This window comes from Binatus sp. (SeqCode), assembly GCF_049584895.1.
Taxonomy (GTDB): Bacteria; Desulfobacterota; Binatia; order Binatales; family Binataceae; genus Binatus.
The window spans coordinates 56,128-109,733 of the sequence record NZ_JBAUYR010000040.1 but is presented as its reverse complement, the minus strand read 5'-3'; the positions used below and the strand labels follow the sequence as shown (position 1 = coordinate 109,733).

Sequence of the window (53,606 nt, the reverse complement as noted above, 5' to 3'; positions counted from 1 at the left end):
GATTTGCGGCATCTGAAGGAAGCGCGCGCAAAGTTCGAACAATATCCATCGGTGGAAATTCGACACGCTGATTTCTTAAGTACTCGGCTGCCTGAATTTGATTACGTCATTGGTAACCCGCCCTACGTTCCAATTACGTCGCTAGATGAAAAAGAGAAAGCTCGATACCGCAGTTCTTTCGCGACCGCACGCGGCAGATTTGATCTCTATCTCCTGTTTTTTGAGCAAGCGCTGAACTGCCTGCTTCCAGGCGGTCGTCTTGCCTTCATCACCCCCGAGAAGTTCCTTTATGTTGAGACCGCAGAACCCCTCCGTGTTCTTCTCGCGGAGAAGCGAGTCGAGGAGATTCTTCTACTTGACGAGAATACCTTCGGCGATTTAGCCACCTATCCGACGGTCACGGTGCTGTCCAACACGGCGCGAAACGGAAAGACCAGTATTAAGCTCAGAAGCGGGCAAAAGGTGGCGGTTCATCTGGCCGCCGATGGTCGCTCTTGGATGCCCACTTTGCACGGTGACCACCGAGAGATCGGCGGCCCTGCACTTGAGGACATATGCGTCCGAATAAGCTGCGGGGTAGCAACCGGCGCGGATTCGGTTTTCGTTCATGAGACGAAATCGCTTCCAGTTCATTTGTGCCGCTTTGCCCATCCCACCATTTCGGGGCGCGAATTAGGGCCGCAAAATCCCGAGCTGATCTCCGCCCGCTCGATGCTGATTCCGTATTCTCTCGATGGAGAGCTTCTAGTCGAAAGAGAGCTTGGTGCCCTGAAGCCGTATCTTTCCGAATCTAACCGGCTGCTCAAGTTGCAGAACAGGACTTGTGTTCAACGCAAGCCATGGTACGCCTTCCACGAGACTCCTCCACTGGCTGATATCCTGCGCCCGAAGATTCTCTGTAAAGATATTACCGCTCTGCCGATGTTCTGGATCGATCGATCGGCCGCTCTTGTGCCGCGTCATTCCGTCTACTACATCGTCCCGCGCGAACCGGACCATATAGGCGTTTTGTGTGACTATCTGAATTCCGACTATGCAGCCGAATGGTTGAAAGCTCATTGCCAGCGTGCTGCCAATGGTTATTTACGACTACAAAGCACGATCTTAAAAAAACTGCCAGTTCCTGACTCACTAGTTGTTCATTCGTTGCCGCGGAATGTTGGTCCAAAGAGCCGCGGCAGACAAGGCGATACCGATACGGTGACCCAGCCGTTCGAGTTTGCTAGATGACCACTCCGTTCGACCAGGTTATCGAACAGATCAAACGTCGCGGCTTCCACAACCATCGGCTTTTGGAACATTCCGATCTTGTGTCAATTGGGATTCTCAAAGATCTTGAAGACCAGTGCGAACCGCTTGCAGCGGATCTCGCATCAGGCAAAGTCAAACATTGGCTGAACAAGTCGGCACCGGGGGCCCGTGGGAGACAGATTGACCTTTGGATCGGGGAGCCACGCTCCAACGGCTCGCCTGATCCAGCAAAGTTGCGTATAGGAATCGAAAACAAGTCAGTGACAACAGCTCATCGAAACCGCGACGCGCGTTTCGATGATTTGAATGAGTCTCTTCAAGTCCTGCATCGCGCTAAGCCTGAAGCGGTGCTGGTGGCCACGGTCATCATTGGAGTCGCTGATCGGGTGTTAAACGTGCCAGATCGAATCTCGCCATTCTACAAGAATTTCAAAAAGCGAATCCAACCGCGGCTCTCCAGTGGCGATTTAAAACTTTGGACGGACTTCCCCATGGCAATAAGCCAGAACAAACCAGACGATCCGCATCTGACCGTCGCTAAGTTCCGGCAGCTGAAGATTCGTCCCGCGGGGCATACGCACGAGATTGGATACGACTACTTACTGCTCGTTCCGGCTTACGTCGATAACGTGACTGCTCCATATATTCCGCGTCCTAACAGCCTTGGAATCGATGTCGATGCGGAATACGAGAACAGGTTGAATCAGATCTGCAAGGCTTACCGAGTGCGCTTCCACACCTGAGTCGCCGCTCCGCGCGCCGCCTATGACCGTATTGCGATTTGACACGAGTCCTTCATTGGAAATCCTGTTGACGTCGGCCATCACCACCCGGCTTCTATTTCAGGAGCGGCGCGCAGGCGACGCTGGATTGATGCGCCGCTAGCCAAGTGCACCGGACGCCACCAGCTCGCTGATTTGCGTTTCGTCGTAACCGAGGATGCTTTCGAGCACGTGTTGATTGTCCTGTCCCAACGACGGCGCCGCTCGGCGGACAGTCGCAGGAGTGCGCGAAAGTTTGGCGCGAGGACCCTCGACCGTGAATTTGCCGAGGCTCGGATGATCGAGCGCGACGAAGTGTCCACGATGCACGAACTGCGGGTCCATATATGCGTCGGCGCTGTTCTGGACCTGATGGGCTGGGACGCCGTGCGACTGAAGCTGCGATTCGATCGCTCCACGATCCAGTTTTCGGCTCCAGGCTCCGATCGCCGCATCGATCGTTTCGCGATGATCGAGTCGTCCCGCCGCCGACGCGTAGCGAGAATCGCGCGCCAGCTCTTCATTTTCCATCGCGGCGCACAGCCCGCGCCAATCGTCGTCGTCGCGGCAGACGATCGCGACCCATTGGTCATCGCCGGCCGCTGGATAAACGCCGTGGGGCGCGAAAGCCGAGTCAGAATTTCCGATTCGTTCCTCGACGCGAGCATTGACCGTGTAGTCGAGAATCGCAGGCGCGAGAAAGTGAATCGCGCATTCAGCCTGCGACTGATCGATGTACTGGCCTTGCCCGCTGCGGCGCCGATGATCGAGTGCCGCGAGAATCGCGAGCGCGGTAAATCGCGGCGCGACGTAGTCGGTGTATGCGCCGAAGACGCCGGAGGGCGGACGGTCGGGCCATCCGGTGAGATTGGTGAAGCCCGCGATCGCGGCCGCCATATTCCCGAAGCCGGCGATTTTCGCTAGCGGTCCGGTCTGTCCCATCAGGCACGAGCTCAACATGATGAGGCCGGGGTTCACTTTGCGCAGCGACTCGTAGTCGAAGCCCCACGCACGCATCGCCTTGGGAGAGAAGGACTCGGTGACGACGTCAGCCCATCGCACCAGATCGTAAACCACTTTGCGTGACGTGGGATTGCCGAGGTCGAGCGAGATTCCGAACTTGCCGGCGTTGCAATTGGCGAACAGTCCCGAGGTGTCGGGGCCGAATTGACTGCCGTGATAGGGCTGGAGCGTGCGCGCGGTATCGACGCGAGTGGGCGACTCGATTCGCACGACGGTCGCGCCGTAGTCGGCAAGAATTCTCGTCGACGCCGGACCGGCCATCACCCACATGAAATCGCAAATCTTAACGTCCCTGAGCGGCAGATCGTTTGCCATCAGATGATCCCGGCACGCGTGAGTCTGGCGATCTCGGTTTCGGGCAAGCCGAGTTCGCCGCGGTAGATTTCGGAATTGTGCTCGCCGACGGTCGGCGGCCTGCGTCGATACTCGATCGGACTCGCGCTGAATTTCGCAAACGGTCCCGGATATCGGAATGTCTCGCCGAGTTCGGGATGCGCGAGGTTCTGGAAGTAATCACGCGACGCAAACTGCGGACTCTCGACTACTTCCTCGATTGTTGTGACCGGTGTGATCAGAAATCCGCGTTCGACAGCGAGCTCGAGTAGCTCGGCCTTGGTGCGGCTCCGCGTGAAATTTCTGACGATTTCCTTCACGCGCTCGAATTCTGAAAGTGGTTCCGCGCCGCTGAACAACTGCTCGCCGTACGCGATCCAATTCTTGTCGCGCGTCGCCTCGTCGCAAAATCCCTGATCGCAAATGAAGTGCATCAGCTTGGCGGTGAACACGCCGAGTGCCGATCCGAAGAGGAAAGTCATCGCGATGAAGCCGTCGCTGGCGGGCCAAACCAGCGGGATTTCGATCGAGCCCATTTTCACTCCGCCCGACATCCGTCGCGGCTCAACCGCTCCCAGGGCCGACGCAAGAATGTTCGACTGCGTCGCCATCGAAACCGATTGTACCGCCGCGACGTCGATATGTTGCCCGAGGCCCGAGCGCACCCGCTCATGATGCGCCGCGAACGCTGCCACTGCAGCATCGGCGGATGCGTGCAGGTAAGCCTGCGGAACGCCCAGGCGCACGGGCGGCCGATCCGCGTCGCCGGCCAGAATCAGCGGTCCGCCGGCGGCCATGATGATAAGATCGCTGTCGGCGTAACTTGCTTTGGGCCCGTCTTGTCCGAACGGCGTGATCGAAACGTAGATGAGAGCAGGATTTATTTTCGCGAGGTCGGCGAACCCGAGATTGTGCTTAGGCAGATAGCCGGGATTGTGCGACTCGATCAGAAAATCCGCGCGCTCGACCAGGCGGCGCAGCAGAGCGCGGCCCGCGTCGCGCTCGAGGTCGAGTGTGATCGCGCGCTTGTTGCGATTGTACGCCCACCAATACAGCGAACGGTCGGGATGCGGCGCGTCCTTATAGAATGGGCCGATACTGCGCGCCGGCGATCCCCCGGGCGGCTCGACCTTGATAACGTCGGTGCCGAGGTCGGCGAGCATCTGGCCGCATAGAAGGCCGCGCTCGGTCGAAAGATCGAGCACGCGATATGGACTGAGCATCGACATGAAATTTCAGCGTCGCTCGATTCTTAAACTGTCGGGCGGGCTGGCGTCAACGGGAGATGCGATGGCGTCCGGGGCCGAACTCGCCGCCAGTGAGAGGCGCGTCGTCGAATCGCACGAGCGCGCTGACGCCGTCCGGAATCATAATCTCGCCGCCCGCTTCGCGATCCAGCTTCACCTCGATCAGGCCGTGCGGGGTCGGGATGCGACCTTCGAGATGCACGAGCTTGCCGAACTGCGGCGCGATTTCTGCGCGCGAGTAGCCGGGCGCTACCGGCCGCACGCCGAGAACCCAAGTCGTCAAATCGTAGGTCGGAGTCGCCGCCCATGCGTGACAACGGCTCCCAGTGCCGGTGCGCGCGTCCCAGTATTCCTCGAACGCGGTGTCGCCACGCTCGATCTGCGGCCACCATTTCATGCATCGCGCGGGAATCAGATCGCGACGGCCTGCGCGGACGATCGCGTCGTGAACAATATGCGAAAAAAAAGGTTGCGCCGCGACGACGTTGTGCTCGACGTCGAAATTCATGTGCTCGGCCGGATCCATCCGCTGTTTACGGTAGGCCGCCAGGTTATCGGAAATCGTCGGCGTGACGACGACTCGCGATTGATCGAGGACGTAGTCGAGCATTCGCGGCCACCGCACGCGCGGAGCGCATCCCGCGACGATTGCGATGGCGTTCGTCTGCTGGCTGACTCGGCGGTGCGGGCCTTTGCGATCAGCAGCGTCAACGTACACGCCCGCCGCGTCGTCCCACAGCAAGTCGAATGCGCGCCGGGTCCGCTCAGCGCGCGCCCGAGCATCAGCGGCGCCGCGCGAATCCGCCATGACAGTCTCAGCCAGCGATGCGAAATCATCGAGTGCCGCGGCGTAGAGCGCGTCGAGCGCGCCGGTTACTTCCGATCGCTCGGTCATCGCCCAGTCGATGAAAATCCATCCCGGCATCCCGCGAATCAGCCCGTCGGATGCGCGATATCGCTCGAACGTCGACAGTATGCCGGATGCGGTCGGCATCAGTTCGCGCACCGTCGCGGAGTCGCCCGAGTACTCGAAGTAGCGCGCGAGTGCGCGAATCCAGTGCAATGAGTAGTCGGGGATCGTGGTCGACGAAATCGAGAAGTCGCACGCCGCGGCCATCGCGAGCAGGCCGTCGCCGCGCCGCGAATGCGCGCAGATTCGCAGATGGCGCCGCACCAGGCGCCAGTCGGTGTTGGTCGTGTACGTCAGCAGAGCGTGGATGTAGGAGTCGCCCAGCCACGCGCGCTGCTCGCGGCCGGGGCAGTCGATGAAGGCGTCGGTCGAGCAGAGTTCCAGCGTGCGCGCGCCGACCCGCCAGATTTTGTTGAGTGCGGGATCGTCGCATTCGAAGTACGCCTCGTCGCCGCGGGGATAGCGCCGCTCGATTGCGCCCATCGATTCGAGCTGCGCACCGCCGCGCGCGACGATCGACAGATAGCGAAAGCCGACCGCCTCGTACGACTCGATCCGTTCCGCGCCATCGCCGCGCAGGATGTAGCGCATCGCGAATTGTCGAGGCTGTGTTTCCGCGCTGCCATCGGTGCGTGCGTCCTCGCCGCAGTACACGTCGACAGTTGAACCCGCGGGACCGCGCACGACAGCCCACGGCGTCGCGAGCGTGATCATCCCGGCGTCGAAGTTGACGATACTGTCGGGGCCGTCAGTCGAAGGATCCGCCGTCGGATACGCGCCGCGCGGATCGTTGCTGTTCAGTGCTGCGACACTGTGGCGCGAAAGTTCATTCAGCGCGATTGGAATCGAGGTGAGCGGCGCGATCCCGTCATGCTCGGGCGAGGTGAAAGGCTCTACCGGGATTCGCGTGCGATTGTGCGAAAAAGTGGCCGCCGACAACTCGACTGCAGGCAGCCATTCGGAATCGTCGAACGATGCTTCGTTCCAGCCGGCAGGAATTGCCGCGCCGTCGAGAATTTCGGTCGGCGGCACCGGCAGTGCGGCACCGCGCACGACATCCTGGCGATACGGCGCGGCGCGTCCTTTCCATGACGCGTCGGAAATCACGCCGACGACGGGCGACTCGAACGCGAACGATCCAAAGCCGAGCAGGAAGCTCGGCGCCGCGGGACGCCACCACGGTCCCGGCACTCCGTAAAATCGCACCAATGACGCGATCGCGTTTCGGCCGGCGCGCAGGTACGGTGCGAGATCGATCTCCGTCCACGCCAGCCGCTCGGGTATCGAACGCGCCGGTCCGCGAGCAACTTCGACGCCGTTGACGAACAGCACGAAGCGCGAGTCAGCGGTCACTCGTGCGGGAACTGATGCGGGTATCGCGTCGAGTTGAACGGTGCGACGCAGGTAACAGAATCGATTCCAGGTTTCTTTGGGCGGAATTCCGGGCGCGCCGATCGGCGACACTGGCAACGGCGCGGGCCCGGCCCAAATCCATCGCGCATCCCAGGTGATCGGCCATTTTGATTCAGTCATCTAAACTCAACCCTTAGTACGGGCGCGCAGTCTTGCCGATAATCTCGCGCGCGACCAGCGTCTTCATGATCTGCGCGGTGCCGTCGCCGATCTCGAGTCCGATCACGTCGCGCATCCGCTGCTGATGCGGCAGATCGAGGCTGAACCCCAGATGCCCGTGGAGCAGAATGCATTGATGCAAAACGTCGGCGGCCAGCTCGGGCGCGAGCCACTTTGCTCCGGCCGCGAGCCATCCGTGCGGCTCGCCGCAATCTTTCAACCACAGCGCTTCGTAACACAGGAGACGCGCGGCACGCAGCCGAACCGCTGCCTCGGCGAGCGGAAACGACACGCCTTCGAACCGCGCGAGCGGCGCTCCAAACGCCTGGCGCTCTGCTACGTACGCGCAAGTCTCGTCGACACTCTGCTGGGCCGCGCCGATGCACATCAAGCCGATCAGCGAGCGGCTGAAATCGAATCCCTGCATCACGTCGACGAAGCCCGCACCTTCCGCGCCGATGCGAGCGGACGCGGGCACGCGGACGCTGTCGAAAAATAGCTGACCGCGGCCGATTGGGCGCGATCCCATGTCGCGAAAGCGCGTACGCGATACGCCGGGCGAGTTCAGGTCGACATAAAATGCGCTCACGCCCCGCGCGGACTGTTCGAGGGTGCCGGTGCGCGCGAGCACGAGAGCGGTGGCGGCAGAGGACGAAAACGAGATCGAAGTCTTCTCGCCGCTCAGAACGTAATTGTCGCCGTCGCGACGCGCTTGCATGACGATATTTGCCGCGTCGGAGCCGCCGCCGGGCTCGGTCACCGCGAGCGCCGCGATAGTTTCACCTCGGCAAATCGGTGGAAGGTACGCAGCCTGCTGACGCGCATCAGCACTGCGCGAGATTATCGCGCCGACCAGAGCCGCGAGCAGCAATACGTACGCGGCATTGAAATCGCCGCGCGCGATTTCCTCATGCGCGATCCCGAGCGACACGTAGTCGAGCTTCGAACCGCCGAGATGCGTGTCGACCATCGGCGCAAGCAGGCCCATCTCGCCGAGTTTTCTCACGAGCGCCGGCGGCAGATCGTTATCGGCATCGCGCGAGGCGTAATTCGGAAGCAGCTCGCGACGCGCGAAGTCCCGCAGCGTTTCATGCATCAACTTCTGCTCGGCGGTGAGGCCAAATTCCATCTTCGCGATTCTCAGTTGGACGGCGGCGGCTCAGGCTTTGCCGGCACCGTCACGGCTTGCGGCGGCGCGCCGGTCGGGCCGACCCACTCGGGCAGACTCTCGAGTCCGCCGGGAATCACATTGGGCGTCGGATTCTCGACCGAGCCTTCGCTGTCCTCGTCGCTGCCGACCATTTTGTCCTGGTAGTGCTGCATCACCTGCTTCTTCACATCGTCGGGCGACGTGTTCGGCGTCATTCCCTCGTTATGCGAGAAATCGGCGCGGCTCTTCGCGTCCATGTGCAGCCAGATCTGACTGGCCTGCGCGCTGTTGCCGTGAGTCATCGCGTCCATGAACTTTTGCTGCTGCGTTTCATGCGAGCATCCCGCCAGCGCAACTGCACACGCAAAGCTCAACGTGATCGCGCGTTGGATTTTCGATGCCATCCGCCGCACTAAAACGTCACGACGCTTCGAATCGATTTGCCTTCGCGCATCAGCTGAAAGGCGTCGTTGATTTTTTCGATCGGCATCACGTGCGTAATCAGATCGTCGATGTTGATTCTGCCTTCCATGTACCAGTCGACGATTTTCGGCACGTCGCGACGGCCGCGCGCGCCGCCAAAGGCCGTACCCTTCCAAGTGCGTCCGGTCACGAGCTGAAACGGCCGCGTCGAAATCTCCTGCCCCGCGCCCGCGACGCCGATAATCACGCTGGTGCCCCATCCCCGCTGACAGCATTCGAGCGCCTGGCGCATTAGCTTGACGTTGCCCACGCATTCGAAAGAAAAGTCCGCGCCGCCACGCGTCAGGTTCACGATATGCGGCACCAGGTCACCCTCGACCTCCGCGGGATTCACGAAGTGGGTCATGCCGAATTTCTCGGCGATAGCTTTGCGCGCGGGATTCATGTCGACGCCGACGATCATCGACGCGCCCGCCAGCCGCGCTCCCTGCACGACGTTGAGGCCGATGCCGCCGAGACCGAACACTACCACCCGGTCGCCAGCTTGCACTTTCGCGGTGTTCAGCACGGCGCCGATTCCGGTCGTGACGCCGCATCCGATGTAGCAAATCTTTTCGAACGGCGCGTCATCGCGAACTTTTGCCAACGCGATTTCGGGCACTACTGTAAAATTCGCGAACGTCGACGTGCCCATATAGTGATGCAGCGGCTGGCCGCCGCGCGAGAATCTGCTGGTGCCGTCGGGCATCACGCCGCGGCCCTGCGTCTCGCGAATCGCAGTGCACAGATTAGTTTTTCCAGATAGGCACGCTGGACAATTCCTGCATTCTGGAATGTATAGCGGGATGACGTGGTCGCCGCGCTTCAACGTCGTCACGGCCGGCCCCGTTTCAACCACGATGCCCGCGCCTTCATGTCCGAGGATCGCAGGGAACAAGCCTTCCGGATCGGCGCCCGACAGAGTGTAGGCGTCGGTGTGGCAGATCCCGGTGGCTCGGATTTCGACCAGGACTTCGCCGGCCTTTGGCCCCTCGAGGTCCACGCTTGCGACTTCGAGCTGCTCGCCGGCCTTGTTCGCGATTGCTGCTTTTACTTTCACGACTACACCGCGATGTCCACAATATAATACGCCGCCGCATCGCGCCGCGAACACCTCGCACCGCGCGCTTGATGGCGGTCGCGAATGATGCCAAACCTCCTCAGGTCCACGACAATCGCGCCGCCGGGAGGACTAAAATGGCCGATAAGGAACTATCGCCCGACCGGGTGATCGCCTCGCTGCTTGAAGGCAAGTCGCGCCGCGAGATGATGGTGATTCTCGCGCGGCTCGAACATGGCGGCGCCGGGATCTATCAATCGTTCGCGGCGAATGAGCGCAATGAGAAGGCGCGCGCCGCGTTGCTGGCCGGCGCTGAGCGCGAGGAGCAGAATTCCGCGCTGCTCAAGATGATGACGCAGGTGAAGGACAAGTGCGAGAAGTGCGGCAAGGCACTGGCGCCTCCTGCTCCCGCGCAGTGCTGTTCATTTCAATGCACCTTCTGCCCTGACTGTGCGGACGCGATGAAGCATGTGTGTCCGAACTGTTTGGGAGAGCTGACGGCGCGTAGCATCTGAGGTCGAGGGATTTTTCAATGCAAGTAATCGGCACGGTCAAGGAAATCTGGCGATACCCGGTAAAGTCGATGGCGGGCGAACGTCTGCAACGTGCGAGCGTCGGCGCGCTCGGAATCTACGGCGACCGAGGCTGGGCGATTCGCGACGAGAAGGCCGGCGAGATTCGTAACGCTCGCAAGCTGCCGGCTCTTCTGCATTGCGTGGCTGTATATCTGCGCGAGCCGTCCGGAAACGACGTGCCGCCCGCGCAAATCACGATGCCCAACGGGACGACATTTCGTTCCGACTCCGCTGAAGCCAATGCGCAACTCTCCGAACTCCTGGGACGACCCGTTTCGATTTGGCCAGTTCAGCCGCCAACCGAGCGCGATTTCCTGCGACGCGCCGCGCCCGACAATCCCGACATGAAGGCCGAGATGCGCGAGGTTTTCGGGCGGCTGGAAAGCGAGCCGCTGCCCGACCTATCGACGCTGCCGCCGCAGATTCTCGAATTCACGTCGCCGTTCGGCACCTTCTTCGACGCGTTTCCCTTCCAGCTGCTGACCACCGCGTCCTTGAGTGCGCTTGCCAAGTGCAATCCCACCGCTGATTTCGACTCGCGCCGCTTTCGTCCCAACATTTTGATCGAGACCGGTCGCGGAGTCGAAGGACTGGTTGAGGCCGAATGGTCGGGGCGGACACTTCGAATCGGCGCGACGCGGATCAAGGTCGAGATACCCACCGTGCGATGCGTGATCCCGACGCTCGATCAGCCCGGAGTGAAGAAGGATCCGTCGGTGCTGCGAACGATCGTGCGTGACGCGGCGCAGAATCTCGGCGCATACGCGACCATCGCGAACGGGGGAACCATCGCGCTCGGCGACGAAGTTGCGCTCGAATAACTGAGATACCTTACCTACGGATTACCCTTATTGGATATCGTCGCTGTCGTCCCATCGAACTTCCTTATACTGATGGTGAACGGCTCGTTGTAGGTCCGGGCCCTATCCTTGAGGAAGCTCAGCGCGACGGCCTCCCCCAGCAACAAGGAGGTGTCCGTATCGCTGCGCCAGTGGATGCCGGCGTGGATCCCATGACCGAAACTGACGTTATGTCCCAGCTTGTTGAGCTCACCGTTGACGGTTAGGTGTCCCGCGTCCGAGCCGGTGTAGTCCAACAGCGAAAGTCCGTCGTCGGAAGGCACCTGCGGATTCGGAATCACGAAGCTGCCATTGAAGAAGAATTTCAGCACTGTGATGCAAGCGCCGGCGACCGTGCCATGTCCCGTCGGATAAGACGGATGCGTCGGCGAACCCTCAGGAAACGCCTGCGAGAGCAGCCACGTCCCATACTTGCTGAAACTCTGCTGAAGTCCCACCGAGCTGAGAATCACCGGACTCAGAGTGACGTCGGTCTCGTTGTTTTGTCCGGTCATGAGCAGTTGAACGATGCCTCCGATGGCCTCGGGACGTGGACGTAGATGCACAAACCATTTCTGGTACCAGACGGCATTGAGAGCCTTAGTCGCGACCTCGGCAAGGGTCGCCGCGAAATCAGGCGCGCCGAACGTGCCGAAGCCGTTCTCCGTCTTCGAGCCGATATAGGGATTGCCTGGATTTGGGGGCACGCCAATTGAGGTGAGCACGCAGTACGCCGTGAAATAGGCCTGGTAAAGCACGTCGACGTGGGTAAACGCCGCGAGATCCCGACCTTTACACGCGTAACGGCGTGTCGGATCGATCTGATTCTGATCGCCGGTGAGATTGCCATTCTGCACCGTCAGCCAGTCGCCGAAACTGGTCATGTAGTCGATGTCCGGCAGATAGGTAACCAACTGCTGGCTGATCTGTTGGGCACCCATCGCCGTCGGCTTGATAAAAAATTGCGAAATGTAAGGTCCCAACGTCTCGCCCGGGAAAGCGCCCCGGAACAACAGGTTCGGGGTCACTATGCCGCCGATTCTCGGTCCAAAATAGGTCGGTTGTGATCCTAATTCCGCTGCTGCCGCAGCGGCCAGCGCACTCGAGCCGTAGTCGGTGAAGGCCGCGTCACGAAGCAGCGAAGCCCAATAATGTTCGAGCAGCTCGGTGGCGTTCTGAGCGCTGGCAGTCGCGGGTGCGGGAGGCACGATAGGCTGGCCGAACTGCACGTTGTCGAGCGCTTCCAGGTCGAAGGCCAGACCGCCTTGCGGGCCGTTGAGCGTGCGTGTGCCACCGACAACGATTTTTTGGAAATCCGAAAACTCGCCGCTATTCAACGCGTCCGTAAAAGTTGCGAACGCCTGCAGATCCACCCGTCCAAAATTGTCATGCGGAAGACCCTTGGTGTAGGTGCCGCCCTGGTCGGAATAGCGCGCCGAATCACCGTTGTTGACGTTAATCGCGGGCCCAACCAGCGCGTCCTGAGTTGCTTCAGCGACCCGCAGTGCGAAAGCTTCGCCCACTCTCTTGTTAGTAACGCTGGCCGGCAATCCATTGCCGGAACGAGCCCCGCCGAAGTCGGATTGAGTCGATAAATCAGGCGTTTCGCGCGCGCTCGCCGAGGATGCGGCGACGATCGGAGCCAGCACTCCGGTCGATACGGCAGCGGTCGCTGCCCCGAGTCCTGCGATGAAGCGCCGGCGTCCTGGAGATTTGGGCGATGCTTCGGTCGATTTGCGAGTTTGGTGGGTAGGCTCTGCGTGCGCGCCAGACGGATGCTGGTCGGAAGTGTCTTTAGCCATAAAAAAACCCCCAATGGCTCCGCGGTCATGTACCCGCGGGATGACGACGTGCCGCTTCTAGCAGCTAAAATAGTGATAATCCACTCACGCGAGCATGAGAAATTACCAAAATTACAATCAAAGTAGAACCTTACGATCATGCGGCTGACAGGCCCTTAATCAGGGCCGAGACCAGCCAATCGAAGCTTTTATCGACGTCGAGCGGAATGCCGAATCCACCGGCGATTTCGAGCGCGGCGAAGCCATGCACGGTGCTACGAAGGGCGCGGATCGCGTGGATGCCCTCGCGGCGATCCAATCCGTAGCCGCTGAGCACAGACAGGATAGTTTCGACGATATTGCTGGCAGCCGCTTCCATCGCGGGATCGTTTTTGGGCGCGGCGACCATCGTGGCCGCATAAGTTCCGGGATGACGCTTGACGAAGGCGCGATAGGCGGCGGCAAGTCCGCGGACGGCGTCGTCGCGCGATTTGCCAATAGTCGCGCGGCTGAGCGCAGTGTTGAGATCGCGCAGAGCGAGCAATTTGAGCTCGCGCCGCAAGCCCTCGAGGCCGCCGACGTGGTTGTACAGCGAGGGCGAACGGATGCGCAGCTTCTTGGCGACGCGGGCCAGCGTCAGCGCGTCCCATCCGTGATCGTCGGCGATTTTGGCGGCCGCGCGGACGACCGTGTCTTTGTCAATTCCGACGCGCTTCGCCATCCTGATTTTGCGCCTCCTTCATGAAACCGACGACGGCCCCGGCTACGATCTCGGGATACTCGACGTGCGGGTAATGCCCGGCGCCATCGACCATCAATGTTTTTCCATGGAGATGAGTCGCTACCCAGTTGGCCTCTTTGGCGGGATCCTCGAAATCAGAGTCGCGCGTGCCCATCACCACCAGCACCGGAGCATGAACCTCGGGAATGCGCGCCTCGCACGGCGCTTGCGACGCGAAGATCAGCGCTTTGGTCGCCTCGATTCGCCCGGGCTGCTTCAGATTTACAACCAGCGCCGCGCGATATGAGTCGAGGTCGGAGGGCGGCGCGCTCTTATAAAGGGACCCGTAGTACATCGACCAGAACGAAGGCCCCCACGGACGCAGCATCGCGACTTTCAGAAAAGCCAGCAGAGCTGACGAGGTGGGAACCACGCGCGTGAACGGATCGATCATTACGATACCGGCGACGTTGTCGGGAATTTCCGCGGCCGCCCATACCGCTGAGCCCCCGGCCATCGAGTTGCCGATGATGAATGCCTTGCTCGCGCCGAGATGACGAATCATCGCGACGATGTCCGCGCCGACGATTGCCGGCGAGTAGTCGGGCCAATCGACGCTCGACTCGCCATGGCCGGGCAGATCCATCGTGACGACCCGGAATCCCGCGGCAACGAGTCGAGGCGCGAGGAAGCGATATTGCTGACGCATATCGCCAAGCCCCGGAACACAGACGACGAGCGGCCCGGTACCGCCGGTGTCGTCATATGCGATCTGCCCGCCCGGCATTTTCAGGAACTGCGTCGATGGACGCGCGCTCGCGGATGGTTGATCAGCGCGCGCAGGCATTGCGGTTGCGACAGCGAGCGCCGCGGCTGCGAACAGTAGATTCGTTGTGTTACTAATTATCATAGACATTCAACTAATATAATTAGTCTCACGAAGCAAGCGGCTGCCGAGAATTAAAATCCGGTTCCCCTTCCTGCTCGGGAAGGGGTTAGGGGTTAGGTTGCCGCGAAACAATCTCAATGCTAGCCACACTCACAGACAGTGGAGGTGCGTGATGCTATACGAATTGCGAATTTATCATTGCATGCCCGGTAAGCTGGCCGCCGTGGTGACGCGTTTCGAAACCGAGACCGTTAAGCTGTTCGAGAAGCACGGCATCCAACCAGTTGGCTTCTGGACGGTAGCGATCGGCGAATCGAACGCGGACCTGTACTACATCTTGAAATGGGATTCGCTCGATGAGCGCCAAAAGAAATTCGCGGCGTTTCAAGCGGATCCGGATTGGATCGCAGTACGCAACAAGAGCGAGGAAGCCGGCCCGCTAATCGCCTCGTTCAGCAATACGATTCTAACGCCGACCAGTTTCTCCGCGCTGAAGTAGCGGGTCGTCCGGCCGCGGCCCGAGACAACGTGGCCCTCGAGTCGGGCTGCTTGCCCGGGTGCACGTCAGCCAAACGCGAGCGCAAGACTAAACATCAGTTGTCGGCCCGACGGAGTCGCATGCGCGCCGAACTCTTCGTAATAGCGTAGCGAGAAGAGGCCGTACTTCGTCAGCAAATTGATCGAGGGGCCGGCAGAGTAGATTTGAGAGCGCGTATCCTCCAGCAAATCGATCGCTGAGGTAGCGATCCTGGTCCTGGGAGCAAGGTCAATCTGGTTGCTGGTGACCTGCCACTGGGCGTAGCCTGCCGCGCCCAAGGTTACCTGCTTGAAAATGTCGTTGTTCAAGTTGAAGGTCTTCCCCGTTCCCCACTCGAGCGGGACGACATTACCAAGGGTGTAGCTTCTACCGATTTGCGACCCGTACTGTAGGTAGTGACCGTAGATAGAGAGCGACCACGTTCGCTCGGCGTCGGCATACGCGACACCTCCGAGGCCAAAGACACCCGTCCAGTGGCCATACCCGATATTGACCAACGCCGCGGACCTATACGGCCCTGAAGGTGCGAAGAATCCTGAAGATATGATGGCGTCCAGCTGCCGGAAGTGCCAACCGAAATCCACCGGCTCGACGTAAATGTCGCCAATGCTACCCTTGGTCACCGCGTTGGACGTTTGCAGCGATGCTAGCGTGCGCGAATTCCGACTAAGACTTAGGACTGGCTGGAGGCTCGCAGAACCGCTGGCATCGGCGATGGCAAACGGCACGTCGATAAACAATCCATAGTTAGCGCCCAGCACTTTATAGGGTGATGTCCATCCAACTAGGTTTTGGTCCACGAATTCGTCGAGACTGCCGCTTCCACCAAGGTTGAGATTGAGACAGATGTGATCGCGTGGACTGCACTTCAGCGGGCCCGTTGCGAAAAAATCACTGCTTGAGGCGTGATAGTAGGACCAGACATTCGAATAGAAAATACCCTCCGGAGCCTGCTGAGCACTTAGCAGACCGTCGGTACCCATCAGCCAGTCGCCGTGCTGGCAATGCGCCGGTGGAGCGAGAAGAATCAAAAAGGCGAGGCACATTATACTCACGCGCACCGATCTGGCTGACATCGACCTAAATCCCTCGGTCTTCCAGCAATACCGATGCCACGAAATAGTCAGCAAGTTGTCAGCGGTGACTCGCAGTCACATTCTTGTTTTCGGCACGACAGTGTCAGTGCTCCGACAAGACTTTGCCGCTCGTGCGAGGCCCTTTAGATACGAGGCTTAGGTTCGAGAGAACTATTCCCTGCTTTGTTGCTCCTGAATCGCACTCGAGCCAGCCTCGAAGCCGGCATTCCTTTTGCTCATACGGTGACCGCATAGCCGAGGAGAAGGAACCTCCAAAATGAAAGTAAACGGCGTCGGCGTCGAGAAATCCAAAGCGATATGCGTCAGTATCGTTGTGCTTTCGCTCCTGTTCGGAAAGATGGCGCAAGCCTGCACAGGGATCAGACTCACGGCTGAAGACGGGACCGTGGTCTACGCGCGCACGCTCGAGTTCAACATCGATCTCGATTCCAATGTGATCATGGTGCCGCGCGGCTATGCTCGACGCGCCAGTACACCGGAGGGCCAAAATGGGCTGAAGTGGAGCTCCAGGTATGCGTCGATTGGCGCCAACGGTATGGGACTGCCGTTTCTATTCGATGGCGTCAATGAGAAGGGCCTGGCGGCGGGGACGTTCTATTTTCCAACCACGGCAGGCTACATGAGCTACAAGGCAGGCGACGCCTCGAGGACAATCGCGCCTTGGGAGGTCGGTTCGTGGATTTTGGAAAACTTTGCGACCGTCGAAGAAGTCAAACAGAACATCGGGAATGTCGAGGTCGCAGCAGTGGTGTTCAAGCAGTGGGGCTTCGTACCTCCCGCTCACTATGTGGTTCATGATGCCTCTGGCAAGAGCATCGTTATCGAATACGTGGATGGAAAACTTCATGTTTACGACAACGTGATCGGGGTGTTGACCAACTCGCCGGCCTTCGACTGGCACATGTCCAATCTTCGCAACTACGTGAACTTCTCATTGAGCAATGCGCCGCCGGTGGAGGTCGGAGGCATCAGGCTAACCGGCTTCGGCCAAGGCACAGGAATGCTTGGGATGCCAGGCGATTTCACGCCGCCGTCGCGGTTCGTCCGGGCGGTTGCTTACAGCGCGGGGGTCTTGCCGTCCAAAACCGGCGAAGAGGCCGTGCTTCAGGCGTTTCACATTTTGAACAACTTCGACATTCCCAAAGGCTCAAGTCGCGGGGAACCCGACACTGTGCACGGCAACATCATGGCCGACCACAGTATTTGGACAAGCGCCTCCGACTTGAAGGCGAGACGATTCTATTTCCGGACATATGAGAACAGCCAGATTCGCTCCCTGGACCTGATGAAGATGCCGCTCGATGCGAAAACTATCACCAGCATTTCGATGAAAGGTCCCGAGGTCATCAAATCACTGAACCCATAAAGTCTCTCGTTCAGGGATGAACTTTTCAGCCTGACGCCGCCGCCACCAAGATTTTGACGGAACGGAGCTACTCGTTGATGGTCTCTCCGTCGCGCACCACAAAGAGTAGTAGAAAGTGCGCTATTATGCGGGCGCGTCCACCGTTAGTTGCGGCGTGTGCGCAGGCGGCAGATTCGCGTAAAGGTCCGCGATCAGATCGGATTTCAACTTGGCCTGGCTGGGATCGCTCCACAGATTCCGCCATTGCAGCGGGTCCTGGCCCAAATCGTACAGCTCACCCTCGGTTCCGTCGTAGCGGATGTCGGGCATCGGACCCTCGATACGCAGCGCCTTATATCCGAACGACAGATCGAAGCCGACGTCGCGCGTCGAGGGCTCGTAAACGGTGCATACAAAACCGTCGCGATAAATCGAGCGCAGGTGCATCCCAAGTTGCGCGAATTGGCTGTCCCATTCGGTGATCGCACGCACGCGCGGCGATCCGGCTGCCGTCGGCAGCGCGGAACCTTGTATCCATTCGGGGATTGGCACGCCCGCAATCTCACAAAACGTCGGCGCGAGATCGAGATGTCCGACCGGCTCGGAAATCTCTGCGGCGGACACTTTCGCCGACGGCGCGGGACGCCAGATGAGCGGCACGCGCATCAGCGCGTCGACGTGATACGGCCCTTTGAACAACAGACCGAAGTCTCCCTGCAGCTCGCCGTGATCCGTCGTGAAGAACACGTCGGTGTCGGCGTCCCAACCGCGCGCGGCAACTGTCGCGAGCACTCGCCCGCACGCCTCATCGATCAGTTCGTTCTTGACGTGCACCATCGCGTTGATCTCGCGCACCTGGTCGTGAGTCATTTCGCACGGCACGAAGTTCCACGCGCCGCCTTCCTCGTTGCGAAAGCGCCCCTGGTACCAATCAAGCCAATGGCGCGGCTTCTGCGCGAGAATCTTTTCGATCTTCTCGCGCGATCCCGGATGCCCCGGAGGAAGATCGAGATCGCGCCAGTTGATTTGCCGCGCCGCAGACGCCGGCGGATCCCATGGATGATGCGGATCGGGAAAGCTCATCCATACGAACCAATCGTCGCTGGGCGAGAGCGTGTTCAGATATGCGATAGTGCGGTCGGCAATCCAGTCCGTGTGATAGTGCTCGCGCGGAATCGGATTGTAGGTCACTTCCGGCGCGCCGCTGTCACCGCCTGCCGCGCCGGACAGCATCGTCACGAAGCCGCCGACCTCTTCCGGGTAGTTCTCGCGTAGCCAGTTCGAATAATGGAAATAGGCCATCGGCCCGTGCATCGCGAGTTCCATCCAATCGAATCCGCGATGCGCCCCGTGCGAGCGGTCGCGTCCCATGCGGTTCTCTGGCCATCGCCCCGAAGGATCGAACATCGGCTCGAAGTGCGCCTTGCCGATAAGCGCGGTGCGATAGCCGGCGCGATCGTGCAGCCACGCGGCAACGCTGGGCGCGTCGGCCGGCAGCGGGACGCCATTGGCGAACACGCCGTGCGTGCGCACGTACTGGCCCGTGATCATCGTCGATCGCGCGGGCATGCAGACCGTGTTCTGATTGTACGCGCGATGATAGTTGATGCCGGTGGCCGCGAGCGAGTCTGCCACTGGCGTGCGCGCGATACTGCCGCCGTTGCATCCGAGCGAATCGTAACGCTGCTGATCGGTAGTGATGAAAAGAATCTTGCGGCCCATCGCGACAGATTACAGTTGCAGTGCAAAAACAAGCAACAGCGATCCGAATCGCGAGCGCGGGGGTTTGACGGCCGAATGATCAACCCTGATACAGTAGCGATGCGGAAGGAGAACAATCATGCGCGCAGCAATAATGCGAGACAAAAAGCTCGTCGTGGATAATATTCCCACACCGGCTCCTGGAGCGGGCGAGGTGCTGGTGAAAACGCTCGCGTGCGGGATCTGCGGGTCCGATCTGCATGCGCTGAAGCATGCAGAGAAGATGGTAGAGAACTCGCGCAAGGCCGGCGCGCTGTTCCCGATGGACCTCAAGCGCGACATCGTGATGGGTCATGAGTTCTGCGCCGAAGTTGTCGACTACGGGACGGAGACGCAGAAGCGACTGAAGGTCGGGACGCGCGTCTGTGCGATGCCGGTCCTGATCAGTGCTCGCGGCGTCGCGGCAGTTGGCTACTCGAATGAAAATCCCGGCGGCTACGGCGAACTGATGCGCCTGACCGAGGTGCTGTTGCTCGAAGTCCCGAACGGACTTTCCACCGAGCGCGCCGCGCTGACCGAACCGATGGCCGTCGGGTATCACGCGGTGCAGAAAGCGCGGCTCGGTATAGATGACGCCCCGCTGGTGATCGGATGCGGGCCGGTCGGCCTGGCGGTGATCGCCGCACTCAAGCTCAATGGAGTGCATCCAATCGTCGCCGCGGATTTTTCGCCACGGCGCCGAGATCTGGCGCTGCAGATGGGCGCCGACGTCGTCGTCGATCCAAAAGAAAAATCGCCGTACGCGAGCTGGCGCGAGATGGCGGTGTATAGCGATCCGTCGAAGGCTCCGATGCTGCCGCCGTGGATTCCAGGGCCTGCTGTTCGGCCCGCGATGATTTTCGAATGCGTAGGCGTGCCTGGAGTGATCGAAGGGATCATGTCGGCGGCGCCGGGCAACGCGCGCATCGTCGTAGTCGGAGTGTGCATGGAACGCGACCAGATCGAACCGCTGACGGGCATAAGCAAGGAGTTGAATATCCAGTTCGTGCTCGGTTACGCGCCCGACGAGTTCGCCGCGACGCTCAGTCATCTCGCTGAGGGACGCGTCAATGCCGACGCGCTGATAACAGGCAAGGTGGGCGTGGAGGGCGTCGCCAAGGCGTTCGAGGATCTCGCGTCACCCGAGACGCACGCGAAAATCCTCGTCGAGCCGTGGCACAGCTGACGAGCGCGTCAGCGAAACAGCCGATGCGACGCGAGATCGGCGCCCGCGCGCATCGCGCGCAACTTCGCCCACACGATTTCCTCGGCCACTTCGCCCAGCCCGGCCGAAGTCTCGAAGCCGCAATCGGTCCCGGCCATCACGCGGCGCGGATCACCGATCGCATTGGCAGCGCGCTCGAGCCTGTCGGCGACCACCTCATGATGTTCGACGTAGTTGGTCTTGGTATCGATGACGCCCGTGACCAGGCTCATGTGATCGGGCAGCGGGAATTCCTTGAAGCATCGATATTCGTGCTGGTGGCGTGGATTAGCCGCCTCCAAAACCAGCGCGCCGACGTTGGCGTGGTAGAGGATCGGCAGAATCTGCGCGAGCGGAACGTCGAGATCGTGCGGCGCCTCATAGTTGCCCCAGCATACGTGCATGCGAACGCGATCGGCCGCGATCCCGTGCAGCGCGCGATTCATCGCATCGATATTCAGCTCGACGTACTCGAGAAACTCGGTCAGCGGGCGGTCTGCATATGATGTATGCCGCTCCATAGCGAGGTCCGGGCAATCGATTTGGAGAACAAACCCTTTCGATACTATGTACTCATACTCAGTATGTAATGCTTTAGCTACTGCGATTACATACTTCTCGTAGTTCTCGTAATACTCATTGAGCATTGCCGAGGCTATGATCCCCGGCGACGGGGCGGTCATGAACGGTTCAACGAATTTGGTTTGTTGATCATCCAGAATACGCAGAGTGTCGGCACATTCGAGATCGACGCCGGCGCGGTCGCGGTACTTGACCTCGCCAATCGCCTTGGGCGCGTGCAGCAAATCGACCATCGATCGCTGAAAGAGCGGCGCGGTCAGCTTGCGGAAGCTCGGGTAGCGAACCAGATCGCGCATGACAGGCCGCTCGCTGCGTCCGCCAAAGCCGGTCATCCGATGCTGCACGTAAGTGAAGAAGCTCTCGCGCGATTGCTCGCCGTTGTTGCCGACGTCGATTCCCGCTTCGAGTTGCTTCTGTACGACGTAGCGGGTGGACTCATCGATCTCGCGGAGCATCGCGGCCCGGTCCACTTCTTCACCGCGACTGATCTTTACCAGCATCGCGGTCAGAGTTTCCCGGCGCGGCAGGCTGCCGGCATGCGTAGTCAGAATACGATTCTCGCTGCAAAGCATCTTGGCACCTCTCACTCATTCACTGGTTCGCGCTGCAACATATTGGTAGATCACAAACGACGCTGCCACAATCGCGGCGAAGCGGGAGATAAATCTATGGCACTACTCGCTGGCAAAAGCGCGCTGATAACCGGCGCGGCGTCGGGAATCGGTAGAGCGGCGGCGATCGTCTTCGCGCGTGAAGGTGCGCGTGTGATCGTTGCCGACATGGCCGAAGAGGGCGGAGAACAAACCGTCAGCAGGATTCGCGATGTCGGCGGTGAGGCGCAATTCGTGCGCTGCGACGTGTCGAACGCAAAGGATGTCGATGCGCTGGTCGCGGCGGCGGTGAAAGTGTTCGGGCGGCTCGACTGCGCCTTCAACAATGCGGGAATCGCCGGTACACAACGCAAAACCGCGGACTACGATGAAGACGAGTTCGACAAAATCATCGCCGTCGATCTAAAGGGCGTATGGCTGTGCATGCGCGCCGAGATCCGTCAATTCATCGCGCAGAAAAGCCCTGGCGCGATCGTCAACACTGCATCTGCCGCGGGTCTGGTCGCGTCGCATTCGATGCCCGCTTACACGGCGGCCAAGCACGGAGTCATCGGCTTGACCAAATGCGCGGCGCTCGAGTACGCGCGCTCGGGAATCAGAATCAACGACGTATGTCCGGGCGTCGTGGACACTCCGCTGGTCGAAGGGATGGTAGCAGGACGGCCCAAGCTGGCTGCTCGCCTCGACGAAGTGGAACCCATCGGACGCAAAGCGCGTCCCGAAGAAATAGCCGAAGCCGTCGTATGGCTATGCTCCGATGCCGCCTCATTCGTTACCGGATGCTCAATGTCGGTGGACGGCGGACTAACCGCCCAATAGTGAGTAGCTATACAAGTTACTACTATGTTCGATCCTTTCATCGACGCCTGGCAACTGCGCCACTTGGTAATGAAGGGCGAGTTGCGTCCGCGCGAAGTCGCGGAGTTTTACCTGGCACGAATCGAGCGGCTCAATCCAGAATTGGGTGCGTACATGACGGTCACTGCTGATCGCGCACTCGCGGACGCCGCGCGGCTGGAGACGTTGCGGACCGATGCAGCGTCGATGCGGTTATATGGCGTCGCGTACTCGCTGAAAGATCTCACACCGACGGCGGGAATTCGCACCACGCTCGGCTCGCACAACTACGCCGACTCGCTGCCGCCGCAGGATGCGGTCATCGCGCAGCACCTGCGGAATGCAGGAGGAATCCTGCTCGGCAAAACCACCACGCCGGAGTTCGGCGGACGTCCTACGACTGAAGGGGGGCTGTGCCCGACGGCGCGCAATCCATGGAATCACGAATACAACGCCGGCGGATCGAGCGGCGGCGCCGCGGCCGCAGTCGCTGCGGGACTCGGGCCGTTGGCTGAGGGCAGCGACGGCGGAGGATCGATTCGCGGTCCCGCGTCGAACTGCGGAGTGGTGGGACTCAAACCGTCGCGCGGACGGATAACCTATGCCCCGCATAGGGGAGAGGCATGGGGTGGATACGCGACGCGCGGCCCGATCGCGAGGTCGGTGCGCGATGTTGCGATGATGCTCGACGCGATTGCAGGTCCCGCGACCGGGGATCCGTACTGGGCGCCGCCGCCGTCGCGTCCTTTCGAAGAAGCGGTGCAGGTCGTGCCCCGGAATCTGAAGCTAGCCTCGATCGCAAGCTCGAAACTTGGCGACGTCGATCCGGAAGTCGCGGCAGCGTTCGATTTGGCGTGCGCGACGATGCGCGAGATGGGCCATCGAATCGAACCGATTGACCTGGATCCCGGCGCGATGCTGATCGAGTGCACCCGAATCCTGATTTGCGTTGGGATAGCGGCGATACCGGTTACCAGTCCCGATTTGATCGATCCAGTCGTGCGCGAGATGTACGAATACGGGCGTAAGGTGAGCGGCGCTGACTATGTGAACCTGCTCGCCACGATGCACAACATTGCGCGCACTATCGTCGAGCGTCTCGAGCCTTACGATGCGCTGCTGACGCCGACGATGACCCGGCCCGCTATGAGAAACGGTAGCTTTCCGACCAAGCCCGAGAGCTATCTCGATGAGTTATGGACTTGGATAGCATTTGAGTATCCGTTCAACGCCACCGGTCAACCGGCAATGACTATTCCTGCGGGATTTACCCGCGCGGGACTGCCTATTGGACTTCAGATCGTCGGACGGCCAAACGGCGAGTTCGATTTGTTCGCGCTGGCAGCGACATTCGAAGCCGCCCGCCCGTGGAGTCATCTGCGGCCGTCGCTTCAGGGAGATTGATCCTTAAACGCTACAAGGAGTCTGCGATGCCAACATTCAAGCGTAACGACGTGTCGATATACTACGAGGAGTACGGGTCAGGATATCCGATCCTGCTATTTGCGCCCGGCGGGATGCGCTCGAGCATCGAGTTCTGGGCCAAGAGCCCGTTCGATCCAACCAAAGAACTCGCCACCAACTTCCGCGTGATTGCGATGGACCAGCGCAACGCCGGCAAGTCGTCGGGGCCGATCACCGCTAACGATGGTTGGGAAACGTATACCGGCGATCATATTGCGCTGATCGATCATCTTGGGATCAAACAGTGCCACTTGATGGGCGGATGTATCGGAGGGTCTTACAGCCTCGGAATGATCAAAGCCGCGCCGCAACGCGTAAGCGCCGCAGTTCTGCAAAATCCTATCGGACTTAGTCCGCGTAATCGCGAAATGTTCTTTGCGATGTTCGACGGATGGGCGCAGTCGTTGAAAGCAGACCGCCCGAAGCTTGACGACGCCTCGCTAAGGCAGTTCCGCGACCGGATGTACGGCACCGACTTCGTATTCAACGTGTCGCGCGACTTCGTGCGCTCGTGCAAGACGCCTTTGCTGATTCTCTGCGGCAGCGACGACTATCATCCGACTGAAACCTCGAAGGAAATCGCCACGCTCGCGCCGAACGCCGAGCTGGTCGAGAATTGGAAAACGCCCGACGTGATTGGTGCGACCGTGAAGCGGGTGCACGAATTCCTGGTCGCGCACACGCCAAAGAGTTAGCCGGCAAGCTCGAGCTTCAGCCGATCGGCGAGTCCGGAGAATCGCTCGACGCGAGTGGCGATTGCATCGCTGAGCACCGATTCGTCGCCGACGATGACGACCGAAGTCCTGCTCCGGCTGACCGCAGTGTAGACCAGTTCCCGGGTCAGCACCGCGATCGGTTTTTCGGGTAAGACGATCGCGATTGAATCGAACTCCGAGCCCTGCGCTTTATGTACGGTCATCGCGTAGCCGAGCTCGACGAATTCGCGCATCGCCTCGAATCGGAACGCAACGAAGTTGTCGCCACGCGGAAATATCGCCATTGCGACTCGCGCGCCGATGCCGTGGCGCACCCACAGCATGATTCCGTTGTCGCCGTTGAATAGTCCGCGCTCGTAATCGTTACGCAGCACGATCAGCGGCTCGCCAACCACGAACGGAATGCGCTCCGCTGCAACGCCCGCGGATTCAGCGGCCCGCGAATGTAGACGCGCATTTATCCGCTCGGCGCCAGTCTCGAACACACGCGTCACGCACAAGATGCGCGAGTTGCCGACGTGCTCAAACAGCTGACGCAATCGTTGGCAGTCGGCCTCATCGAGGCGGCCGTCACGTTCCACGTATTCATGCGCAATCAAATCTGCGCTCTCATTTTCGCTGCGCACTCGATCTGTGCACCAACGATCCAGAAACGGCCCGAGCTCACGCGGTGTGGTTGCAACAAATTCAACGCCGGTGAATGCCAGCTCTTCTGGCGACGCGCGTCGTATGACGATCGGAGCATTTGCTTCGTCAACCGAGCTCAGGAGATTGGAGTCGCCGTCGTTAATCGATCGGGCCGCGACCAAAATCGATCGACCCGACGCATCGTCGCTTTTCATTCGATGGTTCACTTCGAGCCGCATCGACGCCGCAGCCAGCGGACCAAGGCCATCTTCACCAGATGGAATCAAGTCGCGAAAGACGGAGCCCGCGGCGACCGACGGCAACTGGTTCGCATCGCCGAGCATGATCAAGCGCGCGCCCGGCTGAATCGCGCTCGTCAGCCGTTCCATCAAAGTGAGGTCGAGCATCGATCCTTCATCGACGATCACCACCTTCGCCGAGAGCGGGTTGTTGCGATGATGCCGGAAGCGGCCGGAATCGGGCGAGTAGCCGAGCAGGCGATGAATGGTCGAGGGACTCAGGTGCGCATCGAGGAGCGCCTGATCCACCGCGTCGCGCTGCTCGATTCGAGTCAGGGATTCACTGACGCATTCGCCCATCCGATAGGCGGCTTTCCCGGTTGGCGCCGTCAGGGCAATCTGCGAAGGATCGACGCCAAGGTGCACCATCAGCCGCATGATTGCGACGATGATCGACGTCTTGCCGGTGCCCGGACCGCCCGAAATAACCGTCAGTCCAGCCCCCGCCGAAGCGGTAACGACTCTGCACTGCTCATCGGACATCACGATCCGCTTGCCCTGCACAATCACGGGACGAGCGATCACATCCTGAAGTGCGAGCGCGAGTCGCTCAGCGTCAGGTTGCTCCTCAGAATGAGTACTCAGTAGCGCAGCCAGTCGAATAGCTAGTTCACGCTCGCAGGAATAGACGCTCTGATGAATCATGTAAGGCGCGATATATAGTAGGGGCTTATACTCATCCTCCCGCTGACCGACTACGGCTGGTGCGCGGTTCGACTGGAGAAGAACTTGAATCGCAGTTGCTATAGTTTCGACGGCGTCTTCACCAAAACCCTCCGCACACAGAGTACTCAGCACGCGCCGCATTGGAGCTGTGGAGAGCGGGCCAGTGACCGGAAAACGAGTGCTTCCTTCCTGAAGCGCAACCATTGATACAAGGATGAGCACGATCAGCGCTATTCGATCATCGGCTTCCAGAGCAGGTTCAAGGGCGGCGAGCTCGGCTGCCAGGTGGACAGTCTCAGGCGCGAGATTGAGCGCGGCGACCGCACCTTCGAGCTCGCGAAGGCGAGCGCCGAAAGCGGAACGGCTGCCGCCGCGAGCCGATTCAAAGCGCCGCCACGCGGTATCCATTCCGAGTAGTGAGTACCTGTCGTTCACGCAATCAGCTCGGCGTCAGATTCGTGATTCATCAGTTCGGATTCGTAAGTGACTATTTCGTTCCATGACGGTCGCTCGAAGTAGAAGCCGATTTTCCCATCACCAGAGCGCGATACACCGCGAAGAAATACGTAGAGGAGGCCGCCAAACCTCGAGTCGTAGTCGCGCTCGTTGTGAATGGCGAGCAGACGCACAACGCCGACGGAATAGATTCGCGCCTGCAACCGGTAGTGGCTCTCGACGTGCCGCGCGACCGCAGCAGGCTCATATGATGGCAACAGGTCGCCTTTCCAATCGGCAAAGTACATCAGGTTGTCGCGACGGAATACCAGGTCGATAAACCCCTTGATGTAGCCGCGGCCGACCGTCCACGCACCGTCCGGACCGTCACCCAGCAGGGTGTGACGCCTTTCGGGAATTGGATAGGCGAATTCCATCTCGCGGATACCTTCCAAACTACAGAGACCGCCTTCGAGCATCGTTTCGCCGAGTGCTACCCGCGAGGTCAGGGTGTTGAAGACAATTTCACGACCGCGGTCGAGCCATCGGGGATCATTAACTCCATGGCGCCGCATCGATTTAGCAAACAACTCGCGCACCTCGTCGCGAGCCATCCAGGATCGTAGATCCGGCGCATCGCCAAAGGATTTGAAATCCAGCTTCTCGATCGCTTCATGCAGGAAAATTCCGACGTGACGGCCGCCGGGCAAATCGAGACTGTCGGCGCGCGCATCGATCGCGTCGACGCTGGTTTTGAAGTCATCGGGCTCGGCCGCCTGCAGCGAGGTATAAGACTCGACGATCAAACCTCGATGCTTTGCGGCCAGATCGGGGAATTCGCTCTCGCGGGTGACCGGTTGAGACGTCGATTCGAGCCAGTTGCACAAGGCGTTCTCGTCAAACGCCGGCTTGATCTGATGATGTTCGCTTTCTGAATCCGTCGACGGCGGGATTGCTATCTCGGTCACGAAGAGCCGCTCCGATAGACTTTCGCACTCGACGGTACGCAGTCGATCGTTCAGCGGTTTGTAGAATCCGGTGAGATCGCGGTTGCGATTCAGCGACCCGCTCGGGACGCAGGGGAGTATCAATTTGGCGCGCGCGCGAGTCAGGGCGACGTAGAGCAAACGCTGATCATCCTCGGCGCGTTCCTGTTTGATCTCGTCGTCTGCCAAATCTCGCGCCGGTTTGCCAATCGCAAGCCGCCGCTCATTTCCGCAATGATAGACGCTAACCAGATCAGGCTGGGTGTTTGCGAAAAACCCGCCGTAGAGTGCGACAACGTCAGCTTCGAGCCCCTTGCTCTTGTGAATGGTCATGATTTGCACGGCGTCGCGATCATCTTCGATGCGCTGGATATTAGGATCGTCGCCCGAGGGCGTCGCGCGCTCGGCGATGTAGGCATCGAGCAGGTCAATTATTTCCGCGAGCGACACTCCGCGCCGCGACGCATCGCGAGTTAGAATCTCAAAGATGTGCTCGAAGTTCGTGAGCTGGCGGCCACCGTCCGAAAGCAGCAACTGACGTTCTGCTAATCCGCTCTCGTGGAGCAGGGCATCGAACAACTCGGCGAAACGCTCGGCCTCGGCAAGCGCGCGCCATTCGAACAACCTATCGAGGATGGGCTGCGCGTTGCGGTCGTCGTCAAGCCGCCCTAGGTCGCTGTAATCGACTGCGAAGAACGGCGAGGCGCAAGCCTTTAGGCGGTTTGAGCGGCGGCCTGGTTCGTCGATTCCCCGGAGCACGTCGAGAACGTAAGAGGCTTCGCGAGTCTGGAAGAGACCGTCCTGCTTGTAGAAGGCGAACGGCACTCCAGCCTGACGCAGGTGTTTTGCGATTTCGACGCTGTCGCGGTTGGTGCGCGTAAGAACGTAAATCTCTCGCGCAGTGATTTTGCGCGGCGCATGCCCCTCATCGCAGATTTTGATTGCGCGATCCGGTTCCTCGATGATTCGTCGAATTGCGTGCGCGATTCCGAGACCGATCGCCTCGCGCATCCGGCGCGAGAACTTGTGTCGTTCACCGCGCGGCGCGAATTTGACTAGAGTCACTGGCGCAATCGAATTACCATTGGCGGCGACGGCTCTCAGAGCGGGACGTCCGCATTCGGCCGGAGGATCGTATTGGATTTTGCCGGTGAACAATGACGGCACGGCTTTCTGCTCGAAAATCAGGTCGCATGCCTCGATCGTGTCGGCAGTCGAGCGGAAATTTTCGCGCAAGGTAACCGTCGCCGCCCCTGAAGTGGAAAGTTGCTCGCGCGCTTCCAGGTATGCGTGCACGTCGGCGCCGCGGAATCCATAAATCGCCTGCTTGGGATCGCCGATTACGTAGACGAGGTTGCCGCCGCCTTCGACGAACACGCGCCGGAAGATTTTCCACTGGAGCTCGTCGGTATCCTGGAACTCGTCTATCAGAATCACCCGGTAGCGCTCGCGTAGCGTGGTTGCGAGCGACTTGCCGCGAGCACCGTCGAGCGCATCCGCCAGCCACGCCAGCATGTCCTCGTAGTCGAGCGTGCCGCGCTCGCGTTTTCGCGCGTCCATCCGATTGACGACGCCCATAAGCAGTTCGTCGACAACGCGCTGCTCGATTGCCAACGCCGCCTGCACGCGCTGAACCGTATTAATGATCGCGCGCACCCGATCCGGCATTTGCTCGGGGAAAAACGGACGCTTTTCAGTTCGCACGCGGCGCGCGCTCTTTGGATCGCAGATGCGACCGAGTTCGAAGTCGCACAAGTTTTCGGCGAGAAGCGCGGTCGATCCGGCAGCATGATCTATGATTGACTTCAATTCTCCAGTCGCTGCTAAAGCGTCGAGCCGAGCATCATCTGTGATCGCCGCAAGCTCGTACGCGCCGGCCAGCATTTTTGCGTCGAACGTGTTCGCGAGATCGGTCAACGCTTTCTGATTCAGTTCGCGCCCGGCGGTTCGCAGGTAGCGTTGCGAGTGGGCCCGCCAGAGCAGATCCTCGAGGCTGTCTGAAGTGCGCCGGTCGTCCGAGAGCCACTCGCCGACCAGGCGCTTGACGCAACTGTCCGACTTCAACTCATCGCGCAACTCGGCGCGGACAGCCTCATGGAACTGGTGACGACCGCTCGCCAGGTCAAGTCCGAAACGGACGCCGCTGTCGAAAGCGAGCTCGGTGAGCATCCGATGGCAGAAGCTGTGAATCGTGTGGATCGGCGCGTGATGAAATGAGAACAGCGCGGACTTCAGCCGCTCGCGCTGGTCGCCGCCAAGAGGCCGGCGATCTGATGGGCGCGCGTTCTCGACGCCCCTGCCCGAGATAACGTCTTCGATCGTCGTGCGGATTCGTGCACGCAGCTCAGCCGTTGCCTTTTCGGTAAATGTGACAACGAGGATCTGATCGATGGTAGCGGCGCCGGTGAGCAGAAGCTCAACCACGATGCGCTCGATCGTGAAGGTCTTGCCGGTGCCGGCGCTGGCGTCGATTATCTTGTGGCCGCCGTCGAGGATCCGGTCGAGAATCGCGGGGCGAAAATATTCGAGGTGGGCGGCGAGTGCGGTCACGCTCATTCGAATATCCCGATTATCGGGTTGAATCTGCGCGCGACGATCTGTTCGATCGTTTTCTCGTCCGGTGGATCGAAGTCCCGCGGGTTGCGCACGGGGCCGAAGTCGGAGCTGCAGGTCGGGGGATTGTTGAGGAGGACCTGCTCGACGATATCGACCAGATCCATGGTGTTCTTCTCGTTGCGTAGTTGTTTTACGACATCCTCGATCGCCTCGATCGGCAGGAAGTAGCTGTTGCCGGTTGACAGCAGATCGCCGACGATTGCAGTCAGGTAAGCGAGTGCGGAATTTTGTTCCAAAGGTTTGAACTCTCGAATCCAATCAGCCTTCTTTTCGCAGTTTGACCGAATCACGATCGCGCGAAATTTGGCCGGAAGTTTCGCTCCGCTCGCGGCAAGCACGATTGCGTTTAGAAATGCCGGGAGAAAATCCTTGGATTTGACGCTCTTGCGCAGCACGCAATTGATCGCGGCGCCTGCGTCCGGCGAAACGCCGCGAATCGTACCGTAAAGGCTCACGCGACGGGTCACGGTCGTTCCGTCGTGACGTTGGATTTCCGCATTCAGCGAGATAGGAGCGAGCATCTCCGCGACGTCGGCAAATTCATCGGCGCGCCCGATCCGGATGTCCTTCCATCGGTCGAGATCGCTCACGCCCGCTCCCGAAGCCTGCGCGATCCATTCGCGAAGAGCTGAATCGTCGGATGCTTTCGCGGCCTCAGCGAACTGTCCGGCTGACGCGCGGCCTCGGGCCTGGGCAATTCGCACCTCGCGCGCGTACTCTTCATCGATCGCGTCGAGCGTGCCGCCGGCACGCCAGAAAATTGTGCGCAGCAGGACCGTACGATTGAGCCGCGACTGCTGTACCGGTTCATCCTCCGCGTCTTCGGGCGCTTCCTCGTCTTCGAGCATTCCGAGCGAGTAGCGCGCTGCCCCTTGCAGCGGACATTCGAGGTACCGTCGAATCGCGGCGATAGGCAGTGCGATTTCTTCCGCCGCCGCAGGATTCGTCGCTGCAGGCGTCGATTGAAATTTCGCGAACTGGAGATCCTCTTCGACGCGTTCGCGCAGTTCCCCGCCAAGACAACCCAAAAGCCCGTCGCCCTCAAGCCTCGTCCGGTCCGGCGTGGATTCACTGATCTCTTTCCGCAGCGCGAGCATCCGTGCACCGCGCCGGGCGTCTGGATCGAAGCTCTCGAATTCAGGCTCGCACGCTGATGATCCGGCCGCGCTGAATTCTGGAAAATATTTCAAATCATAGCGGCTGATCGGATGTTTCACGGTGAGCTTCGCGAGCGTCTTCTTGTCGATGAATCCGCGCAGAATTGACTGGAGCTCGCGAATCACTGGCGAAGGTTCCAGCTCATCGCCGGTCTTTGCATTGCGGGCAACGTAGGAGAAAAAAATCCGCTCGCGCGCGGCCAGGATCGTCTCGAGAAAAAGATAGCGGTCGCGCTCTGCGGGAGATACGTCGCCTGCCGTGCGCTTGAGCTTCCGCAAATCAAGCGGCTCGCTACGATCGCGCTCGGGGAACATGGCGTCATTCAGCCCAAGTGCAAAAATTACTTTGAACGGAATCGACCGCAGCGAGGTAAACGATCCAATCGCGACGCCTCGACCCGAATATTGTCCGCGCCGCGATTCGAGGTCGGTGACTCGCGCCGCGACCACCTCACGCGCCGACTCGAACGACATCGGACCAACGTTCAGTTCCGATTCTGCAATCGCTTCGATTGCCTCGAGGAACCTGTCCCTGACCTGCTCATCGATTGCTCCCTCGGGCCGTATGTACGCATTTACGAATTCGCCAAGCATCAGCGACCACTCGCGAGGCGTCCCATGCGCATCGCGAATCGAGATGGCGTCGGCAATCAAAGACCGCGCCATGCGGATGAATAGCGCGGCCGTCTTAAGTTCATCTTGCGCGACTTCGCCGGGAATGTAGGAGGGTCCCGATGCTCCCGCCGCATAAAATGCGGGATCACTGCCGCGCTGACCCGTCATCATCGTGCCCAGCGCGAGGCGTTTGATCGCCTGATCCCAATGGTAGAGGCCGGGCGGGATGTAGGTGTCCTTGAGATCGTAGTCGTCGGCGCCGAAGAAAATCCCCAGCGTCTCGCTCCAACGCCGCCACTTTTCGACATCGATTCCGCTTTCCCTCACACCATTCAACCCGGGATGCGTCAGCAGTCGAATCATTTCCGCGCGCGAGAAACGACCGCTCGGCAATTGGAGAAGCAGCTCGACGGCTTCGGCGACGCGGCTTGCGCCCGCGGATGTGCGGCTGACCAGATCGATCGGAATTCGGTGCTGCTTTCGAAAGACGCTTTCGATGTGCGCCGCGTAGTCGTCGACCGACGAGTCTGGAATCAGCACCGCGATTTCGTGAAAGCGAATACGCTCGGCTTTGCCCTCGGCCGCAAGTTTTTCGTTGTTGCGAAGGATCGACCAGATTTCGTTCGCGACGATCTCGGCTTCGCGCCGAATTCCCGGGCAGGCCAGAAAACTGATTCGCGCCTCTGTCGGCCTGAGCTTGCCCTCTTCGATATTCGCGGGCTGTGGCGCGCGATCGAGGATGTTCTGCTGAAGTTCCTCGAGCACCGACCCTGTTTCACTTTCGCCGGAAACCGGATCGGAAAAGAGCGGCGCGAAATCGCACTGCGACAATTCGTTGAGCAACCGGATGTATTCACGGCCCGGCCGCCCCCAGAGCCTCAGAGCCGGCGGGTCGGACGATTCATTCAGCGAGAACGGGTCTTCGGATTCATCGATTTTTTCGCCGACTTTGTCCTGCCGATGAGGCCATCCAGCAAAAGCGCTGCGGCGCGACGTATCGACGTCTTCCCAAAACTCGCGGCACGGATTGAGTGCGTAGATCCGAACGTCGCAGAGCGCGCCAAGTCTCGCGAAAATATCCGCATATGCATTTCCTGCGTACGAGGAACTGAACACGTGCAGCATGCCGGGCAGAGCAGCCTTGAGTTGCAGGTCTTCCGTCGCCTCGAATGCGTCCGGCAGCATCATCAGTCGGGTCTCGCGATGCCTGATCCATTCCTCGCGCACCCGGCCGTGCGAATCGAATATCAGCTGCCACAAATGCCGCTGCCATCGCTCGGTCTCGCTCATTGCGTCCACATCTGATCGCTGGGCGGCGCGCCACCTACCGATCATGCGCCGCCGCGAAATCGAGTATTCGCGAAAAAGCCGCGCCAACTGCGCGGCGAGGAGCAGCGTTCTGAGCTCGACGTCGGCGTCCGTCTTCGATCCCCCGAGAATGTAGTCGCGCGTTGGTTTCAATCCCTGGTCGTCGCGATGGTCCGTGCTTCGCAGGCACTCGAACAGTACCAGCTGCAGATCGTCGGCCTCCAGGATCTTGAGGTTCTTGTTCGTCGATTGAAGAAGCTCAGCCAGGTAGCTGCGCAGGAACGGGAATCTCAAATTTGCCGCGACGCCGATCGTCTCGGCCAGCCGATAGCGAACGAATTGCTCGACCACGCGGTTGGGCACGACAATCGACACCCGCTCCAGCGGATCGCGCTTCTGATGCGCGGCGATAGCCTCGGCCAGCGGCGCGATCAGATTTTCGAGTCGATTTGAATAGTGAAGACGAATCATCGGGGCACAACTATGGCTTGCCGCTCAGCTTTTAGGAACCTACATCGGCGCACTGACAACGGTTGTCATTAAACAGGTGAGATGATTGGATCGGAACATGAAGAGACTTCGCCGCAAGCCGACCTACGGCGCCGCGATTCGGCTCGCACGAATAGCAGCCGGGCTGTTCTCAAAGCCATACGGCTGGAGTTTCAAATCGATCGCCGGGAGCCTGGAAATTTCCGATCGGACCCTTGCGCGTTACGTGTCGGTGCTGCGCACTGAACTGCTCGACTGGCATGGCGGCCCGCTGGTCGAGGTTGTCGGCACTGGCGCCGATCGCAAACTGCGCCTGGTCAGTTCGATGAAAGCTGCGGAGGCATCCTCATATCAGGTCGCGCTGCTGTATTTCTCGCTGACGGTTCTTAAGTTCCTCGAAGGCACGGTGTTGAAGGAAGGCGTCGAAGGGCTGTGGGAGAAGGTCTTTCAGAACTTGAGCTTGACCCAACAGACGCGCCTGTCCGATCTCGATCGCAAGTTTTACGCGGTTCCTTACGCGCCCAAGGACTACACCGATTTCAGTGAACAGCTCGACGTAATCCTGCGCGCGCTGCTCGATCAGAGTCGGCTGAACGTCGACTATGCTGGTCTGACGGGCGAGGGCCATCATCACGATTTCGACCCGTACTCGCTGATCGCCTATCGTGGCGGCCTCTACCTGCTCGGCCACAGCCATCGAAGCAACGCGACCATTTATCTCGCAGTGGAACGAATCCGCTCGGTCGAATTCATTCGCCAACCCGACGGCGCGCCCGAGCGCTTCGTCTATCCGCCCAGGTTCAATCCGGAGGCGCACACCGAGGGCACTTTCGGAATTGTCGACGGCCCCGAGACCAAAGTCGAGTTGAAGATTCACAGCGCACAAACTGAAGCGTACGTCCGCTCGCGCACGATTCATCGCAGCCAGCGTTTCGCGCGACGACGCGACGGCACCACCATCCTTACGATGACGGTCAAGGGCACCACCGAGTTGGCGAACTGGATAATGAGCATGGGGCCGTGGGTCGAGGTACTCAAGCCCGCCGCTTTGCGCAACGAAATCGCACAGCGCCATGCAAAAGCGGCGCGTCTCTACCGCGTCGACTAGCACGCTTGCAGACGCCGGGCGCGCGGTACATCCTGACACGAGATTGCTACTCAGTAGGACGTTGGCAGCCCACGCGTACGCCGTGGTTGTCCGGGAGGAACTCCTATCAATAGCTTGCGATCGGATCTTCGTCGGCTGATTCCATCCACATTTCCATCTGTGCGCATCGTCGCGGCCGCATTGGCGATATGCATCGCTGCCGCGCCGTTCAGTGTCCCCGCCGCTGTCGCCGGAGAATCGCCGTCGGTCGTGCGCTTCTCGCCAAAGGGAACGGTGAAGCAGGTTCGGCAGGTGACGGCGCGATTTTCCGAGTCGATGGTCCCGCTCGGCGATCCGCGCGATACGACCGCACCATTTGAAATCGATTGTCCGGAGCACGGCGCGGGCCGATGGATCGATAGCCGCAACTGGTCGTACGACTTCGACCACGATTTGCCGGCGGGTGTGCGATGCACCTTCAAACTGCGTGTGGGCCTGAAGTCGCTCGCGGGGAAGGCATTCAGCGATCTCCGCGCGTTTAACTTCGACACTGGCGGACCGTCGATCGTCGATCAGCGGCCGTGGTCGGAGAGCACCAATATAGATGAGGAGCAGGCGTTCGTCCTGATTCTCGACGCCGAGCCCGATCAGGCGTCGGTTCTCGAGCATGCCGGCTTTTCGGTGGAGGGAATGCCGCAGACGATTGGCGTGACGATCGTGAGCGGCCCCGACCGTGAGACTTTGCTGAAGCGATTTGCAGATCTGACGGCGAAGAAGCCAGTCGTTATCCTCCAAGCCAGGCAGCGTTTTCCGAACAATACGACGGTGACCCTGATCTGGGGCAAGGGGATCAAATCGAAGACCGGGATCGCAACCGACCAGGATCAAACGATCAGCTACAAGACGCGCAAGCCGTTCGAAGCGAAAATACAATGCGAGCGCGAAAGCGCAAAAGCCGGATGCATCCCGCTGACGCCGATCACGCTTTCGTTTTCCGCCCCGATCTCGGCGGATCAGGCACAACAGATCGCGCTGGTCGGGCCAGGCGGTGCGCGGAAGTTCGCGGTGCTCAGCGATCCGGGCGAAACTTCGTCGCTACCATTCAACGGCCCATTCAAAGAATCGTCACCATACAAAATCGAAATTCCGCCGAAGCTGGTAGACGGATCCGGCCGCGAACTCGCCAACGCGTCGCGCTTTCCTATGACGGTCGAGACGGGAGAGTTTCCGCCGCTCGCAAAGTTCTCCGCGCGCTTCGGAATCATCGAGAAAATCGATCCTGTTCTGCCGGTCACGGTGAGAAACCTCGAAGCACAGATCGCCGGCGCCAAGTTGAACCTTGGCGCTGACGTTGAAAGTTCTCTGTTGACCCGAATCGAGGCGACGCTATGGCGCGTCCCTCAGCCCAAGGCTGGCGACGTTCTTTCCTGGCTGAACCGAGTGGCCGAAGCAAAGCGCGCGGACTCGGTGTTCAGCGGTGAGAATGCCGACGGCGCGACGCAGTTCGCGATGCCAAAGCCCAACGGGCCCAACGCATTCGAGGTGATGGGCATTCCGCTCAAGCGCCCCGGCTTGTACATCGTCGAACTCAAAAGCACTCGCCTCGGTACGGTTTTACTCGGCGCTCCGAAGCCTATGTACGTGCCAACTGCGGCGCTGGTCACCGATCTCGCGGTTCATTTCAAGCAGGGACAGGCGAACTCGCTGGTCTGGGTGACGGCGCTGGAGAGCGGACGTCCGGTCGCCGGCGCGGACGTCGCGGTGGCTGATTGTCACGGCACCGAAATGTGGACCGGCCGCACCGACGCTCGCGGACTCGCGATGGTTCCCACGTCGTCGGCATTTGCGAATCTTCCCCAATGCGATTCCACCCAGACCGATCATGAGAGCGACTACTTTTCCAACCAGATCGAAGCGCTCAGCGGTCTGAATCGCGGCCTGCTCGTCACCGCGCGCGCCGGAGAGGACTTCAGTTTCGTCCATTCGAGTTGGCAGCAGGGAATCGAGGCGTGGCGCTTTCATCTGCCGACTGACTATCAGCCGTCTCCGTACATCGCCGACACGGTGTTCGATCGGACGCTGCTACGCGCCGGCGAGACGGTACACATGAAGCATTTCATCCGCGCCAAAACCGTCGATGGATTGTCGCTGGTGGCCGAGAACGACCTGCCGGACACGCTTTCGATCAGTTTTGCCGGCGGCGATCAGCACTACGATTTCGATCTCAAGTGGAATAATTCAGGCAGCGCGGAGAATGATTGGCAGATTCCGCAAGCCGCCAAGCTCGGCACCTACAACGTCACGATGTCGCGGCGCAAGGCGGTCGCGCCGAGTCCGACACCGGGTGCAGACAGCGGCTACGTGAGCGATCAATCAACCGCGGAACTGAGTACTGGCGATTTTCGCGTCGAGGAATTTCGAATCCCATTGATGAAAGCCGCGATCAGAATTCCGGAGGAACCACTCGTCGCGGTCACCGATATTCCGATCGACCTGAGCGCCGAATACCTGTCAGGTGGCGCCGCTAAAGGACTTCCAGTCACGCTTCGGAGCCAAATCAACAAAAACGCGTCACCACACTTCGCCGACTTTGACGATTACGTTTTCGCCAACGGCAACGTGCAGACGGGAATTGTTCACACCGAAGGATTTTCGGAAGGCGCGGAGGCCGAACAGAATCCCGGCGTGCATCAGCGCAAGGATCTCACGCTCGACAGCGCCGGCGGCGCGCGCACCGACATCAGCGACATTCCGCGCGAGTCCACGCCGGTCGAGGTCCACGCGGAGCTTGAATATCGCGACCCCAACGGCGAGAGCCAGACGGTATCGAACAACGTGATGATTTGGCCGGCGAAGCGGCTGGTCGGAATTCAGGTTGAGGATTGGGCGTCGTCGCCCGGGTTTGTTCGCGCGCATCTTGCGGTGGTCGACGACTCGGGCAAACCAGTCGCGCACGTGCCGGTGCGTGTCGACATCTTCAGCCGGCTCCAATACTCGTATCGCAAGCGGCTGATCGGCGGATTTTACTCATACGAGAACACGCAGGAAACGAAACTGCTCGGCGTCTTATGCTCGGGCACAACCGATGACCTCGGACGCCTTTCATGCGAGACGCTACCGCCAGTGACCGGCGACGCGATTCTGCAAGCGACGGTGACGGACGACGCGGGCAATTCGAGTTCGGCCAACAGCGAAATTTTCATTCCCGGGAATGAGCGCGAGTGGTTCGCCGGCCGCGACGACGACCGCATGGATTTCATCCCCGAGAAGCCCGCCTACGAGCCCGGCGATGTCGCGCGCTTCCAGGTGCGGATGCCGTTCGCCGATGCGACTGCGCTGGTCACCGTCGAGCGCGAGGGCGTGCTTGCCGCATCCATTGTACATTTGTCGGGACGCAATCCCGTCATCGCACTCCCCGTGCGCGACTGGGCGCCCAACGTTTTCGTCTCCGCGCTGGTAGTTCGCGGCAGAATCGCCGGCGTGCAGCCGACTGCGATGCTCGATCTCGGTAAGCCGGCGTTCAAGCTGGGCATCGCCGAGATTCGAGTGGGATGGCGCGAGCATAGATTGAACGTGAAAGTCGCGCCGGAAAAATCCGTCTATCACGTGCGCGACAAGGCTCTCGTGAAGATTTCGGTGAGAACCTTCGACGGCAAGGCGCCCTCACCCGGTGGCACTATCGCCGTCGCCGCGGTTGATGAGGGCCTGCTCGAGCTACGCGCCAACGACAGCTGGAAACTGCTCGATGCGATGATGGGTCGGCGCGCATACCAGGTCGAAACTTCGGTGGCCGAGATGCAAGTCGTCGGCAAACGCCACTTCGGCATCAAAGCAATTCCACCCGGCGGCGGCGGTGGACACCAGATTACGCGCGAATTGTTCGACACGCTGCTGTTGTGGAAAGCGTCCGTCCCGTTCGATGCGAACGGTGACGCGACGATTGAAGTGCCGCTGAACGATTCGCTGACCAGTTTCCGAATCGTCGCGATTGCGGATTCCGGCCCAGATCAATTTGGCACCGGATTCGCGAGTATCCGTTCGACTCAGGATCTGATGTTGTTGTCCGGTGTGTCGCCGATCATTCGAAACGGCGATTCGTTTGCCGCCGAGTTCACCGTGCGCAACGCGTCCGAGCGTGCTTTCGACACGACTGTGCAAGCGAAGATCGACGGCCTCGCGGTGGTACCGCCGCCGCAAAAGATCGCGCTTGCACCCGGCCAGGGCACGACTATCTCATGGAACGTCGAGGTGCCTGCGGTCGCGCGCGAACTCAAATATCACGTCGATGCGAGCGTCGAGCATGGACCGTCCGATCATTTACTGATCACCCAGCGCGTCATACCTGCGGTGCCGGTCCGCGCACTTCAAGCCACCTTGCTGCAGCTCGACAAACCGATCGCGCAGCCGGTCGCGCGTCCGACCGATGCGCTCGCTGGCGTGGGAGGCGTGCAAGTCTCGCTGAGCCCTTCGCTGGCCGCGGGACTCGACGGCGTGCGCGATTGGATGCGCCAGTATCCTTACGGATGCCTCGAGCAACGCGTGTCGGTCGCGGTGGCGCTTGGTGATCCGAAGTTGTGGAGCGCGATCATCGCGGACTTGCCGTCGTATACCGACTCGGACGGTTTGCTCAAATACTTTCCCGTCATGCCTAACGGAAGTGAGGTACTCACTGCCTATTTCATTTCGATCGCGCACGAAGCGGGACTGACTATTCCCGCTGAGTCCGAGGCAACGCTGGAAAAAGGTCTGAGCGATTTCGTCGAGGGCAAAATTGTACGCGAGGGACCGATCCTGGCCGCCGATCTGCCGTTGCGCAAACTCGCCGCGATCGACGCGCTCGCACGCGCGGGTCACGCCGATCCCGCGATGCTGGGCAGTATTACGATCGATCCAAATCTGTGGCCCGATTCCGCCGTGATCGATTGGTGGAGTATCCTGCTCCGCGTTCCGAAAATTCCTGATCGCGACCAGCGCCTCAAGGACGCGGAACAAATCATGCGCGCCCGCATCAATCAACAAGGAACGGCGATGCATCTGGCGAGCGACGCGCGCAACGATATGTGGTGGCTTATGGTCTCGCCCGATTGCAACATGGTGAGGTTCGCGTTGCTGTTGCTCGACAACAATCTGTGGCATGACGATTTGCCGCTGGTGATGCGAGGTGCACTGGCGCTTCAGATGCACGGGGCGTGGAGCGAAACAATTACCAACGCGTGGGGCACCCTGGCGCTAAGGAAGTTTGCAACCGTTTTCGAATCGACTCCGGTCGCTGGAATCACTATCGCGTCGATTCAGGCGGCGACGCAAAAGCTGGATTGGGCAGAGAGTCCGAAGGGTGGAAATCTTGCGTTCGACTGGCCATCAACAGAATCAGATCTGAAGATTGATCATTCCGGAAGCGGTCATCCATGGGCGCAGATTCGAGCGCTCGCAGCAGTGCCCATCACGCAGCCCTTTGCGAGCGGCTATCGCATCATGCGTACTCTTCTCCCGGTCGAGAATGCGAATCCTCAAGGATGGAAACGTGGCGACCTGGTGCGAGTGCATCTTAATGTCGAAGCGCAAACCGACATGACCTGGGTAGTCGTGAACGATCCGATTCCCGCTGGCGCATCACATCTTGGGGCCGGACTCGGGCGCGATTCGGCGATTGCGACCTCCGGCGAAAAGATCGACACCGAAAGCTTCGTGTGGCCGATTTACGCTGAGCGCGCGTTCGACGCCTTCCGCGCCTACTATGACTACGTGCCGAAGGGGACGTTCGAAATCGAATATACGATTCGCCTCAATCAATCGGGCACATTCCAACTCCCCGCGACGCGCGTCGACGCTCTCTACGAACCGGAAATGTTCGGCGAGCTTCCCAATTCTCCATTCGAGGTCGCGCCCTAGATGTTGCGCCGTCTCGCAGTCGTCGCCCTTCCGATCACCGCAATCGTGATGCTGACGCTGGTGATCACCAGGTCGCCGACGGCGACTTTCGTCGAGGTCCGCGCTCAGTGGCATCCGTCGGAAGCGCAATTGCTCGACCGCAATGGCGATCCAGTTCACGAATTGAGAATCGATCGGCACGGCCGTCGGTTCGCATGGACCCCGCTCGATCAAATCTCACCGGCGCTTACGCAGGCGATCGTAACCTCCGAGGACCACCGCTTCTGGAGCCATCACGGCGTCGATGCGATCGCGATCGTGAGTTCCGCGGCGCGCGCGATCCTTGGCGGACGGAGCCGCGGCGCGAGCACAATCACGATGCAGCTCGCGTCGCTGCTCGATCCCTCGCTCGGAAGATCGCAGTCGCGCAAAACTATCGTTCGAAAGGTCAGACAGATCGTTGCGGCCCTCGCGCTCGAGCGGCGATGGTCCAAGCGCGAAATACTGGAGGCCTACCTAAACCTCGTCACCTACCGCGGAGAATTGCAGGGAATCGGGGCAGCGTCGCGCGTGATGTTCGGCAAAGCGCCCCACGGAATCAACTCTGCCGAGGCTGTGGTGTTGGCCGGTCTGATCCGCGCGCCGAATGCGCGCCGCGAATCCGTGGCGATTCGTGCGAACGCGCTTAGCCGCGAGCTCGGATCGTATGGCCCGTCGCACGCCGCAATAGCCACAGCGCTTGAGAGCGCATTTTCTATCCGCGGCAGCGACTATGCGCGAGTTGCGCTCGCGCCCCATCTCGCAGAGCGCCTGCTGAACGGCGAGACTGGTTCCGCGCGGTGCACTCTCGATCGCGAGCTCCAGCGCTTCGTCATCGACACCCTCCATCGACAGATCGTCGATGTTCGCGATCGACGCGTTGACGATGGCGCTGTCATCGTGGTCGAGAATGCCACCGGCGAAGTGTGGGCGTACGTGGGCGGCGCCGGCGATCTCTCGAATGCGCCCGACTTCGATGCCATCCGTGCGCCACGCCAGCCGGGATCGACTCTCAAGCCGTTCCTATACGCGCTCGCGGTCGACCAGCACCTGCTCACTGCCGCCTCGTTGATCGAAGATACTCCGCTCGAACTGCCTGAACAGCGCGGCATTTACCGTCCCCTCGACTACGATCGCGAGTTCAGGGGCTTGGTCTCGATGCGCACGGCGCTTGCCTCCTCGCTGAATGTGCCTGCCGTGCGGACTGCAGATATGGTCGGCGTCGAAATCTTCGCGGATCGTTTGCGTCGGCTTGGGTTCAACGGCCTGGTCGAGGAGGGCGACTACTACGGCGCAGCCCTGGCGCTTGGATCCGCCGACGTGACCCTATGGCAGTTGGTGAATGCGTACCGCACACTGGCTAATGGCGGCAAATACTCAGAACTTCGATTGACTACCGACTCCGATACTCAGAAGTCGAGCCAGGTATACTCACCAGAAGCATCATTCATAATTTCTGACATACTATCCGACCGAGCCAGCCGTAGTACTACGTTCGGGCTGGAAAACAGCCTCGCGACCCGCTATTGGAGCGCGGTCAAGACTGGCACCAGCAAGGACATGCGCGATAACTGGTGCGTCGGCTACACCGACAGGTTCACGGTTGGGGTTTGGGTCGGCAATTCTTCGGGCACGCCGATGCGCGATGTAACTGGAATCACAGGCGCCGCGCCCACCTGGCTCAACGTGATGAATTACCTGCACGACCGATTTGGAAGCGGAGAAATTGCGCGACCGCCGGACGTAGCACTCAGCGAGGTGAGCTTCCCCGGGGCTGTTGAACCACCGCGCCGCGAATGGTTCGTCGCGGAAACTGTGCCGACCTCTTCCGTCAGCAATCTTGACGACACCAATCCGCAAATTCTTTCGCCCGTCGCCGGTACGATCATCGCGCTCGATCCCGACATCCCCGCAGTCGCGCAGCGCGTCGTCTTCGAGGCCAGCAAGAGTGCGCGAAATTCGCGTTGGATCCTCGATGGGCGCGCGCTCGCGCCGGTTCGAGGCGAGCTGCTCTGGACGCCGACATCCGGCGCGCACACTCTCTCTATAGCGCGCGATTTAGGAAACGCTCTGCAGACAATTCAATTTACCGTCCGTGGCTCGAATAACCCACTCGCAGATAATTGAGCTAGTGAAGCAATGATCATTGTAACCGGTGGTGCAGGCTTCATCGGCAGTAACCTGCTCAGCGCGTTGAATGCCAAGGGCGTCACCGACGTGATCGTAGTCGATCGCCGCGGCGATAACTTCCGCAACCTCGACGATCTGAAGTTCTCGGACTTCATGCAGCCCGAAGAGTTCGCCCGCGCCATCGAGCGCAAATCCTTGCCCGATCGAATCGAAACGATCTTTCATCAGGGGGCATGCGCCGACACCACCTGCACCGATGGCCGCTACATGATCGAAAATAATTTCACCTTCTCGAAACTGATTCTGCATTTTGCTCGCGCACGCAAAGTTCCTCTCGTGTATGCGTCCAGCGCGTCCGTTTACGGCTCCTCGAGCGCGTTCGCGCCGTCACCCGAAAATGAGCGTCCACTGAATCTCTACGCACTTTCAAAACTCGCGTTCGACAATCATGTGCGCAGCGTCGCTGCGAAATCTCAGAGCACCGTCGTCGGTCTTCGATATTTCAACGTCTACGGTCCGCGTGAATCTCACAAGGGCAAGATGGCGTCGATGGTGTATCAGCTCTATCGCCAGCTCAAAACGAGCGGGCACGCGCGATTGTTCGAAGGGACCTTTGGATACGCCGACGGAGAACAGCGGCGCGATTTTGTTTTTGTGAACGATATTGTTCGCGTGAATCTGGCGCTTGCCGAAGGTCCGGTGCGCAACGGCGTGTTCAACGTCGGCACCGGACAAGCGCGTACCTTCAACGACGTCGCGCGGATACTCATCGCGCAGCTTGGCGCCGGCACGATTGATTATGTACCATTTCCCAAAAGTCTGGCAGGAAAGTATCAAAGCTTCACGCAAGCCGATCTCTCTGCGCTAAGGAATTCCGGCTACACCGAGTCTTTCTCGACGCTGGAAAATGGAATCGCGGATTCGGTAGATGCATGGAATCGAGAGTACCAGGCTACAGCGACTGACTAATTTGGAGGGCGGTTAATTCATGGAAAATCAGCGAAACCATCGGATTGAAACAGTCGCTCAACTTCAAGCCTTGCTCGGCGAGCCGAACCCGATGACTCCGAAGAAACTTTGGTCGGCGCTCGATGAAGCCGCGATGGATTTCATTCGGAAGTCGCCGTTTCTCGTGCTTGCAACCGCCGATGCAGAGGGCAACGAGGACGCTTCACCGAAAGGCGATGGCCCCGGCTTCGTGATGATCGAAGACGCGCGCACGCTTCTAATCCCTGAGCGCAAGGGGAACAGGCTGATGTTCAGTCTGAGGAACATTCTGGCCAATCCGCAGGTCGGAATTATTTTTCTCGTGCCGGGAACTGACGAGACCTTTCGGGTCAACGGAACCGCGGAGTTGAGTGCCGATCCCGATCTGCTGGTTCGGCTGAGTGCCCGTGGCGCGCCCGCGCTGCTGGCGATTCGAGTTACCGTGCGCGAATGTTTTTTCCACTGCGCCAAGGCTTTCATCCGATCGCAGCTTTGGAAGCCGGAGACCTGGGCGGAGCGCCACAAGATTTCCTTCGGGGAGATTTTGTCCGCGAAAGTTGGCGGTGGTGAAGAACTTGCCAAGCAAGTCGATCAGGCGATCGAGCACGACTATAAGAACAATCTTTAATTAATAGCGTGTGCGGGATGCGAGCTCGCGGCATCGTTCTTTGTTCGCGACAATTCCACTGACGCATCGCTCTTCAAATAACGCGACTGCGCGATCCATCATTGCGATCGCATCGAAGACATTCACCGCCGCAGCCCCTTCGAAGACGTTCAAGTTGAGTTCGCCTCGCTCGAGCGCAAGTCGGGTCGTGCGCTCGCATCCCAGCACCTGGAAGCAGCATTGGAGCACCATCTCCGGAATCACCGGATTGATTTTGCCCGGGAAGATCGACGAGCCTTCCTGAACCGCAGGCAGAATGATTTCGCCGAAGCCGCCCTCCGGTCCCGATGACAGCAAGCGCAAATCCTGCGCTACCTTGATTAGCACCTCCGCGAGCATCGCGAGCTGCGCAGAAACCGCCGCGAGGTCGTCGATATTCTGCGCGGCGTCGTACAGGTTGGGCCGCAGAGTGAATTTCTGGCCGGCGATCTCGTTCAGCCGCTTCACGATCGCGCGCCGGTAGGACGATGACGCCCCGCTCCCAGAGCCAATCGCAGTGCCTCCAAGATTTATCCGCGCGAGCGCTCTCACGCTTTGCGCCAGTTCGCCGGTGCGTCGTGCAATCGCCGCTGCATGCCCACCAAAAAGTTCGCCGAGCGATACCGCTGAGGCGTCCTGCAGGCAGGTGCGCGAGATCGTGACGACGGTCCTGAGGTCAGCCGCCTTGGCGCGGAATGTTTCGACGCATCGATTGAGCGCGCGCCGCAATCCGCTCCACCGACCCAGCACCGTCATTCGAACCGCTGTATGACAGACGTCGGCCGTCGATTGCGAAGCGTTGACGTGTATCTTCGGATGCACCGGTTCGTACGAACCGCGCGCGCCGCCGAGATCTTCGCAGGCGAGGTTCGCGATGACTTCATTCACGTTCATGTTGACTGCGATACTTCCGCCACCGGCGAGCATGTCGACGGGAAACTGCGTGAGATGCTCGCCACGAATCAGTAAGTCGCATGCGCGCTCAATCGCGCCCTGGCGCCGCGCGTCGATCACGTGCGCATCGCGATTGGCGCGTGCCGCGGCTTTTTTGACCGTCGCCAGTGCGCTGATGTAGCGGGGATAGTTAGCGAGGACTCGTCCCGAGAATCCCAGGTTCTCGACCGCTCTGACGGTGTGAATGCCGTAAAGCGCATCTGCCGGGACCGCGCGTTCGCCCAGCAGATCTTTCTCGATGCGAGTGCCGGGTGATGCGAGCAGCCGTTTGCGAATGGGTCCGCGCGATCTCGGTTTCCTGGTCGTGGCCAAGCTACGCGACGCGGCCATAGCGGGCCATCTGCAGCCCCTTGCTGCTCCGCGTTCCGGGCTTGGTGTCGTACGCGAGCAGCGCGACCAGCCGCGTCGTTTGTCCGACAATCGGCGTGACGCGATGAATCGAGTTTCGTCCTTCGAACAGCAGCAGCGTCCCCGGATTCATCGCGACCCGTACCACCTCTTCGCTGGAGCCTTCGAGCAGACGCTGGACGCGTGGATAGTTTTCATCGGTGGCGCTGCGAATCAGCGGAACGTATTCGAAATCGCCGCCGGCCTCCGAGGGTCGCAGCGCAATCGAGGTGACGAAGTCAGTCTGATCGTAATGCCAATGCAGTCGTTCGCCGTTACCCATCACGGCGAGGTTGAGCGCGCCCATCGGATCGGCGTAGCGAAAGAGGCGATCTTTTTTCAGAGCTGCCGCAATGAATTCCATCAGCGGATCCCATTCGAACAATTGTCGCATCGGCGAATCGCCAGGGAACTGATCGTATGCGACGACACCCACCGAGGTCGGCTCGAAAAATTTGCGAGGATGATCGTTTGGCCACGAAGCGTCAGGGGCTTCCAGATATGGCGTGCCCGTGACGACGCTGTGATACGCGCGAGCCGCGAGCGAATCGGCCTCGCGCACGAGCATCGCGACCGCGTCAGGCTTGAGAAATCCTGGCAGTTCGCAGGCGCCAGTCCGATCGAGCTGATCGCGGCAATGACGCGTCAACTCGCGCGTGGCGTCACCGTTCAACTCGAGAATCGGATAGCGCTCGAGATCGATCAGATCGGCAGGCGAACAGTTTTCCTTGGCGGTCTTGGTTTGCATGCTCTAAACGACCTCGGGTTTCGACCTTACGACCGCCTTCTGATTAGCACAATCGCGAAACAGAATATCTCCTTACGGTGCGCTCTTCAGCGGATGCTGCCTGAAAAAATCCAGCATCGCGGGCGTCCATTCTTTGGGCCATCGCATGTGATTGCCGAGACCAATCAGCGATCCAGTCGTGGTGGCCGTCGATTTCACAGGAGCCTCCGGATCGGTACCGCACGAATCGGTACAGGCGTGCACCTGCTGATGATGATTGTCGAGGATCACGTCGTCGACAACCACTCCGGCTGCATTGAGCTCGCTCGCCATCAGCTCGCCGTTGGGACAGATGCCACCGACGTCGCATGCGTTATGAATATGCATCGTGCGAGCGGCGGGGTTGAAGATCTGAATCTGTTTGATGTTCGCCGGCGTTCCGGCCACCGGCTGCTGCGGGCACGGATCGTCGAACGCGCCGAATGGATTGGGCGCCGAATAGACGGCAGCCGCCGCGATGTTTGGGCGATTCACTGCGTAGAGAATGCCCATCGCGGCACCGTTGGACCATCCCGAGACGTAAATCCGCGCGGTATCGACCTTGCCGGTTGCGACCTCGGTTGCGATGAAATGATCGATCGTTGCCGCGTCCGCATTTTCGCGCCAGATCGCGTTTCCAATCCTTACGTCGCCCGCGGGGTTCATCTGCCGATACCAATTGTCCCACCCAACTCCTTTCTTGTCCGGGAACGGATAGTAGTGGGTAGTTTTGCGTCCCTCAGGCGCCAGAACTATGTATCCGACATTCTTCGGATCGTCGCTGAGTGAGGTGGAGTTCTGAAGGTCAAGTATATTCGTCTGAGTAATCCATCCGGCGGAAAACAAGGAAGGATGTAAGTATACGACCATTGGTAACTTACTATTCGATCTGAGTACCTTCGGCTCGTAGAGGCATGCGTATCGATCGATTTTGTCGGCGTCCTTCCACGGGCCGAGCAACTTGCCGTCGCCGCAACTGGGTACCACTTCGGAAAGTACTGCCGCCGACGGAGCGCCAAATGGCCCGCACGCGGTGGGCGGATCCATGGTCACACTGCCGCACGAGAAAAAGAATGCGATCATCGCCAGGCAAACAGCTCTATTCACGGCTTTGGCTTATCATATCCAAGGAACTGCGAATGAGCGGGAAAGATACAATTTATACCACCTGTAGTGGTTTTGAGGGTTCTCATATACCAAGGGTAGCTTCGTTCCGTCAGAAGTTTGTTCTCTGCACGCCAGGGAACCTGGCTGCGACGTTTAATAGATTGTCCTTCCGGGGGGACGCTGGGAAGGGGGACTATCGAGCGGGACCGGACTTCACTCGCGCCTGTACTTTTCCTGGCGAGCGGTTTCGAGCGCGTCGGCGTCTTTGCGCGACGGGCGTGCGGGCATCCATCCCTTGGTGTAGTCGACGTCTTCCCAAGATCGATCGTTGGCGTCCCATACGTAGGGCAGTTCGACGATTGTGGCGGGAGCGGTGATCGTTTCGAACGCGAGCATCGCCTCAGTCACGATTCGGCGCTGCAGCTCGGGTTGATCGGGCGGACCGGTCTGATGGCCGAGTGGAAAATTTACAAAAACCGCGCGCGGCGGCTTGACCGACTGAGTGATGTCGATCGCGGAAGTCATTGCGAGCGTGGGGATTCCAGCTTTTTCGGCTGCGCGCGCGATCAGTCCAACGGACTGATGGCACACGGGTCAAGCAGGGACGAGAAAAAAAGCGTCGGCGTGCGCGCGCTTGAGCTCGTCGACAATTTGCGGAGCGAGTTCGTCGCGGACTTTGCGCGCCGAATAAATTCCGCCCATGAAACTGAACGCAGGATCGACGAGTTCGCCGATCATGCCAGCCGCTTCGAGCTCGCGCATTCGCTCGAGCGGGAAGACGCAGTTGACGTCGCGCTCGGCGTCGCGAGTGGGATAGCCGAAGTGCCAAACGCTGAGTTCGTCGCGGCGCGCATCGAGCGGGATGCGGCGATAGGACGCGTCCTCGCGATGGAAGCGCGGCTGATCGCGATACATGATTCCGCCCGAACTCATCAGCGCGATTTTGCATTTGCTAATTGGTTTTGCGAGCGGAGTGAATGGCGCCGAATCGTTCTCGACCCATCGGTACGGGATGAAATCGTCATAGAGAGCGCGCGTGCGAGGAATGTATGCGATGGGCATACGCCTAACTCTACGATGGAGTCGAAGGAAACGGCAAACAGCTCGGCACGCCGACGGCGCGTAGACGTTTATTTCCATGAAATATTCATCGCGAAAGCAAATTTCGCTGTATGTGAGCCTCCGACATCGAACAAACATAAGCCGCACTCTCAATTGATGTCTAAGCAATAAGGAAGTGGAAAATACGAACGGCACTGACTCGTACAGTCTAAATACTTAACTTACCATATTGACGCATATGTGAATTTCTGCGATGAATGGTCCCGCAAAGTGTCCCGGGGGGGACCGCTATTTCAGGTTCCCGATTTGGGCGAGGCAGGCCAGAAGCCATTTCTGGCGCGAGTTTCTAGGGAGGGATGGTAAAAATGCACGTATTACTCAAGCATGCGCGACGCGTGATACTAGGCGTCGCGATGGGGGCGCTGATACTCGCCGCTGCGCCGGGATCCGGTCGGGCGGACACTATTCTTACGCTATGCATCTCGCCGAAGAACCAGAGCATAGTTTTGCCGCCCGGTGGGACCTGCAGTAAGCCGAATCGACTAATTACCTGGGATCAAGACGGTGTTGCGGGTCCATCGGGGCCGCAGGGTCCAAAGGGTATGCAAGGACCGCAAGGGCCGACCGGGACAGCAGGTGAGATGGGACCTCAAGGTCCGGTAGGGCCGGGTGGTGCGATCGGACCGGTTGGGAATGCCGGAGCGACTGGTCCGATGGGTCCGGCTGGTGAAATGGGGCAACAAGGATCCCAAGGGCCGACCGGGCCGACCGGAGCGACTGGTCCGACGGGACCAACGGGCGCCCCCGGCGTAAACGGGACACAGTTCTACACACTCGGCGGTGGCGACCTTGGCAGCAACGTCGAGCTGCTCTTTGGCTACGTCAGCGTATTGTCGGGAACGAGCGGCGTCGGAACGAGCCCGATCTACTACGGCCCGGGTAACGGCGCCGACACGCAGCTGGAAAGCGAAGCGGTGCCAATCGACGCCTCGACGGTTACTCAGCTTTGGGTACAGACCAAGAACGCGCCGGGCGCTGGCCAGAGTTATACGTTCCAGCTCTGCATCAACAGCGATTGCTCAACGCCGCCCGTCACCTGCTCGATCGATCTCCCGAGCCTGACCGAGTGCAGCGATCTAAAGCACAGCCAGAAGTACACCCCGGGTGACACTATCGCCTTGAAAGGGACCGCGACCGATGGTGCCGCACCGACCGAAGTATCGTGGATGGTGGTGGTTCATCAGACCGGCGGCGATATCCCCGTGGTAGTTGGACCGTAAGCGGCCGGCACAGGGGAAACGGGAATGTTGAGTACGCGAATGGTAACAGTCAGGGAGGGGACGAGAATGCCTCAATCTTTTAAGAACGCGTGGCGCTGGCTCATAGGAGCATCGGCGGCTGCGATGTTAATAGCGAGCGTCGCACCGGCGGCAAACGCGCAGACCCCGGACACCGGGATCATCAAGCTCTGCGTGGCCCGGAACGGCAAGATCATCGGGGTCAATCACGTTTGCAAGAACCACAACTTCGAATTGGTCTGGAATATCCCGGGACCGCAGGGTCCAGAGGGACCGCAGGGCGTTGTCGGCCCGGCCGGCGCACCGGGAGCGGTGGGTCCGACCGGATCGCAAGGCTTGGTCGGTCCAGTGGGTCCGACCGGACCGATGGGCGCGTTGGGCCTGACGGGTCCCGCGGGAGTGCAAGGAGTGACAGGTCCTACAGGACCGACTGGTAACGTGGGCCGCCCGGGACCGACTGGACCAATTGGCCTGGTAGGGTCGACGGGAACACCCGCACCCTTGACCGGCGACAACGTTGAGATTCTCAGCGGCGGCACGCTCGGCGGAACTATCGGCGACAATGCGGGAATACAGCTTAGCGACGTCTCCGGTGACCTGGGTGCGCCGACCTTCCCGCTCTATCTGGGACCGGGCAACGGAGCGTCGGGTGAAGGCATCTTCTCGATTCCTCCCGCCCCGGTTGCTGGCCCGCAAACGAGCGTTCAGGTACCGACTCCGGGAGGCACCGCATTCAATCTGTGGGTATCGATCGCGCCCGGCGATGCGGGTCCTCTAGGCTCCGACTACACCTTCATCGTATGCAACGAGGCAGATTGCGACATAACGACGAATCCGTTTTGTACGGTGGGGAATGATTCGTTCCCGGCTACCGATACGACGGTCTGTTCGTCTTCCACCCAAACCGGGAGTGCCCCGAGTCTGAACTTCCTGCCGGGAGATACACTCTCGATCCAGGCCTACAGATCCGAGGCTGCAATTGCGACCAACACCGTGGACGTGAGGTGGTCGATGGACTACGCGATCGCCCCCGCGAGCGCCTTCTGATTCCGGAACGCGAGGAGGAGAAGACAGATGAAATCGCGATCGGAAGTCATCACGGGTGGAGGGAAACAGAAAATGGAGGGCGTGAACATGCCTGGTTCGTTTAAATTTGCGTGGCGTTGGCTGGTCGGTGCGACCGCCGCTACGATACTCTGCGTGGCCGCACTTCCAGGTGTCGGCCGGGCCGAGAATATTGAGATCTGCATCAATAATAACAGTGGTAAAATCGTAGGCATCAACCTCGGAATTGATGGCTGCACTGGAAATACCACCGAGCTTGATTGGGTAACGACCGGACCGTCCGGGCCTACCGGAATGCAGGGCGTGATGGGCGATCCGGGGCAACCGGGGACGCAAGGACCTCAGGGCGCCCCTGGCATTCAGGGACCTGCGGGAGAGCAGGGAGATGCGGGGCCGCAGGGTCCTCAGGGAGCTATCGGGCCGACGGGACCTACCGGCCCGGCAGGAATTATGGGTGAGGACGGAGTCCGCGGCCCGACTGGGCTGATTGGAGTAACTGGGCCAACCGGCACGCCTGGTATCTCGGAACCCAATATTTCCGTCTTCACGGGCGGATCGCTTGGCACCTTGGGATCCCTCTTCCACATCGATCTCTCAGGCGACAACAGCGTCGGAAACCCCGGCAGTATTCTGATACTTGGGGCGGGCAACGGTTCGGATACGTCCCCGGCGACGGAAGTAGTGATGTCTGAGGCCGGAACTGCCGAGCGCTTGTTCGTCAACGTGGACAACGATCCCGGAACTCAAATGAATAACGGGATCCCCAGCACGTTCTTCTTCTTTCTCTGCGACGGGAATTCCTTCCCCGCGAGTTGCGGCCTTACCTGTTTCATGACGGGACCAGATACGACTTGCAGCGATTTGACGGATACTCAGGCATTCGCGCAGAGCGACGAGATGAGTCTATGGGCGTACTCTTCTTATTTTGAGGCGAACCACGCCGACGTGAAGTGGTCGGTAACTTACGATCACGGCGCAGGAATCATTATTCCGTAGCCGGAAAAACGATCCTCGAATGTTAGGGAAGGCCCCCGGGTAACTCCGGGGGTTTTCTTTTTTCGAATCGATGCTAGTGCAAGCGAGGTAGAACTTCGGCGCCGAAGCGATCAAGCGAACGGCGTGCCTTGGCGGGATCGAGCCCCGGCAATTGCGTGACTACGATCAGCTCCGTCATAGGAGTTGATTCCAGAGTCTCTTCGAGCCGTGCAGCGACCTCGGGGGCGGTTCCCAGCACGCTGGTGCGTCTCAGGCGCTCGGGATCGGGACGAATCAGCACCTTGCTCTGGTCGGTGGTGCCGGCCGCGGCCGAGAGCCATTTGCCGTAAAGCTCGGCCTGGTACATGAGCGCGTCGCGGGTGTCGCGCCATGCCTGCTCCTCGCTGTCGGCGATATAAACCACGCGGCTGTTTACGATGCTGTAGCGCGCGGCGTCCTTGCCGGCGGCCTTTAGCGCCTCGAGATAGATGCCTATTTCCCTGCGTCCGCCGACGCATGCAAATCCGAGATCGAGCGCGGCTGCCCGCCGAATCGACTTCGACGCACCCGCTCCCCACAGCAATTCCGGATACGGCCGACTCACAGGCTGTGGCAGCACGCGAACGTCTCGGAACTTGAAATACTTGCCGTCGAAACTGAATCGATCGCCGGTCCACGCGAGCTTCAGAATCTCAATAGTCTCGAGCGTGCGGCCTAGTCGCTGCGCACGCGGCACGCCGAAACCTTCGAACTCCTCGGCGCGGTAGCCGAGACCAATTCCGAGCCGGAGCCGGCCGTTCGAGACTACGTCGACAAATGCGGCATCCTCAGCCAGCTTCAGCGGATGAAGAAACGGCGCCAGCAGCACGTAAGTGCCGATAGTGACGCGCGTCGTGCGCGCCGCGATAGCAGCAGCCGCGGGCATCAGCGCGGGCAGGTAGCCGTCGTCGGTAAAGTGGTGCTCGGTGAGCCAGATGGAATCGAAGCCGAGCCGCTCGGCGGCCTCGACCTGCGCAAATGACTCGCGATAGAGATCGCGAAACGACAAGGTCGAGCCCGGCGGATTGCGGAAATCGAGCTGATAGCCAACTTTGACCTTGCGCATGATTCACCTCACGGCGTTCCGATCGTTTTAGTGTTTAGCAGAAGCCACATTTCAAACTTGCTCGGGTCATTCACACTGGCTATCTCCGACGGCCGCACAAGAAGCGCGATAGCGCGCTCTCGCCCTTCGTGCGCAGGTATAACTATGGGCGATCTAACTGTTTGCTTGCCCGGCTCTATGGCCTTAGCGAGATTGAAGCTAACCGCCGCGCGCCCGCGTGA

Annotated in this window: 40 protein-coding genes (1 of these 40 running past the window's edge); 18 read left to right on the top strand and 22 right to left on the bottom strand. The window is 60.0% G+C overall.

Annotated elements, in window-relative coordinates; genetic code table 11:
* Together WB650_RS08160 and WB650_RS08155 are read left to right on the top strand one after the other, a co-directional pair.
* Positions 1–1,230, top strand: a 1,230-nt coding sequence (locus tag WB650_RS08160) for an Eco57I restriction-modification methylase domain-containing protein (RefSeq protein ID WP_423960098.1), incomplete at its 5' end; no start/stop codon positions are given.
* Positions 1,227–1,994, top strand: a complete 768-nt coding sequence (locus tag WB650_RS08155; protein WP_423960096.1) for a hypothetical protein — start codon at positions 1,227–1,229, stop codon at positions 1,992–1,994. The genes WB650_RS08160 and WB650_RS08155, both read left to right, overlap by 4 nt.
* Positions 1,995–2,132: 138 nt before the next feature.
* Here the strand turns inward: WB650_RS08155 and WB650_RS08150 are convergent, their stop codons facing one another.
* From WB650_RS08150 to WB650_RS08125, 6 genes are read right to left on the bottom strand one after another with little or no spacing between them, the layout of a single operon-like run.
* The gene (locus WB650_RS08150) at positions 2,133–3,350 is read right to left on the bottom strand and encodes a CaiB/BaiF CoA transferase family protein (RefSeq protein ID WP_422307684.1); all 1,218 of its coding nucleotides are present in this window, start codon (positions 3,348–3,350) and stop codon (positions 2,133–2,135) included.
* The gene (locus WB650_RS08145; RefSeq protein ID WP_422307682.1) at positions 3,350–4,591 is read right to left on the bottom strand and encodes a CaiB/BaiF CoA transferase family protein; all 1,242 of its coding nucleotides are present in this window, start codon (positions 4,589–4,591) and stop codon (positions 3,350–3,352) included. The genes WB650_RS08150 and WB650_RS08145 overlap by 1 nt, the downstream gene beginning before the upstream one ends.
* A 52-nt stretch (positions 4,592–4,643) precedes the next feature.
* The gene (locus WB650_RS08140) at positions 4,644–7,058 is read right to left on the bottom strand and encodes an alpha-L-rhamnosidase C-terminal domain-containing protein (protein ID WP_422307680.1); all 2,415 of its coding nucleotides are present in this window, start codon (positions 7,056–7,058) and stop codon (positions 4,644–4,646) included.
* A 13-nt stretch (positions 7,059–7,071) separates the two neighbouring features.
* A complete protein-coding gene (locus WB650_RS08135) occupies positions 7,072–8,226 on the bottom strand; it encodes an acyl-CoA dehydrogenase family protein (RefSeq protein WP_422307678.1) in 1,155 nt (384 codons plus the stop codon).
* An 11-nt stretch (positions 8,227–8,237) separates the two neighbouring features.
* Positions 8,238–8,651 (bottom strand): hypothetical protein, encoded by a 414-nt coding sequence (locus WB650_RS08130; RefSeq protein WP_422307676.1) that lies wholly within the window; start codon positions 8,649–8,651, stop codon positions 8,238–8,240.
* Between the two features lie 8 nt (positions 8,652–8,659).
* A complete protein-coding gene (locus WB650_RS08125; protein WP_422307674.1) occupies positions 8,660–9,769 on the bottom strand; it encodes an S-(hydroxymethyl)glutathione dehydrogenase/class III alcohol dehydrogenase in 1,110 nt (369 codons plus the stop codon).
* Between the two features lie 137 nt (positions 9,770–9,906).
* On the opposite strand from WB650_RS08125, the gene WB650_RS08120 reads away from it, so the two are divergent.
* Complete coding sequence (locus WB650_RS08120) at positions 9,907–10,284, top strand: DUF1272 domain-containing protein (protein ID WP_422307672.1); 378 nt, start codon at positions 9,907–9,909, stop codon at positions 10,282–10,284.
* Between the two features lie 17 nt (positions 10,285–10,301).
* On the top strand, positions 10,302–11,165 hold the full coding sequence (locus WB650_RS08115; RefSeq protein ID WP_422307670.1) for an MOSC domain-containing protein: 864 nt from the start codon (positions 10,302–10,304) through the stop codon (positions 11,163–11,165).
* Positions 11,166–11,179: 14 nt separating this feature from the next.
* Here WB650_RS08115 and WB650_RS08110 read toward each other — a convergent pair whose 3' ends face one another.
* From WB650_RS08110 to WB650_RS08100, 3 genes are all read right to left on the bottom strand, one after another.
* Positions 11,180–12,985, bottom strand: a complete 1,806-nt coding sequence (locus WB650_RS08110) for a vanadium-dependent haloperoxidase (protein ID WP_423960092.1) — start codon at positions 12,983–12,985, stop codon at positions 11,180–11,182.
* 136 nt (positions 12,986–13,121) lie between these two features.
* Positions 13,122–13,685 (bottom strand): TetR/AcrR family transcriptional regulator, encoded by a 564-nt coding sequence (locus tag WB650_RS08105; RefSeq protein ID WP_422307666.1) that lies wholly within the window; start codon positions 13,683–13,685, stop codon positions 13,122–13,124.
* Positions 13,663–14,532 carry an alpha/beta fold hydrolase gene (locus WB650_RS08100; protein ID WP_422307664.1) on the bottom strand — a complete coding sequence of 290 codons (870 nt, stop codon included), beginning with the start codon at positions 14,530–14,532 and terminating at the stop codon, positions 13,663–13,665. The genes WB650_RS08105 and WB650_RS08100 overlap by 23 nt, the downstream gene beginning before the upstream one ends.
* Positions 14,533–14,746: 214 nt before the next feature.
* Here WB650_RS08100 and WB650_RS08095 point away from each other — a divergent pair, with 214 nt between their 5' ends.
* Positions 14,747–15,073, top strand: a complete 327-nt coding sequence (locus WB650_RS08095; protein ID WP_422307662.1) for an NIPSNAP family protein — start codon at positions 14,747–14,749, stop codon at positions 15,071–15,073.
* 65 nt (positions 15,074–15,138) lie between these two features.
* Here the strand turns inward: WB650_RS08095 and WB650_RS08090 are convergent, their stop codons facing one another.
* Complete coding sequence (locus WB650_RS08090; protein ID WP_423960090.1) at positions 15,139–16,188, bottom strand: SphA family protein; 1,050 nt, start codon at positions 16,186–16,188, stop codon at positions 15,139–15,141.
* Between the two features lie 334 nt (positions 16,189–16,522).
* Here WB650_RS08090 and WB650_RS08085 point away from each other — a divergent pair, with 334 nt between their 5' ends.
* Positions 16,523–17,575, top strand: a complete 1,053-nt coding sequence (locus tag WB650_RS08085) for a linear amide C-N hydrolase (protein ID WP_422307088.1) — start codon at positions 16,523–16,525, stop codon at positions 17,573–17,575.
* A gap of 123 nt (positions 17,576–17,698) precedes the next feature.
* Here WB650_RS08085 and WB650_RS08080 read toward each other — a convergent pair whose 3' ends face one another.
* Positions 17,699–19,276 (bottom strand): sulfatase, encoded by a 1,578-nt coding sequence (locus tag WB650_RS08080; protein ID WP_422307090.1) that lies wholly within the window; start codon positions 19,274–19,276, stop codon positions 17,699–17,701.
* A gap of 118 nt (positions 19,277–19,394) precedes the next feature.
* On the opposite strand from WB650_RS08080, the gene WB650_RS08075 reads away from it, so the two are divergent.
* Complete coding sequence (locus WB650_RS08075; RefSeq protein ID WP_422307092.1) at positions 19,395–20,480, top strand: zinc-binding dehydrogenase; 1,086 nt, start codon at positions 19,395–19,397, stop codon at positions 20,478–20,480.
* An 8-nt stretch (positions 20,481–20,488) separates the two neighbouring features.
* On the opposite strand, the gene WB650_RS08070 is transcribed toward WB650_RS08075, so the two are convergent.
* The gene (locus tag WB650_RS08070) at positions 20,489–21,652 is read right to left on the bottom strand and encodes a cobalamin-independent methionine synthase II family protein (RefSeq protein WP_422307094.1); all 1,164 of its coding nucleotides are present in this window, start codon (positions 21,650–21,652) and stop codon (positions 20,489–20,491) included.
* 96 nt (positions 21,653–21,748) lie between these two features.
* Between WB650_RS08070 and WB650_RS08065 the strand changes: the two genes are divergently transcribed.
* From WB650_RS08065 to WB650_RS08055, 3 genes are read left to right on the top strand one after another with little or no spacing between them, the layout of a single operon-like run.
* Entirely contained in the window at positions 21,749–22,510 is a 762-nt protein-coding gene (locus tag WB650_RS08065) for an SDR family oxidoreductase (protein ID WP_422307096.1), read from the top strand.
* Between the two features lie 24 nt (positions 22,511–22,534).
* Positions 22,535–23,932, top strand: coding sequence for an amidase (locus WB650_RS08060; protein ID WP_422307098.1), 1,398 nt, complete (start codon positions 22,535–22,537; stop codon positions 23,930–23,932).
* A 26-nt stretch (positions 23,933–23,958) separates the two neighbouring features.
* Positions 23,959–24,687 (top strand): alpha/beta fold hydrolase, encoded by a 729-nt coding sequence (locus WB650_RS08055; RefSeq protein WP_422307100.1) that lies wholly within the window; start codon positions 23,959–23,961, stop codon positions 24,685–24,687.
* Here WB650_RS08055 and recD read toward each other — a convergent pair.
* From recD to WB650_RS08040, 3 genes are read right to left on the bottom strand one after another with little or no spacing between them, the layout of a single operon-like run.
* Positions 24,684–26,735 carry an exodeoxyribonuclease V subunit alpha gene (gene recD, locus WB650_RS08050; protein ID WP_422307102.1) on the bottom strand — a complete coding sequence of 684 codons (2,052 nt, stop codon included), beginning with the start codon at positions 26,733–26,735 and terminating at the stop codon, positions 24,684–24,686. The two genes, WB650_RS08055 and recD, sit on opposite strands and share 4 nt — an antisense overlap.
* The gene (locus WB650_RS08045) at positions 26,732–30,277 is read right to left on the bottom strand and encodes a UvrD-helicase domain-containing protein (RefSeq protein WP_422307104.1); all 3,546 of its coding nucleotides are present in this window, start codon (positions 30,275–30,277) and stop codon (positions 26,732–26,734) included. Before WB650_RS08045 ends, recD begins: the two co-directional genes overlap by 4 nt.
* Positions 30,274–33,888, bottom strand: a complete 3,615-nt coding sequence (locus tag WB650_RS08040; protein ID WP_423960087.1) for an exodeoxyribonuclease V subunit gamma — start codon at positions 33,886–33,888, stop codon at positions 30,274–30,276. The genes WB650_RS08045 and WB650_RS08040 overlap by 4 nt, the downstream gene beginning before the upstream one ends.
* Positions 33,889–33,985: 97 nt before the next feature.
* Here WB650_RS08040 and WB650_RS08035 point away from each other — a divergent pair, with 97 nt between their 5' ends.
* The 5 genes from WB650_RS08035 to WB650_RS08015 all read left to right on the top strand — a co-directional run bounded on the left by WB650_RS08035 (position 33,986) and on the right by WB650_RS08015 (position 44,648).
* The gene (locus WB650_RS08035) at positions 33,986–35,014 is read left to right on the top strand and encodes a helix-turn-helix transcriptional regulator (RefSeq protein ID WP_422307108.1); all 1,029 of its coding nucleotides are present in this window, start codon (positions 33,986–33,988) and stop codon (positions 35,012–35,014) included.
* A 180-nt stretch (positions 35,015–35,194) separates the two neighbouring features.
* The gene (locus tag WB650_RS08030; protein WP_423960085.1) at positions 35,195–40,885 is read left to right on the top strand and encodes an alpha-2-macroglobulin family protein; all 5,691 of its coding nucleotides are present in this window, start codon (positions 35,195–35,197) and stop codon (positions 40,883–40,885) included.
* Positions 40,886–43,030, top strand: a complete 2,145-nt coding sequence (pbpC, locus tag WB650_RS08025; protein WP_422307112.1) for a penicillin-binding protein 1C — start codon at positions 40,886–40,888, stop codon at positions 43,028–43,030. It abuts the gene before it with no gap.
* Positions 43,031–43,042: 12 nt separating this feature from the next.
* Entirely contained in the window at positions 43,043–44,002 is a 960-nt protein-coding gene (gene rfaD, locus WB650_RS08020; RefSeq protein ID WP_422307114.1) for an ADP-glyceromanno-heptose 6-epimerase, read from the top strand.
* 19 nt (positions 44,003–44,021) lie between these two features.
* On the top strand, positions 44,022–44,648 hold the full coding sequence (locus WB650_RS08015) for an MSMEG_1061 family FMN-dependent PPOX-type flavoprotein (RefSeq protein ID WP_422307116.1): 627 nt from the start codon (positions 44,022–44,024) through the stop codon (positions 44,646–44,648).
* On the opposite strand, the gene WB650_RS08010 is transcribed toward WB650_RS08015, so the two are convergent.
* The 5 genes from WB650_RS08010 to WB650_RS07990 all read right to left on the bottom strand — a co-directional run bounded on the left by WB650_RS08010 (position 44,649) and on the right by WB650_RS07990 (position 48,942).
* Positions 44,649–45,950 carry a lyase family protein gene (locus WB650_RS08010; RefSeq protein ID WP_423960082.1) on the bottom strand — a complete coding sequence of 434 codons (1,302 nt, stop codon included), beginning with the start codon at positions 45,948–45,950 and terminating at the stop codon, positions 44,649–44,651.
* Complete coding sequence (locus tag WB650_RS08005; RefSeq protein ID WP_423960081.1) at positions 45,934–46,755, bottom strand: HalD/BesD family halogenase; 822 nt, start codon at positions 46,753–46,755, stop codon at positions 45,934–45,936. The genes WB650_RS08010 and WB650_RS08005 overlap by 17 nt, the downstream gene beginning before the upstream one ends.
* A gap of 72 nt (positions 46,756–46,827) precedes the next feature.
* On the bottom strand, positions 46,828–47,880 hold the full coding sequence (locus tag WB650_RS08000) for a hypothetical protein (RefSeq protein WP_423960079.1): 1,053 nt from the start codon (positions 47,878–47,880) through the stop codon (positions 46,828–46,830).
* 213 nt (positions 47,881–48,093) lie between these two features.
* Entirely contained in the window at positions 48,094–48,405 is a 312-nt protein-coding gene (locus tag WB650_RS07995; protein ID WP_422307124.1) for a hypothetical protein, read from the bottom strand.
* A 69-nt stretch (positions 48,406–48,474) separates the two neighbouring features.
* A complete protein-coding gene (locus WB650_RS07990; RefSeq protein ID WP_422307126.1) occupies positions 48,475–48,942 on the bottom strand; it encodes a glycine/sarcosine/betaine reductase selenoprotein B family protein in 468 nt (155 codons plus the stop codon).
* A 365-nt stretch (positions 48,943–49,307) separates the two neighbouring features.
* Here WB650_RS07990 and WB650_RS07985 point away from each other — a divergent pair, with 365 nt between their 5' ends.
* The 3 genes from WB650_RS07985 (at position 49,308) to WB650_RS07975 (ending at position 52,301) form a co-directional block, all read left to right on the top strand.
* A complete protein-coding gene (locus tag WB650_RS07985) occupies positions 49,308–50,222 on the top strand; it encodes a hypothetical protein (protein ID WP_422307128.1) in 915 nt (304 codons plus the stop codon).
* Positions 50,223–50,288: 66 nt separating this feature from the next.
* Positions 50,289–51,287: a hypothetical protein gene (locus WB650_RS07980; RefSeq protein WP_423960078.1), complete on the top strand. Its 999-nt coding sequence runs from the start codon at positions 50,289–50,291 to the stop codon at positions 51,285–51,287.
* 27 nt (positions 51,288–51,314) lie between these two features.
* Positions 51,315–52,301, top strand: coding sequence for a hypothetical protein (locus WB650_RS07975; RefSeq protein ID WP_423960076.1), 987 nt, complete (start codon positions 51,315–51,317; stop codon positions 52,299–52,301).
* A gap of 73 nt (positions 52,302–52,374) precedes the next feature.
* On the opposite strand, the gene WB650_RS07970 is transcribed toward WB650_RS07975, so the two are convergent.
* Entirely contained in the window at positions 52,375–53,385 is a 1,011-nt protein-coding gene (locus WB650_RS07970) for an LLM class flavin-dependent oxidoreductase (protein ID WP_422307134.1), read from the bottom strand.
* Positions 53,386–53,393: 8 nt separating this feature from the next.
* Positions 53,394–53,606, bottom strand: the end of a protein-coding gene (locus WB650_RS07965; protein WP_423960074.1) for a DUF4153 domain-containing protein. Its footprint extends 1,593 nt past the window's final position; 213 of the gene's 1,806 nt are visible here — the last part of the coding sequence; its start codon lies off the right edge, out of view; its stop codon occupies positions 53,394–53,396.

Excerpts from the sequence above, each read along its gene's own strand:
- WB650_RS07995 (WP_422307124.1), bottom strand. The coding sequence starts at position 48,405 with ATGACTTCCGCGATCGACATCACTCAGTCGGTCAAGCCGCCGCGCGCG.
- WB650_RS08070 (WP_422307094.1), bottom strand. The coding sequence starts at position 21,652 with ATGCTTTGCAGCGAGAATCGTATTCTGACTACGCATGCCGGCAGCCTG.
- rfaD (WP_422307114.1), top strand. The coding sequence starts at position 43,043 with ATGATCATTGTAACCGGTGGTGCAGGCTTCATCGGCAGTAACCTGCTC.
- WB650_RS08060 (WP_422307098.1), top strand. The coding sequence starts at position 22,535 with ATGTTCGATCCTTTCATCGACGCCTGGCAACTGCGCCACTTGGTAATG.
- WB650_RS08130 (WP_422307676.1), bottom strand. The coding sequence starts at position 8,651 with ATGGCATCGAAAATCCAACGCGCGATCACGTTGAGCTTTGCGTGTGCA.
- WB650_RS07980 (WP_423960078.1), top strand. The coding sequence starts at position 50,289 with ATGCCTCAATCTTTTAAGAACGCGTGGCGCTGGCTCATAGGAGCATCG.
- WB650_RS08015 (WP_422307116.1), top strand. The coding sequence starts at position 44,022 with ATGGAAAATCAGCGAAACCATCGGATTGAAACAGTCGCTCAACTTCAA.
- WB650_RS08010 (WP_423960082.1), bottom strand. The coding sequence starts at position 45,950 with ATGGCCGCGTCGCGTAGCTTGGCCACGACCAGGAAACCGAGATCGCGC.
- WB650_RS07985 (WP_422307128.1), top strand. The coding sequence starts at position 49,308 with ATGCACGTATTACTCAAGCATGCGCGACGCGTGATACTAGGCGTCGCG.
- WB650_RS08135 (WP_422307678.1), bottom strand. The coding sequence starts at position 8,226 with ATGGAATTTGGCCTCACCGCCGAGCAGAAGTTGATGCATGAAACGCTG.
- WB650_RS08095 (WP_422307662.1), top strand. The coding sequence starts at position 14,747 with ATGCTATACGAATTGCGAATTTATCATTGCATGCCCGGTAAGCTGGCC.
- WB650_RS08035 (WP_422307108.1), top strand. The coding sequence starts at position 33,986 with ATGAAGAGACTTCGCCGCAAGCCGACCTACGGCGCCGCGATTCGGCTC.
- WB650_RS07990 (WP_422307126.1), bottom strand. The coding sequence starts at position 48,942 with ATGCCCATCGCATACATTCCTCGCACGCGCGCTCTCTATGACGATTTC.
- pbpC (WP_422307112.1), top strand. The coding sequence starts at position 40,886 with ATGTTGCGCCGTCTCGCAGTCGTCGCCCTTCCGATCACCGCAATCGTG.
- WB650_RS08145 (WP_422307682.1), bottom strand. The coding sequence starts at position 4,591 with ATGCTCAGTCCATATCGCGTGCTCGATCTTTCGACCGAGCGCGGCCTT.
- WB650_RS08090 (WP_423960090.1), bottom strand. The coding sequence starts at position 16,188 with ATGTCAGCCAGATCGGTGCGCGTGAGTATAATGTGCCTCGCCTTTTTG.
- WB650_RS08155 (WP_423960096.1), top strand. The coding sequence starts at position 1,227 with ATGACCACTCCGTTCGACCAGGTTATCGAACAGATCAAACGTCGCGGC.
- WB650_RS08075 (WP_422307092.1), top strand. The coding sequence starts at position 19,395 with ATGCGCGCAGCAATAATGCGAGACAAAAAGCTCGTCGTGGATAATATT.
- WB650_RS07970 (WP_422307134.1), bottom strand. The coding sequence starts at position 53,385 with ATGCGCAAGGTCAAAGTTGGCTATCAGCTCGATTTCCGCAATCCGCCG.
- WB650_RS08120 (WP_422307672.1), top strand. The coding sequence starts at position 9,907 with ATGGCCGATAAGGAACTATCGCCCGACCGGGTGATCGCCTCGCTGCTT.
- WB650_RS08105 (WP_422307666.1), bottom strand. The coding sequence starts at position 13,685 with ATGGCGAAGCGCGTCGGAATTGACAAAGACACGGTCGTCCGCGCGGCC.
- WB650_RS08065 (WP_422307096.1), top strand. The coding sequence starts at position 21,749 with ATGGCACTACTCGCTGGCAAAAGCGCGCTGATAACCGGCGCGGCGTCG.
- WB650_RS08045 (WP_422307104.1), bottom strand. The coding sequence starts at position 30,277 with ATGAGCGTGACCGCACTCGCCGCCCACCTCGAATATTTTCGCCCCGCG.
- WB650_RS08115 (WP_422307670.1), top strand. The coding sequence starts at position 10,302 with ATGCAAGTAATCGGCACGGTCAAGGAAATCTGGCGATACCCGGTAAAG.
- WB650_RS08110 (WP_423960092.1), bottom strand. The coding sequence starts at position 12,985 with ATGGCTAAAGACACTTCCGACCAGCATCCGTCTGGCGCGCACGCAGAG.
- WB650_RS08100 (WP_422307664.1), bottom strand. The coding sequence starts at position 14,532 with ATGCCTGCGCGCGCTGATCAACCATCCGCGAGCGCGCGTCCATCGACG.
- WB650_RS08040 (WP_423960087.1), bottom strand. The coding sequence starts at position 33,888 with ATGATTCGTCTTCACTATTCAAATCGACTCGAAAATCTGATCGCGCCG.
- WB650_RS08150 (WP_422307684.1), bottom strand. The coding sequence starts at position 3,350 with ATGGCAAACGATCTGCCGCTCAGGGACGTTAAGATTTGCGATTTCATG.
- WB650_RS08080 (WP_422307090.1), bottom strand. The coding sequence starts at position 19,276 with ATGGGCCGCAAGATTCTTTTCATCACTACCGATCAGCAGCGTTACGAT.
- WB650_RS07975 (WP_423960076.1), top strand. The coding sequence starts at position 51,315 with ATGAAATCGCGATCGGAAGTCATCACGGGTGGAGGGAAACAGAAAATG.
- WB650_RS08005 (WP_423960081.1), bottom strand. The coding sequence starts at position 46,755 with ATGCAAACCAAGACCGCCAAGGAAAACTGTTCGCCTGCCGATCTGATC.
- WB650_RS08055 (WP_422307100.1), top strand. The coding sequence starts at position 23,959 with ATGCCAACATTCAAGCGTAACGACGTGTCGATATACTACGAGGAGTAC.
- WB650_RS08140 (WP_422307680.1), bottom strand. The coding sequence starts at position 7,058 with ATGACTGAATCAAAATGGCCGATCACCTGGGATGCGCGATGGATTTGG.